Origin of the sequence: Shewanella seohaensis, from assembly GCF_023283775.1 — a bacterium.
GTDB classification, from domain to species: Bacteria; Pseudomonadota; Gammaproteobacteria; order Enterobacterales; family Shewanellaceae; genus Shewanella; species Shewanella seohaensis.
In genome coordinates this window covers 115,343-163,656 of record NZ_JAKILE010000012.1, presented here as the reverse complement: position 1 = coordinate 163,656, position 48,314 = coordinate 115,343, and the positions used below count along the sequence as shown (strand labels likewise).

The following is a 48,314-nucleotide window of genomic DNA, read 5'->3' as shown; positions in this document are numbered from 1 at the left end:
CGCCTAATTTAAAGGCTAAGGTGTAATCTCGTTGTGTGCGCTTACGGCTTGAGTTAATTGATGTTGTCATAAAGAAATCCTCTTTATGTCAACGTATTTCAGGACGAGACAGCGAAAATAAAAAAGGCACTACTATATGTAGTGCCTTTTTGTTTATTAAAATGGGCTTAGCTAGTACAGCTTCGCTATTAAGCGGCGCGTTCCTGTGACGTCGTTGCGACGACTTCAGGGCGCAGCTCTGCTGGGTCAAAGTCATCCACATTGATAGACTTCATACGGCCGATTTCGGCACGTTCCAACAGTTGTACTTCGCTGTCGCTCAATACACCTAAGGCTTTACCTTCAGCGGCAACTTTATCTAACCACATGAAAGGTAAACGCTTGCCACTGGCCTTACAGACTTTGTCGAATAAAGGTTCGGCAGCCAGAATATCCTTCAGCGTTTGCTCTTGGATGCCTACAGCATTGTGCTCAGAGTTAGTCCAGAATTGGCCTTTACCTAAACGATCACGGCTTTCACAAGGGGTTTGCATGATCTTGGCCACTTTATGATCTAACACATCGCTTGGACGTTTCAGTGGACGGCCGAATGGGAACATGATGGCGCGTAATACGCCGCCTAGACCCATAGGGAAGTTATCCAGTAAATCGTCTAATGAAGCCTGTAACTTATACAGAGCATCTTCAACCGCCCATTGTACCAGTGGCAGATCGTCGGTTTGACGACCTTCATCTTGGTAACGTTTTAAGGTCGCAGAAGCAAGGTATAACTGGCTTAACAGATCGCCTAAGCGGGCAGAAATACGCTCTTTACGTTTTAAGTTACCGCCTAAGGTTGCCATGGCTAAGTCTGACAGCAGGGCTAAGTTGGCACTGAAACGGTTCATATGTTGATAATAACGCTTGGTTTTATCTGAGTAAGGCGCGTTAGAGAAACGGCTTGATGTCAGACCTAACCAGAAGCTACGGACAAAGTTACTGGTCGCAAAACCAATGTGACCGAAGATGGCCGCATCGAAGTTGGCTAAGCCTTGGCCAGACTCTGTGTCAAACGCTGACTCCATTTCAGCCAATACATAAGGATGACAACGGATTGCACCTTGACCATAGATGATCATCGAACGTGTCAGGATGTTTGCGCCTTCAACGGTAATCGCAATCGGAGCCGCTTGATAGCCACGACCTAAGTAGTTGTTAGGGCCTAAACACACACCCTTACCACCGTGGATATCCATGGCGTCGATAACGCATTTCTGCATACGATCGGTCAGGTGATATTTCACGATAGCCGAGATAACCGAAGGTTTTTCACCTAAGTCGATACCTGTGGTGGTTAATGAGGTCACTGCGTCCATCAGGTAGGCGTTACCACCGATGCGTGCCATTGGCTCTTCAATCCCTTCTAACTTACCAATCGGCAGTTTGAATTGACGACGAATACGCGCATAGGCACCTGTTGCAAGCGCGGCAGTTTTCACGCCACCGGCAGAGTTTGATGGCAGTGTGATACCACGGCCAACAGACAAACACTCAACCAGCATACGCCAGCCTTGGCCAGCCATTTTCGGACCACCGATGATAAAGCTTAATGGTACGAATACGTCTTTACCGCGAGTAGGGCCGTTTTGGAACATACAGTTCAGCGGGAAGTGACGACGGCCTGTTTCAACGCCTTCAACGTCAGTTGGGATCAGCGCACAGGTAATGCCCAGCTCTTCTTTATCGCCTAACAGGTGATCAGGGTCGCGCAGTTTAAACGCCAGACCTAATACAGTCGCAACTGGCGCTAGGGTGATATAACGCTTGTTCCAGGTTAAGCGCATACCTAAGACTTCTTCGCCTTCCCATTGACCTTTACACACGATACCAAAGTCAGGGATAGAACCCGCGTCGCTACCAGCCTCAGGGCTAGTTAATGCGAAACAAGGGACTTCTAAACCTTTGGCTAAACGTGGCAGGTAATGGTTTTGCTGCTCAGGCGTACCATAGTGTTGTAACAGTTCGCCAGGGCCTAAGGAGTTAGGTACACCTACAGTGGATGCCAGCTCGCTGCTTAAACCCGCAAGCTTTTGCAGCACGCGTGATTGGGCGTAGGCTGAGTACTCTAAACCGCCGTATTTTTTCTTGATGATCATGGCGAAGAAGCCGTGATCTTTCAGGTATTGCCATACTTCAGCAGGCAAATCAGCCAGTTGATGTGATACTTGATGTTGGTTCACCATGCGGCACACTTCTTCAACTGGACCGTCTAAGAAGGCTTGCTCATCGGCACTTAAACGAGCGACAGGGTAATTGTGGAGTTTTTTCCAGTTTGGGTTACCCGCAAACAGATCGGCTTCCCACCAAGTGGTACCAGCTTCAATCGCTTCTTTTTCGGTAGAAGACATTTCGGGCATGATGCCACGGTACATCTTCATCAGTGGGCGACTGATAACATTTTGTCTAAATGCACTGATATTGAGGGGCAGCGCGATCACGAGGAAGATAATCCAAGAGATAGGGCCAACAACATCGAGTGTCCATCCGGCTGTCATCACAACAGCGGCTGCAATAGTGGCAGTGAGCAAAGATACCCGAAGGTAAGCTAGGGCTCCTAGCACTAAGATCATGGCGATGATCCAAAGTAGGGTAGTCACTGTATTTCTCCTTAAGTATGACCGAGTGCCAATCACAGGTCATAACGAGTTTTGTTGATTGCGATCACAATTATAGTTTGTGGTCTGACCTGTGTCGCATAAAAGTTAAACCTAAGGCAGTTTTAATACAAGTATTTTTCAAACAATTGTTTAAATTTTTTGTCACCTTTGATCATTCCACAAATGTCATCAACTAGTTACAATGCAAAACCGTGGATATTTGGATTGAGAAAGGCGAGAAATATGTGTGAGTTACTGGCGATGAGCGCCAATGTGCCGACCGATATTGTGTTTAGTTTTACGGGTTTAGCACAGCGTGGTGGCGTCACTGGGCCCCATGTCGACGGTTGGGGGATCACTTTCTATGAAGGTCGTGGTAGCCGTACGTTTAAAGATGCTTGCCCGAGTAGTGAGTCGCACATTGCAAAATTAATCAAATCCTATCCGATTAAAAGCGAGGTGGTGATAAGCCATATTCGTCAGGCCAATCGCGGCTGTGTTTCCCTTGAAAATACTCATCCTTTTACCCGTGAGTTGTGGGGCCGTTATTGGACCTATGCCCATAATGGTCAGTTAAGCGACTATCAGGCGAAGTTTCAGGTGTCCCGCTATCAGAGTGTTGGCGACACCGATAGCGAGTTGGCTTTTTGCTGGATATTGGAGCAAGTCGCGGCCAAGTTTGGCGACCGTCGCCCAGAGGACATGCAAGCAGTGTTTCGATTTGTGGCTACGCTTGCCGAACAAATCCGCGCCCTTGGGGTGTTTAATATGATCCTCAGCGATGGCGAATACTTGATGAGCTATTGCAGTAATAATCTGTGTTACATCACCCGCAGGGCGCCGTTTGGCAAGGCAAAATTAATTGATACCGATGTCGTGATTGATTTTGATAAAGAAACCACGCCACACGATGTAGTGACTGTCATTGCCACTCGGCCGCTCACCGAAAACGAAGACTGGCAGGTGATGCAGCCTGGCAATTGGAAGTTGTTCCGCTTAGGTGAGCTGCTTATCGATTTGTAATTGAGGTGCTGTCGCAGCCATTCCACTTTGACGGCATTAAATCAGAGACAAAAAGGCCAAACGGAGTCACTCACGTTTGGCCTTTTATGTTTTGTGCGGCGCTGTTACGGCATCTTAGCAACAGCACTCAATCCGTCTTAAACCAGCGATAACTGTATATCAGGCTTAATTCGCGCCTGTGCCGAGGAGTTTAGGTACTTTCTGCTCCGTCGTAACATCTGTTTCAACGGTAGCGGCTTCAACGGCTGCGGGTACGGCTTCAACTGGCACATCGTCGAAATGATAATTCAGCAGTTTGATATCCAACTGTTTACTGCCTTTTTCAAAGTGCGTTAGACGAACGGGGAGGTAGGCTAAATCCGGCGCCATCCAGAAGAAGGTTTGGCGTTTATTATTGTCCCGCACGACCTCAATTTTGACTGTATCGTAACTGCCGCTCTCAATTGTCATCCGTTCCTTACCTATCACATGGAACTTATACTCATCGAGTTCGTTAGATTTAATCATCTTATAATCAAGCACTTCTTTACCAGCGCTGATATCGAGACGAAACTGCAGCTGCACCATTAACGGATCGAAAATATCGCCTTCGAAGGGGAATTTACCTTTTTCATCCTTATAACGGGTGTGGATCATCCCTTGCGCCTTGGCAAAGGCGGTTTGCTCGATAAAATTCGGGCCGACGCCTTGGCGCTCATGCAAATATCGCAGGGGTAATAATTGATTGCCATCCTGAGCAAACTCACTCAGTACATGGCGCACATCGGTCAGCAATAACAGGCTAAGATCGCTGTCGAAGCGATATTTGTAGATCCCATCCTCCATGGCGGGCAGTTGATACTTGGCCTTACCCAACTCAATATCACCATAATTAACTTGATATTCAGCAGTTTGAGGCGTTAAAGGCGTTGGCGCCGCCATCGCAAATACGCTGTGGGTGAGTGCGAGACTCACGAATAACGTTGGAATTGTGCGCAAGTAATGCTCCTTTATATCGCAAACAGATTGCGGCTAACACCGCTTATCCCATTGGCTGAACTGCCAAGCTTAATTGTTTATAGCTGAGGCCATATCGGGTGTAAACAGTTTATAGATCAATATATTAAACTAGAAGGGGATTGACATCACTAAGGTTGCCATATCCGGTTGCCACTCAAACTCAGACAAGTCTACTTTGCCACAGTTCACTGTAACGCCTTCAATACGCAATAATTCCATCTGTTCCTGAAAGGAGACTGAATGCTTTTCGAAGGAAATTTTCCCTTGGCTGTTGAGTACTCTATGCCAAGGAAGTGATAAATGTTCGGGGGCTGATTTGAGCGCCTTTGACACATAGCGGGCACGCCCGGGTAAACCAGCAAAATCGGCCACCTTGCCATAACTGCTGACTTTGCCAGGCGGGATCATCGCGACAATATGCCAAATCTTCGCCATCGGCGAGAGGGTGTTTTGTGTCTCTTGTGTGCTGTTCGTTTCGTCTGGCGTAATGGCCTTATCTTGCTCTAAGTAGCGATAAAGTGGGGATTTATCTTTTGCAAACCGCATGATGATGCCAAATAAAACCATGAATGAGGTGAGCCAGTGTAGCGTTAAATAGCGCCTAAGTGAAACAGCGGACGGCTGATACTGCTGCAATTTAAATCTAAAAAATCGATTGTAATGATTTTTATTAAACTATTTAGTTTTGAATATTGAGAAAACACAGGAATAGTTCATAATAGTGCCAAATTTTTTGACTCACTAAGAGATGAAACAGGCATGGCTGTACTCGATATTCTGACAATTCCCGATGAGCGTCTAAAGCGCAAAGCACAACCCGTAAAAGACATTGAAGCGATTCAGGGATTTATCGATGATTTAATCGAAACCATGTACCACACCGACGATGGTATCGGTCTGGCCTCGACTCAAGTGGGCAGTACAGATGCGGTAATTGTGATCGATTTATCCGAAAATCGCGATCAACCCTTAGTGCTGATTAATCCAGAGATTGTTGAAAAGTCTGGCGAATATGTGGGTGAAGAAGGCTGTCTTTCTATCCCTGGCTATCGCGCCAAAGTGAGCCGTTTCGAAAAGGTCAAAGTCACCGCCTTAGACAGACAGGGCAAAGCGATTGAAATCGAAACCGATGACTTTTTAGCCATTGTTTTGCAACACGAAATCGACCATTTACACGGTAAAGTGTTTATCGAACATTTATCGACGTTAAAGCAGCAAATCGCGTTGAAAAAAGTGCGTAAATACGCCTAAGCAGATGAATTTGCGCGACTGATTGTCGTCATCCTCTAAGTCAAAGCCGCAGTCCGATGCGGCTTTGTTGTTTCTAAGCCTATAAATAGCCAAACAAAAGCGCGATATGTGAAGTTAACGGCTTGTTTTTACAGCAGTGACTCGCTAAGGTAGCGGCAATATGCACGGGTTGCATGGCCTGTGCGCAGTAAGGATACGGTAGGGAAACAGATGAAGACAAAATTCATAGCGCTTGTGGGTGCGCTGGCATCAATTAGCATCTTGCTTGGTGGTTGCAGTGCTTTTTTTAACGGTAACACCACCGAAAAAAACGTGGTTTCCAGCAGTCTGGTTGAATATCTCTATCCAGATGATAAACAACGTGAGGCGCAGCAACCCAGTATTCCTGTATTGCGTCTTCCCATCACGGTTGGCATCGCCTTTTTACCTTCCACCCATTGGCAATCCGAAGCCCTCGATAGCAGCTCGCAAATCGCCTTGCTGGATAAAGTAAAACAATCCTTTGTTAAATATGACTTTATTGACCGTATCGAATTAATCCCCAGCACTTACCTTAAAAATGGCAAAGGTTTTAGCACCTTGCAGCAGGTTGCCCGCTTGCACGATGTCGATGTGATGGCACTGGTGTCTTACGATCAACTGTTACAAAGCAGCGAGAATAAGGCTTCACTGCTGTATTGGACCATAGTCGGCATGTATATGGTGCCCGGCAATGAAAACGCGATCCAAACCTTTGTCGATACTGCCGTTTTTGATATGCGCAGCCAAAAAATGTTGTTTAGGGCGCCAGGCATCAACCAACTTACCGACACGTCAACCGCGGTGAGCGTCACAAACGTGCTACGTGAAAAATCCGCCGAAGGCTTTGAGCTAGCGGTAAACGATATGATCACTAACTTAGACGCCGAATTAGCCCGCTTTAAAACCCGCGTGAAAGAAGAACATATTGCGACCATTGAACATAAACAAGGTTATAGCGGCGGTGGCAGTTTATCCCTATTAATCCTTTCGCTACTGGGCATGTTTGCAATTCGCCGTTTAACTATTTGCCGAGAATAGTTGAGTTGGGGTTATTTAGTGAGATAGGGAAGGTGAGTTAGGAAGATATGCATCCCTTTAAAAGCTTTTGCCTCAAAGCGAGAAAAGTTTGTCGTCAGGTGTGTAGGATTAATTGCCATTGCTTCCCCAGTGGCACGCCGTGAATATGTCCCTATAGGCTCGGCGGCGGCATCCATGCCGCCAACGGTCACTCTTGTAACAATGGCAACCTTTACGACCATTGAACTGTTTATTTGGCTAAAAGCTGGATAGGCATACAGTCATATTTGAAAAATGATAATTTTTATCCTAACTTTGTGCGCGTTTTCACATTTGACTACAAATAAACTTTTTTAAAATCATGCATATATAAACAGCATGGATTAGATAATAGGTTTGGAAAACGCGCATGCGCGTTTTTCCTGATGGTGTATTTGGCAGAAAGTTGATAAGTTCTTTGCATACAGATAGTTAACTGTGCGCGTTTTTACTGGTCCAACGAGATAAACGCGCATGCACACGAATAAAATGTTGTACGGCCAAATTGAACAAGTGCCAATTTTAAGGAATGATGATGAATGAAGAAATAGAGAACCTCTGCGAGTCTTTAGATTCATTGGCCGAAGCAGTGGTAAAGGGGTGGAATGACAAACGAAATTTAAATGAGGTTTTTGGGTGGCATCATCCAGCGATAGACAGGATGGAATTGGCATACATGCCAAAGGCTTTGTCTGAAAAGATTCGAAACGCTAATCTTGAAGTTGATAATGACGAATTTCTTGAGATCGTAGATGGCATTCCCGCTAAATTAGAGCGATTGAAAAGTAGTACTTTACCTCAATTTTTTAGCGGAAACGGTCATCAGGCAATTCCTGCATATATTACGACGCTAAATTGGATATCTAGTGTAATAGAGCCACATTTATCATGGGTGATTTCAAATGATCCTAAAGCTATGCCTCCAGCAATTTCTCGTAGGATTAAAGGGCTTCAAGCAAAAATTGACCAAATCGATATCGATCAAGAAAAGTTACTAAGTCAGATAAAATTAATCAACGAAGCAACAGAAACAGCAGAGTCTCTTCCTTCTGATTTAGAAGATTTAAAAATAGCTCGCAAAAAAGTTGATTCTATTGGTCAGGAGATCACAAAAATATCAGCCAAAGTGTCAACTGCAAAAGAAGAGACCGATAAGTTATTAGCTTCAGTTAGAGAAAACAAAGTTGAAACTGATAAATTAGTAGAAAATTGCGAGGAAGCATACCGAATAACAACAAGCAAAGGCTTGGCTGGGGCTTTTGATCTAAGGGCGAAGCAATTGGCTAAATCTATGTGGGTTTGGGTTTTTGGGTTGCTTTGTGCACTAGGAGCTGCGTGGTATGTCGGCGCTCAGAGAATTGAAATACTTACAGGCTCATTATCCGACCCAGACCCCAAATGGGGGATGGTATTGATGCATTTTCTTCTAGCTATAGTCAGCCTCGGTGCGCCACTTTGGTTTGCCTGGCTTTCAACCAAACAAATCGGTCAGCGATTCAAGCTTGCTGAAGACTATGGTTTCAAAGCCTCAGTCGCAAAAGCATATGAAGGTTATAGAAAAGAAGCAGCTCGCATTGATAAAAAATTAGAAGCGAGGTTATTTGAATCTGCTTTGAGCCGAGTGGAAGAGGCTCCTTTAAGGTTCGTGGATGATTCATCTCATGGAACTCCTTGGCATGAACTGGCCGAATCGAGTGGCTTTAAAGAAGCTTTAAAAAACATACCTGAATTTCGTGACAAAGTTTTTAGTCTTGCTAACAACGCCATCAGTCGTAGTAAGCCCAGTAGTAAAACTAAAGATGGAGACGAAGCCGTACAACAAGTGCAGTCAGCGGACTCGTAAACTCGCCGCTGCTGCAAGCGTTATAAACCATGAGCGAGATGATCGGTAACTGGGAAGATTTACACCAAGATGAGTCAACGAGGTATTTCGACTTCGCTGATGCATACCTAGCTGCAAGTCTTGATGTCTGTGCACGGATGCAAAGCAATACTTCTGAAGATACTTGGCCAAATGCGAGTGTTGCGTTGATGTTGGCTGCTCACTCTGTGGAGCTTTTCCTCAAAGGTGCGTTAATTTCAAGGGGGAGCAAACACTCGCTAAGTCACAAGATTGACGACTTATTTGCTCAATACAGTGCTGTTTTCCCAGAGAATGAATTCAAATTTGATTGTCTTTTTGTGACGGAATATTTGGGTTACTCCGATGACGAAATTAGTAAAGCTAAGGAATTAAAATCACCACAAGCCAGTGTGATATTTCGTTATCCAGTTAATAAGCCAGGTTTAGAGTGGAAAGGGATTTATGGGTTTAACTCGAGCGATTTCACAAAAAACTTGCAGTATTAGGCCAAAGCTATACAAGACTAAGGCAGAGTATTCATGGTTTATAACAAGCGCCTTAAACATCGCGGTCTGCGGCCGCTGGACTCGCAACAAGTTGCTCGCCGTTTAGGCGTGCGTTAGGCCAATACATGAATAGAGCAATTATCTTCGCGGTTCTGCTAATGGCCGCAATTGGTGTCAAGGGAGAAAATGTGAGTATCCAAGATCATCCCAGATATGGAGAAAATCCAATTTATATATTTTTCGAGGCATACATCCAAGATGTCATTGGCTTTCTCCCGAGAGAAAAATCCGAATCCATACAGCGCATGAATATCCAAAAGGTATTTGGCACTCAAGCTTCTGAGTGGCACTCCGTAATAGAAGAGACACTTCATTTATCAAAAACTATCAATGTTGCTATCCTCGATCTGTGGTATCGAAACAGAGAGCATTTTAGAACAGAATCCGGTGAATATGATCCAGTTTGGTTTAGTCAAATCTTTACCGATGAATATATGAAAGACGACAGTCAGGTCGATGTCTGGCCAGAAGGTGCTCTTGAAGCTGCACGGGAACGAATCCAGAATGCTCAGTCTACAAACTAGGCCTAACAAACGGCTGCACCGGACAAATTTCCGCTGTCACCAATTTTGCGCTACGCAGCAAAATTGCCGCCATCAAAAATTTGCTCTGTGAGCCGGGCGTTAACCCATAGATATTTTTATCTGAAGCAGACGCGTTTGAGTTAAGGCTTTGACTCGGAAATTGTCCCAAAGCATGCTGTGTGTTTCTTTAAAACATACAGACTACGCTAATGCTAAACAGGTGAGCCATGGTGATTAGCGATACGACCGTCCGCCCCATGGCCGCTTTTTGGCATCTATGCTATCGCGGTATTTGTGAATCCATTCACATCAGACTGGCTGCCCTACATCCACGGATGGACTCGCTGCGGATCTTCGAGCAAATGCATAGCTTACTCTCGGTAGGAACAGCATGTTTGCCCGTCACTCAAAAATTTTATCTTTTCTTATCTCAACGTATTCCTAGTTTTTAGAGCTTCATATATTAAAATCATACTCTTATAAAATAGGGGAGTGCGATAAGGGCGATGCCGATGGCGATAAGTAGCGCGAAATTGGTGACAAAATAAGGGTAAATCATCAGGGTGAGGCCGACGGCCAGAGGGATGGGGGCGGCTTGGCGTTTGCCGTAGGTGAAAAAGCCAAGACCAAAGAGGCCAAAGACTAAACTCCATAACAATAAAGCTGGATTATCAAACACCTTGAGTTCCTCAATGATTAGCGCTTGGTAAGCGTCGACCTGTGACTGTGTCATATTGGTCAAACGATGGACTAGTGCTGCGCCGCTGAATTGAGTCTACTGCTAAATATCCCTTGGCGTAATTAAGCTTTATTCATCTTATTCGTTGCGTGAATCCACTATTTTAGTGCGCTGTTTTATTTATATTTTTAATACAGTGAGGATTCAGGTTATAGCTCATATAACTCTAGGGGTAAGCCGTCGGGATCGCTAAAGAAGGTGAACTTTTTGCCTGTATATTCGTCGATACGGACGGGTTCGACGGCGACATCATGGGCCGTAAGATGCTCGATCGCCGTTTCAATCGATGCGACGCGAAAGGCGAGATGTCTAAGGCCGCAGGCTTCGGGATAGCTTGGGCGTTTGGGAGGATTGTCGAAGGAAAACAACTCAATTAGACTCATATCCGGCAGTTGTAAATCGAGTTTGTAGGACTGGCGTGCTTCACGATAATGCTCTGCAAGCACGCTAAGGCCAAGAATAGTCACATAAAAGTGTTTGGACTTTTGATAGTCACTGCAAATAATCGCTGCATGGTGAATGCCGAGTAACATGGCTTGCCTCTGTACTGTTTAACTGATGTTTACGCTAGTGTGTTTTAAAAAAGCCAGAGTCACAACTAAGTGTGACTCTGGTGCTAACCTATGATTTTTTATCTTACTTCGCTAGCTGGCTAGTGGACGAGTTCAAATATCGCGGAGGAGAGAGGTGCAAGCTGCAGCTGAACTTGTCCTTCACCTCGCTCGACAATTAACTGCGCCGTATGGTCTTCCAGTAAATCCTTAAGCGGATAGCTTGCATCGGTTAACTGCCATTGCGCAATCAGAGATTGGGGCAGTTTAAGGGAAAATGACTTGGTTTGGGTTTGACTGAAGTTACTGACAATAATCAGCTTTTGGCCTTTGTTATCGGCGGTATGGGCCTCAAAGCGGACAAAGGCAAAGGTTGAGTCATCATAACCCGTTGCACTGCCATTGTTTGTCTTATTGTTAGCCTTATTACTAGCCTTTGCTGCCGATACCGCGCTGCGGTTGGCAGCATCCAGCGAGTCATATTGCCCCAAGAGTGCAGGCGCATTTTTCCCCGTGCTCAGGTTCAATAATTTTTGGTAATAGTTGCGTAGCGCAACTTCTGTGGCGGTTGATTGGCCACCATCAAACTTACCTTGATTCATCCAGCGCTGAAGGGCGGGAACACCCGCATAATCAAAAATACTGGTGCGTGACGCATGGCCAAAGCCTAGGTTTTGCGTCGCCGCTTCTCCCACTTCTTGACCAAAATAAAGCAAGGTGGGTGAGGTACTTAAGGTTGCTGACACCACCATCGCGGGCAGGGCGTAGTGGGGATCGACCGTATCTGTTGAGGTGTTACCAGTTAAGGCGCCTAAAAAGGCGGCATTGGCGATGCGCTGCTCGTCGTGATTTTCTAAAAAATGCAGCATATGCGAGTCGATATCTTGGACTTTGGCCTGATCCGCGGCGATCTGCGCGGTACTTTTTTGTCCTGCCATAATGGCTTTGAGAGTGTCGTAAAGATCGACCTTGTCGTAAAGGTAGTCCATTTTGCCGAGCTGAATATAGTCGCGATAAAGCGCGGGGTTGTAGACCTCCGCTAAGATAAAGGCTTCTGGATGACTATGTTTTATATGACTATTTAAATAGCTCCAAAATTCGACGGGCACCATTTCGGCCATATCGTAACGAAACCCATCGACTCCCATCGTTAACCAATACTGGGCAATTTGATTGAACTTGATCCAAGAGTTAGGTAATTCACGGGTTCGTTGCTGCCAAAAAGCATAGTGCTGCTCGGTGCCGAGTGTGGCATAGCGTGGCGGCAGTGCGGGGAAATCATGGCTGCCATCGGGGCGGACACCGTAGTTGATTTTAACGGTTTCATACCAGTCGTTCATATCCGGCTTGGCAAGGCGTGAGCCGTTTCCCGTCCATTTGGCGGGGATCTCTTCAAATTGACCATCACTTAGGGGATGCGACTCGCCGCCTAAAGGTTTGAGGCTATCAGGCAAATCGGGCACTTGAAAGCCAGAGGACTGCTTTTTATCAGTCACATAGTAAAAGTTATTATGCTTTGCATATTCAAGGGTTTGATTATCATCTTCACCAAAATCGCGTACGCCCTCGGGCTTAGTGATGGAATGGTAATTACGCGCCACATGGTTGGGCACTATATCGATAATCACCTTTAAGCCTTGCTTGTGGGTGCGCTCGATAAGTGCTTGAAACTCCTGTAAACGCTTGGCGGGATCGACAGCTAAATCGGGGTTTACGTTGTAATAATCTTTAACCGCATAGGGCGAACCGGCTCGGCCCTTAACTACATCGGGATCATCATTACTGACGCCAATCGCACTGTAATCGCCAATTAAGGCGTGGTGGGGCACCCCCGTATACCACACATGGGTAACGCCTAAGTCTTTGATACTTTTGAGCGCTGTGTCATCAATATCATTAAATTTACCCACACCGTTTTCGCTAATCGTGCCCCAAGGTTTATTGGTGGTGTTTTTATTGCCATAGAGTCTGGTAAAGACTTGATAAACAATGGGTTTAAACTTATTTGCTTGCTCACTATTGTGATGGGCTGGCAGGATTTCGCCTTCGGCCACATTTGGATTGGCTTCCATGGTTTTAGCCGCCACTGCTTGTAACGCCATTGCTTGAGTGGTGATTGCTGGGGCGGCCATGGTGCAAAAGGTGCTAATGCTGCTGAGGGCTAATAGGGTTAATCCCTGTTGCCAGCGATAAGCGCGACGTTTGCTGCTGTTAGATAATAGAAAATTCAACCTAGATTCCTTTACTGACTTGGCGGCCAAACTGTGGTTTGGCCGCGCTGTTAGCTAAGCATGCTTAGCTGTTTGATTGAGTATGGGTTATTGGTGATTAAGCTCAAGCAACATGACGCCAGTATGGGGCAGAGTAACTGATTGATTAAGCTTGAACTTATCCCCTGTGAAGACTGAGTTTACCGAGCTATTTCCCGCCAATACCTTGTTAAATCGGCTTAAATCCAGCGTTTGTGTTTGGTTATTCTTGTTGTAAATCACCATCACTTTATCCGCATCGGCTTGGTAGCAGGCATTGCCCGCTGTGGGGTGTTTTGCCGCGCATCGAAATTGCACATAAACGCCGTTTTGCGGCACAAAGTGCAGTAAATCGCCTGTTTGCAGCGCGGCTGAATGTTTACGGTAATTGAGTAGGGTGCGTACAAACGCAAGCGCTTGTTGCTGTTTTGCGTTTAGCCCTTTACCGCTAAAACCGCTTACCTTGCTATTGGCAAAGCCACCCGGAAAATCGCTACGCACTACACCGTCGTGGCGGCCTTCGGTTGGGCTGGTCATCAATACTTCTGTGCCGTAAAACAGCTGTGGAATCCGTTTGGCCGTTAACACATAGGTGAGGGCCATTTGGTACAGCGGCAGGTTTTCTTTCAGCAGACTATAAATCCGATTGGTGTCGTGGTTGCCTTCAAAGAGGACTAACTGGCTTGGGTTAGCATACACCACATCATTCGCTAACATCTCGTAAAGCTTGATAAAACCAGTATCCCAGCCTTCGGGCTCGTTTAGGCTTTCAACCAGCTTTTCATAGAGTGGAAAGTCCATCAGGCTAGGTAAATCCGAGCGATAGCCATCGGCATTGATTTTGCCTTTTTGCCAATAGGAGACGGTAATGGGATTGGCGGTCCACTCTTCGCCGACAATATTAAAATGTGGGTATTCGGCCATTAAGGCCTTTGACCATTTGGCTAAAAAGGTTTTATCAGCGTAGGAGTAGGTGTCTTCGCGAATGCCCGAAAGCCCTGCGTATTCCACCCACCAAATGCTGTTTTGAATTAGATAAGTCGCAAGTTTTGGGTTGCGCTGATTGAGATCGGGCATCGAATCGACAAACCAACCGTCGACAAAGTCACTTTTATCCTGTGTGTCGGCGTAGGGATCTTGCACTGTGGTGCGTCTATGACTGGTAAAACTCGGGCTGGTAGAACTGGCGGCTGGAGCCGTTTTGGCATCAGTGATATTGGGCTTTAGTGGGTAGTTGAGCCAGTCACTGCTCGGTAAATCCTTTAACCACCAATGGTTTGAGCCGATATGGTTAAGCACTACGTCTTTAATCACCCCAAGACCATGCTGTTTGGCCTCTGTGACTAACTTTTGGTAATCCTGATTGCTGCCAAAACGCGGGTCAACCCGATACAGATTGGTAATGGCGTAACCATGGTAGGAGTATTGGGCTTGGTTATTTTCAAGCAGTGGGTTGATCCACAGCTGAGTGACACCTATTTTGGCTAAGTAATCTAAGTGCTGGCGTATACCTTCGATATCGCCGCCATGGCGGCCATCGGAATTATCAGGCGCCGCATGCTCGAGCATATCGGCTTGATTGTCATTGTTTGGGTTGCCATTGGCGAATCGGTCTGGGGTGATAAGGTAAATCACATCTTTATTACTAAAGCCTTGGCGTTCGCGGCTGCCATCTGCCCGCGCAGCTAAAGTGTAGGGCAGTTGGAAGAGCTGCTTGTCGCCAGCGAGAATGCGGATATCAAAGGTCTGCGGCTTGGCTTGGCGCAAATCTAAATTGATAAACAAATAATGGGGATTATCCGTCTGCTCTATTCCTTCAAACACCACATCTTGGCCAGTAATCTCAACCTTAAGTTGCGTCGCATCCGCGGGCAGTGCATTGCTGTGGAGCATCAGTTGCAGCTTAGGATTATTCATGCCCGCCCACCAAGAGAGCGGTTCGAGATGAAAAGATGCTGTACTGCTGACGGGGCTATTGTTGGTCTGCGCCGAAATAGATAAGGGAGAAGAGGCGGTTAACACAAGGGCGAAGAGTAGACTGTGACGTATCATACTATGGGCCTTTTATCGGGTAGGTTTTAAGTGTGACGTATCATACTATGGGCCTTTTATCGGGTAGGTTTTAAGTGTGACTTTAGAAATAAAGAGCGGCGTATCATCTCACTATTATTATGGGTAAAAAGAAAAGCCTGCTTCACAGTGAAGCAGGCTTTTACGATGACAGCTTACAGAGAGTAGGTTAAACCAAGGAAATATTGTCTACCGAAGTATTGAATTGTTCCGGTTTGATGCTCTTCACCAAAGTAAGTTTTATTAGGCTCATCGGTGAGGTTATTGATTTGGAACAGGAACTTAAGTCCGTTGTCCAGCGCATAAGAAGCCTGATAATCCACAATCGTTTCTGCATCAAAGAACGCCAGTTGAGATTCAACCGCAACTTGCTCTGACACATAACTACTACGGTATCTCATGCTCACACGGGTATCGAAACCATCCAAGGTGTAGAACAGGGTAGTGTTCAGCACGTTTTCTGACAGACCTGGTAATGGAATGGTCAGGTTAGAACCGCTTAAGTCTGTAGTGAATTCCACTTCACTGTCTGAATAGGAATAGCTACCAGTGAAACCTAAACCATCTAAAGGTGACGGTAGGAAATCAAACACTTGGGTATAGCCTAACTCGATACCACGGATATAACCGCCTTTATCGTTGTTGATGGCTGTTTGATATTGGCCTTCATCTTTAACAACTGGGAACTCAACGCCATTGTCGATAATTGTATCGGGCACGATAAAGCCATTCGCTTCAAAATCAAATGGTTGAATAGTGAAGTTGTTGATGAAAGATTTAATATCTTTATAGAACAAGGCCACAACGACCGCACCTTCAGACTCTTCAAAGTAGTGCTCGTAGGACAAGTCATATTGATCCGCATAGAAAGGATCTAATAACGGACTGGTGTTACCCCACGCATTGTACTTTTTGTATCCTGGCGTAGCAGAGTCGTCATACCAAGAACCCATACCTGACTTTAACTTGTCGATTGGTGGGCGTGACATCACAGAGGCCGCTGCAAAACGCAGTTGATCGTTTTCAGTCAGGTGGAAGGTTAAGTTCAGTGACGGTAAGTAGTCGGTATAGGTTTTGCCGACCTTGTTACGGATATAATCCGTGCTTACGACGCCTTGCTCATCGGTAATGGCTTCACCTAAACCATAACCAACTTGTTGCAGACCCGTACTGCTTTGATCTGTGTGTACGACACGTACACCTAAGTTACCTGTGACTTTAACATCGCCGATATCGAAGTCTAAGTTTGCCTGCACGTAACCGGCTAATACATCTTCATTGACCGCGCCGCTTTGGATCATGGTCCAGTTATTTGACCAGTTCGCCGTTGGAGTGAAAGGTGATTGGCCAGTTGCCGCCAGTTGTGCGTTCACCAGTTCAATGGCTTTGTTAAAGTCAATGGCGAGGAAACTTGGGTAACCTGCTAATTCACCACCAAAATCTACCACTTTGGCCATATCGCCGTTCAGTGCTAGGACTGGTTGATTATCAGGGTTTTTACCAAACTCGAAACCGTAACCTGCCTGTGAACGCTGTGCGTTGAATTCACGTTCAGCATAACGCACACCAAAATCAACAGAAGAGACAAAGCTGGTGTCTAGGACATAGTTAAAATCGAGTTTGTAGGCAATCAGATCGTTTTGCTGATTATACGGCCACATACCCACTTCTTTAAGACCTAGGGTCGAGGTATTTGTGTAGTCGTTAGCAAAGCTGACATCTGCAGGATTTAAGCCATTCAGTTGATAAGTAACAGATTCAGCTGAGCGAACTTCATTGCCTAGATCATCGTACAACACGGCGCGAGTACCGCCGTTAACGAATTCACCATCGGCTTTGGAATAGCTGACATCGGCCGCCACTGTCAGTGCGCCACCGTTATTCCATTCAAGGTTCAAAGAGCCTGAAGTCAATTCTGAGTATTTTGAGTCGTTATCGTTGATCACGAAAACCGCAAAGTTATCCGTGCCATCAGTAGAGACTGTACCACCCGTCATAGAACCGTTTTCGACAACGGCATCGCTGATAGTGCCGTTTTTCAATGACTTGACGCGGAAACCACGGGCAAAGTTTTCAGAGGTAAATTTAGAGTGAAATAGATCGCCTTTCACACTCAGGCTATCACTCGGTTGCCAATGGATAGCAGCCATATAACCATCACGGGTATCGTCGCCGCCTTTTTGTTGCAGTTCAAAACCTTCACTAATCGCTTCGGTTACACCGTCACCGTTAACGTCTTTTTTATCATCATTAAAACGTAACCCAATGAATTGACTTGCAACATAAGGTTGATACAGGTGAGCATAGCCCACAGCAACCCCTAAGGTGTCTTCCAGGAATTTACCTTGATAAGCGAGACTTAAACGATTGCCGTATTGCTCTGCATCGGAGATTTCATCGGCGCGATCGTTAAAGCTGCCGCGGGCATTGATATTGAATGATTGATCTTTGTCATTCTTCAGCGGATCGGCGGTTTTTAATTCAACCGTACCGGCCACGCCGCCTTCGATCAGTGAGGCTTTAGGTGTTTTGTAAACCGCTGCCTGACTAATTAATTCGGATGGATATTGGTCAAACTCAATGGCGCGTTTACCACCAGTGGTCACCTGTTCGTGGCCATTGAGGGTTGCAAACACGAAATCGCCATCCAGACCACGGATGTTCAAACCACTAGCTTGGCCGCCAGTACGAACAGCGGTGACGCCTGGTAAACGGGTTAACGCATCGGCGATAGATTGGTCGGGCAGGGCGCCGAGATCGTCGGCAGAGATAGATTCAGATACGGTATCGCCAAAACGTTTTTCATTAAGCGATTTGATCACACTAGTTCTGAAGCCTTTAACTTGGATTACTTCAATTTCGGCATCTTTTGCTTTTAGGTCTTTTTCTTTTACATCATCTGCTGCGTAGGAGTGCATACTGGCGCCTGCAGCAACGAGTGCTAAGGTCAGCAAGCTGGGTTTAAATCGCATCATTTCTATCTTCCCCTTGAAGTCGCTTTTTACCGCTTATGTAGAGCGTTTTATCGTTATTACCGCATTGTTTTTGCGGCCTTTTTTTGGTATCTCGGCGCTTAATTGACTGCATAAGTGCTGCGTTTATGACCAAATTGTTATGCAACGGTGAAGATACTACTCCCGAGAATCTTGGCGTCACAATATTGTGCATACGTATTCAATAGGTCATTGGCCTGCCAAAACCGGCATTTCGGCCAAAAAAACTCCGATTTTATCTCTGGCTATTTCAACGCAACCTTATGTTAGTAAAGGGTTAATTTTATCTTTATCAGACAAGTCTAATGATAGTCTGTTTTGCATACGTATGCAGGCGTATTGAACCTTATTTCCCTGTTCACGTATGCTCGTTGCCACTAATACAAGCCGTAGCGCCTTTACTCCGCAGTAACATGATTGTAACTGCTCATGTGAGAGTTTTTGGGTTAGCGCGCTGAAGAATAAGGATAAAGGGGCAATATGAGTGAGTTAACTTGGTGGCGTGGAGCCGTGATCTATCAAATCTATCCACGTAGCCTTTTGGATACTAATGGTGATGGCGTTGGCGATCTGCGCGGTATTATCACCAAGTTGGACTATATTGCCAGCCTGAATGTGGATGCCATTTGGATTTCGCCGTTCTTTAAATCGCCCATGGACGATTTTGGTTACGATATCAGTGACTATCGTGAGGTGGATCCACTGTTTGGTTCGATGCAGGATTTCGATGAGCTGATCGAAAAAGCCCATCAACGTGGCATTAAAGTCATTATCGACCAAGTGCTCAGCCATACGTCGGATCAGCATGCTTGGTTTTGTGAGAGCCGCGAGAGCCGCACCAATCCTAAGGCCGATTGGTATGTGTGGGCCGATCCTAAAGAAGATGGAACGGCGCCAAACAACTGGTTAGCGATTTTCGGTGGTTGCGCCTGGGAGTGGGAACCGCGCAGACAACAGTATTATCTGCACAACTTTTTACGCAGTCAGCCCGATATAAACTTCCATAATCCTGAAGTGCGTCAAGCCGTGTTAGATAATGTGGAGTTTTGGTTGAAGAAGGGCGTCGATGGTTTCCGCTTAGATGCCATTACCTTCTGTTATCACGATGAGCAGCTTAGGGATAATCCGGCAAAACCTAAGGATAAACGCCAAGGTCGCGGATTTAGTGAAGATAATCCCTACGCCTATCAGTACCATTACTACAATAATGATCGTCCGCAAACGATTCTATTTATTGAAGAATTGCGCCAGTTGATCAATCGCTATCCGGGTGCTGTGACCTTAGGCGAAGTCTCCGCTGAGGATTCTCTCGCCGTGATGGCTGCCTATACCAAGGGTGAAGAGCGCTTACATATGGCCTACAGTTTCGAGCTGCTGACCGATGACTATAGCGCCGCTTATATTCGCCAAACCGTCGAGGCACTCGAAGCGAGTATTGGTGATGGTTGGCCTTGCTGGGCGATTGGTAACCACGATGTGCAGCGCGTTGCAAGCCGTTGGGGACGGGGCAAGCAAACCCACGACATGGTGAAAATGCTTAATGCCATGCTCAGCTCACTTCGCGGCAGTGTTTGTAGTTACCAAGGAGAAGAGCTTGGCTTAACCGAGGCGCCAATTGAATACCATGAATTGCAGGATCCCTTCGGTAAAACTTTCTGGCCAATGTTTAAGGGCCGTGACGGTTGCCGCACTCCGATGCCGTGGGAACAGCACGCCGATTTTAGCGGCTTTAGCCAAGTAACACCTTGGTTGCCTGTGGCGAATGCACACAGAGCATTGGCGGTCGATGTGCAGGAAGCCGATCCCGCTTCAATGCTGCAGGGCTATCGTCAGTTCCTCGCGTGGCGCAAAGGCTATCCTATTTTAATTGAAGGGGAGATTGAGTTCCTCGACGCGCCTGAACCTTTATTGGTATTTGTGCGCACGCTCGGTGAGCAAAAGTTACTGGTGTGCTTCAATCTGCTAGATCAGGAAATTGAATGGTCACTGAAGGAGCTCAACCTGCAGCAAGAAATTACCGGTCACGGGTTGAAAACTGCGCAAAGGGTCGCCGACACATTGACATTTTCGGCCTACGCCTGCTTTTATGCGCTGTTGAACTAGTTTTCAACCGCGCATAACACCACTTCGGATGGGCAGCACAAATTCATTGTGACTGTCTGTCGTGGTACGAAAACGCCTAAGGGACATTCCCTTTAGATAATAAAAACATGATTAGAGAGCACAACTATGGCGTCATCTATAAACACCAGCAGCCACACGAGCAGCGTGAGTGAGGCGGGAAACGGTAATTATCGTTTTGCGTTAGTCTCATTGACCTCACTGTTTTTTATGTGGGGCTTTATTACTTGTCTGAACGATATTCTGATCCCCCATCTTAAGGCGGTGTTTTCACTCAATTACACCCAAGCGATGTTGATCCAGTTCTGCTTTTTTGGCGCTTATTTTCTGGTGTCGATCCCTGCGGGACAGCTGGTTAAACGACTCGGTTATCAAAAAGGCATAGTCACAGGGTTAGTGATTGCGAGTATCGGCTGTGGTTTGTTCTACCCAGCAGCGTCCTTTGCGACCTACGGATTGTTCCTCGGCGCGCTGTTTGTTCTGGCCTCAGGGATCACGATTTTACAAGTGGCGGCTAACCCTTATGTTAACGCGCTAGGTAGCAGCCAGACGGCATCGAGCCGCTTAAACCTGACGCAAGCCTTTAACGCGCTAGGGACCACAGTTGCGCCATTTTTTGGCTCGATTTTGATTCTGTCCGTTGCAGCCACGGCATCCTCTGAATTAGCGCAAGCCAATGCCGAGGCGGAAGTGGTTAAGCTACCTTATTTACTGTTAGCGACCGCACTTGCCGTACTGGCGGTGATTTTCGCTAAGCTCGATTTGCCGGTGATCCGTGAACACAGCGAAGCCGCTGCGGGCGAAGTACAAACCCATTTAGGCAAGACTAGCGCACTGCAAAGCACCCATTTGGTGTTAGGTGCGGTGGGGATTTTTGTTTATGTGGGCGCAGAAGTGTCGATTGGTAGCTTCTTAGTTAACTTCCTCGGCGAATCACACATCGTCGGCATGCCAGAAGAGCAAGCGGCCCATTACATCGCCTATTACTGGGGCGGCGCTATGGTCGGGCGCTTTATCGGTTCGGCGGTAATGCAAAAAATTCCTGCTGGCACAGTGCTGGCTTTCAATGCCTTGATGGCGGCATTGTTGGTGCTGGTGGCGATCACCAGCAGCGGCACGCTGGCGATGTGGGCGATTTTGGGCGTGGGATTATTTAACTCGATTATGTTCCCCACTATTTTCAGCTTAGCGCTGCGTGACCTAGGTCCGCACACGTCGCAGGGTAGCGGTATTCTCTGTTTAGCCATTGTGGGTGGTGCGATTGTGCCATTGTTACAAGGCGTGTTAGCCGATAACTTAGGCATTCAATTGGCTTTTGTTCTGCCAGTAGTGTGCTACGGTTTTATCCTGTTCTATGGAGCGAAAGGCTCTAAAATGTAACGGCATTGGCCATTTCGATAAAAGCGATCCCCATGGATCGCTTTTTTATTGGACTTTTTTGCCTCTAAAAGGCAACTGGGCATCTGTTTACTTGCGTATTAGTGCCTGACCTCCTATGATCCCCCGGTTTTATTACTCACGGTGACCTGTAAATGTTGAATTCTCCGCTTTCTGCCAGCTCGAATGAATTAGTGATCAGTATCTTAGCTATGGTACTGAGCGAAGGAAAACCCTTAGACCGGGCCTATTCTCAGCATTTTTCGGGGTTAAAGTTAGTACCCGCCGAACAGGCGCGTATTGCCACTGTGACGGGCGATATTCTGCGCCGGTTAAATCTGTATTGTTTCTTAGCCGAAATTAAGCCGGAAGAAATGGAGCGCTTAGGCTCCAAGCTGCTTAATGTGTGGCATTTATTCCACAAGCTAGAACTGCCTAAGATGCAGTATTCCTTGCCAGTCGATGCCGAGCGTTTAGCCGAGCGTATCGAGCAGGCGCAGCGCCAACCCGTACTTTGGGACGGTTGCCCTGAATGGCTAGATGCTATGGGTCAAGCCCAGCTTGGTGCATCCTGGGAGAAGGAGCGCGCCGCCTTAAGCACTCCGCCAAAACGTTTCCTGCGGGTCAATGGTCTTAAAGTGAGTCGTGATGAGCTAGCGCAAAAACTGGCGGCCGAGTTTGTCACCACCCAAGCGGTGGAGAGCGTTGATTCAGCCCTTGAAGTGACCTCAGACTCCGCGCTGTTTCGCACTAACTGCTTTAAAGACGGTCTATTCGAGCAACAAGATGCGGGCTCACAACGTGTGGCCGCCGCGCTCGATGCCAAACCGGGGATGCGAGTGATCGATGCTTGCGCGGGAGCGGGGGGCAAGACCCTACATATCGCCGCGCAGATGCAGGGTAAAGGCCGTTTATTGGCGATGGATGTGGAGCAATGGAAACTCGACAACCTCAAGGAACGCGCCCGCCGTAATGGCGCCCACAATATCGAAACCCGATTAATTGTGGGTTCTAAAACCATTAAACGCTTAAAACTCAGTGCAGACCGTGTGCTACTCGATGTGCCTTGTTCTGGCCTTGGGGTATTAAAGCGCAATCCCGACGCCAAATGGCGTGATACCGCCGAACGTTTGCCGGTACTGATGGAGCTGCAAAAGCATATCTTAAGCAGCTATAGCCGCATGGTGAAGGTTGGTGGCATTGTGGTATACGCGACCTGCTCAATTTTCCCCTGTGAAAACCGCGGTCAAGTGGATGCTTTCTTAGCGGAAAACCCCAATTTCCGTTTACTAGAAGATGAAACCATCAGCCCCGCCGAGACGGGTTTCGATGGGTTTTATTTAGCAAAACTTGAGCGAATTCAAGAATAAACCCGCATTTTATCTCGCCACTAAAGCACGTTTTCATCCATAATTGAAAAGTTGCTTTAGTGCGACTAAATACCTAAAATTCACCCCTGATTTACAAAGATTGTTCATCTTAGTAAGGTCGTTAACTTAAGCGCTAAATGACTAAGGGATGTATGGACGAAGGAATTGCGGTTACGGGCAGTATCGGCGAGATTAATGCTCATTTTAATCAAAGCGTTAGCTTAGAATGCTATAACGGCATCTTGTCTATGCTGCTTAATGGCGCGCCATTAGCAGAAATTCTCCATGCTTTAGTGTTAAAAATTGAAGATCAGCGTTTAGGTACGCACGCCTCCGTATTGCTACTCAGCGAAGACGGCAAAAAGCTACTCACGGGCGCCGCCCCCCATTTACCCGACAGTTATAACCAAGCTATCCATGGAGTCGAAATTGGTCCTGGGGTTGGCTCCTGCGGTACCGCGGCGTTTACTGGTCAACGGGTGATTGTCGAAGATATCGAGCATCATCCCTATTGGGCACTGTATAAAGAGTTTGCATTAGCCCACGGGCTGAGAGCCTGTTGGTCTGAACCTATCAAAGATAGTCAAGGCAAGGTGTTAGGTAGTTTTGCCATGTATTATGAGGAGGTTAAATCGCCGACTGCCGCGGATTTAACCTTGATAGCCGAGGCGGCGAGACTGGCGAGTTTAGCGGTAGAGCGCAGTCGGTCACTCGAGTTTCAGCGCCTTGCGGTGAAAATATTTGATCGCCTACCTCTGTCGTTAGTCATCACCAATGCCAGCCATTCCGTGCTCTATGCTAACGATGCATTCACCCAGATGGTTTATCCTGAAACCACTGATATTCATGATTTTTGCCCCGAACACTTTTTCTCTCCCTCTGAGCCCCACGAAATCGATTCGCTGTTTCAACATCTGTCTGAGGGCAAAATGTGGCAGGGTGAGTTGATTGGCCTGCGCAATAACGGTGAAACCTTTTACCTCGATTTAACCGTGACCGTGTTTCGTGAGCCCCATAGCAACGAGAATGGTTTTGCTTGGTTATTTTCCGATATCAGTGAACGTAAAAAGGCGGCGCAGTTAATTAAGTATCAAGCCAACAATGATTCCCTCACCGGGCTGGCAAACCGTAATGCCTTGTTTAGACAAATCCAAGAGCTGATCTCCGCCGACAGCTTAACCCCGGGTTTCAGCTTTATGCTGATGGATTTGGACAACTTTAAACAAGTGAACGATACCTATGGCCACGACAAAGGGGATGCGTTGCTGGTGCAGGTCGTGGAGCAGATTAAGACCTGTTTAAATGAGCAAGCGGTATTCTCTCGCTTGGGAGGCGATGAGTTTGCGCTGCTGCTGCCGGGCCTTGTGACACAAAGAGAATTGTCACATCTAGCGGAGAAAATTAATCAGCAGGTTTATCGCCGCTATGAGCTGTCCCAAGATAAAGGGGTGTATAGCTCCGTGAGTATTGGGATTGCGCGCTTTCCCGAGGATGCGCTGGATTTGGAGCAGCTGTTGAACTGCGCCGATCAGGCCATGTATATCTCCAAGGCCAATGGCCGTAACCGCTATCATTTTTTCACCGAGCAAATGCAGCAGAATGCCGAGCGCATTGCGAATTTACATACACTGCTGAAACAAGCCTTAGAGCAAGAAGCCTTCGAGCTGTATTTTCAGCCGATTGTGGATGCGACAACTGGGCTTGTTCTGCGCGCCGAAGTACTACTGCGTTGGCAGCACGAGGGGCAGTTTATTTCCCCCGATGAGTTTATTCCTATCGCCGAGAACAGCGGTTTAATCGTTAATATTGGTCGCTATGTACGTAAAGCTGTGATGCAAACCATCATCGATATGCAAGCATTGGGGTGGCCAATCAATTTAGCGGTGAACGTATCGACCTTTGAGTTTTGGTCCCACGAGTTGCAGGACGCGTTTTGCGACTCCTTTGCCGATATTATCGAAGAGCTGGGGTTAATTGAGTTTCCCTACGAGCTTATCACTTTAGAAATCACCGAATCGCTGCTGATGAAACAGCATGTGCATTTAATCCAAGTGCTCAACGAGTTACGCGGCAGAGGCATTAAAATTTCCCTCGATGACTTTGGTACTGGTTATTCTTCCTTATCCTATTTGGCAAATTTCCCGATCGATCAAATCAAAATCGATAAGAGTTTTATCGATAGGTTGGATGAAGGCGAGCGCCACCTCGCATTGATTGAGGCGATTGTGCGCTTAAGTCATGCGCTGAATTTGAGTGTGACGGCAGAAGGGGTCGAAACCGATGCGCAGCTTAAGGTGATGATGGAAAACCATATTCAAGAAATTCAAGGCTATATCTTTTATAAGCCCATGCCCAAGGCGGCATTTTTTGAGTTACTTGCCGAGCAAGCTGCGGCCCATCACCATTCATGATGAGTTCAAACTAACCTCAAAAAAAGAAGAGCGCCATAGGCGCTCTTTGTTTATCACTTAGCCGCTAGCTGGCCGTTAATCACCAAACTTAAGTATTCGGTAAAATCATGCCCATGGTTTTGTAACATCTTAGGGAACATCGAAATCGGCGTCGAACCCGGGAAGGTATTGATTTCGTTGAGCAGGATTTCATTATCTTGGGTTAAGAAAAAGTCGATGCGTGACAGATGGCGAAGCTTCATGCCCTTAAAGGCTTTAATCGCATAGGCGCGGATCTGCTCGCTAATGTCAGTTGGTACGTTTTGCGCGACCACATCGGTGCGGGCCTTACTGCTCTTGGCGTATTTTTCATCGAAGGTGTAGAAGGTATTACTATCGCAGATGATTTCGCCAGGCAGGGTCGCAACCACTTCGCCTTGATACTCATAAACAGCGACTTCAAGCTCACGGGCTTTAATGGTTTTTTCGACAATCACATAGGGTGCATAACCAAAGGCATCTTTTAACACGCCAGCGACTTTGTTGCTGTCATCGACTTTATAGCAACCCACAGAAGAGCCCTGAGATGCGGCTTTAACGAAAATCGAACCCCAATTTTCGAGCGCGGCTTGGGTTTGGGCAATCGCTTCATCATCGTATTGATTTAAGAAGATATAAGGTGTGTTAGGAATGCCTAAGGCACTGAACCACATCTTAGCGGTGATCTTGTTAAAACAGTTGCTGCTGGCTTCGGATTCGCAACCAAAGTAGGGCAGTTGAATAAGGTTAAAGTACGACTGGATGTCGCCTGTCTCGCCCGGATAGCCGTGAATGCAAGGGATCACATAATCCACAGGCCAAGGCGCCTTGGTCTCATCACGGAAGCGGATTTCGCGGTTATTGGTCAGCTCACAGTCATCGCCAGCGGCGGTTTGGTATTGGCCAAACTTGTCCAGTACTACGCGCAGTACATTAAACTGCTCGGATTTTGCTAATGAGGTTTCAAAATAATTAGCCGACAGTAGGGAAATATCGTGTTCCGCACTTCCACCGCCGCACAGCAAAAGTAAATTGATTTTTGACATTGTGATTCCTCGATTGAGCAAAATGCTGTTGAGTTGCCTTTTGCAACTCGCTTACTAACGACAACTAGGTGACTTCCTGCCACAGGCTTTTATCTGCGCTAAGCACATAAGTTAGCCGCAGCCATCTTAGATTTCTTGCCCCCTAAAGTGCAAGGACTCAGGCAAAGGAGTTTGACCGAGTGATGAATTTTAACGCATTTTTACTGGGCAATAAAAAACGCGCCGAGGCGCGTTTTAAAGTATCAGTCTTTTAACGGACAAATTAGAAGTTCGCAGTGCGAGGCGCGCGTGGGAATGGGATCACGTCACGGATGTTCGATACGCCCGTCACGTAAGACACTAAACGCTCGAAGCCCAGACCGAAACCTGCGTGTGGAACTGTGCCGTAACGGCGCAGATCGCGGTACCACCAGTAATCTTCTTTGTTCAGATCCATTTCTTCTAAACGCATATCCAGTACGTCTAAACGCTCTTCACGTTGTGAACCACCGATGATTTCACCTATGCCTGGGGCTAATACGTCCATTGCGGCAACGGTTTTACCGTCTTCGTTGAGGCGCATGTAGAAAGCTTTGATATCTTTTGGATAGTTCTTCACAACCACGGGGGCTTTGAAGTGCTCTTCGGCCAGATAACGCTCGTGCTCAGAGGATAAGTCGATACCCCAAGACACTGGGAATTCGAACTCACGACCACATTTTTGCAGGATCTCAACCGCATCGGTGTAATCCACTTGGGCGAAATCACTCGATACGAAAGACTGCAGACGCTCAATCACGGTTTTATCCACGTGCTGGGCGAAGAATTGTAAATCGTCCATACGCTCAGCTAATACCGCGTTAAAGGCGTATTTCAGCATGCCTTCGGCAAGGCTTGCGATATCGCTTAAGGTCGCGAAGGCCACTTCTGGCTCAACCATCCAGAATTCCGCTAAGTGGCGGCTGGTGTTTGAGTTTTCAGCACGGAATGTCGGACCAAAGGTATAGATTTTTGACAGGGCGCAGGCGTAGGTTTCGCCGTTCAGCTGGCCCGATACGGTTAAGAAAGCCTCTTTACCGAAGAAGTCTTTGTCATAGTCTACTTTGCCATCGCTGGTGCGCGGCAGGTTTTCCATATCCAGTGTGGAGACACGGAACATTTCACCCGCGCCTTCACAGTCTGATGCGGTGATCAGCGGTGTAGACACCCACACGAAACCATTTTCGTGGTAGAAACGGTGAATCGCTTGAGATAAACAGTTACGTACGCGGGCAACGGCACCAATGATGTTGGTACGTGGGCGTAAGTGCGCCAATTCGCGTAAATGCTCGATTGAGTGACGCTTAGCCGCCATTGGGTAAGTGTCTGGATCTTCAACCCAACCCGTCACTTCAACGTGTGTGACTTGCAGCTCATAGGCTTGGCCAGCGCCAGGAGATTCCACAATCTCACCGGTTACGATCACAGAGCAGCCAGCTGTCAGCTTTAACACTTCGTTGTCGTAATTTTCTAAGCTATTTGGCACAACACCTTGGATAGGATTAAAGCAGGAGCCGTCATAGACAGCTAAAAAAGAGATGCCAGCTTTCGAGTCACGACGGGTTCTGACCCAGCCACGGACTGTGACTGTCGAACCAACTGCGTACTCACCTTTAAATACAGAAGCGACCGATGCAATGCTCATTGTTGCTTAGTTCTCCAACGAAACGTTTTATATGAAAATTTTTGGAGGTTTATATTACCTTGCTGGTGGCTTTTCTCAAGCTGAAAAAGGTATCCTGAGGTTAATATTACTAATATTGAGTGATAGGGTGCCTTAAAACTTGGGAGGCGGTATGCGGAAAGTCAAAATATTTCAGATGATCCTCGCCACATTATCCATTCTTGGCTGGACCTTGGCGGTGTACGCGCTGATGGTGTTTGGCGAGGCTCGCCCCGAACGAGAGGTCGGATCCTACTTGAGTCGCGGTGAAACCTTCAGACACTATTGGGACCCAAGCGAAACCGAATTACTGCAATACATCATTTGGGGCTGCGGTGCGATAAGCCTGATCAGTCTGGCGTTTAATTACTATGTCGCCCACCACAGCAAACTGGGTTATTGGTTTAATATTCCTTTGCTGCTGCTAACCTCGTTAGTGGCGGGCTTATATGTGCATTTTGTGATTTGAACTATCCAAAAGAGCAATGCGGGTTTACAGCATCTCCTCGGGAAGACTCAAATGCCGACAGAGGTGATCGATAATCGCCGCTGTTGCGCCCCAGATAAAACGCTGCTGATACGGAATAAAATGCACGCTGTAATAACGCCCTTGGCGTAAAAACTGTTTGCGGTGGCGATTTTGCGGTTCGATAAAAAAGCTTAAGGGCACGGTAAAGCAATCGGCGACTTCACCGGGATCGAGCCTTAAGGCAAAATCCTGCTTAATCATGCCCACCACTGGGGTGATTTCAAAACCGGTAAAGGTGTTATGGGCGGGGAAGGTGCCTATCACTTCAACATTTTCCCGGCAAAGACCAATTTCTTCTTCCGCTTCCCGCAGCGCGGCCGTAATGGCACTGCTGTCAGTGGGTTCAATCTTGCCGCCAGGAAAGCTAATTTGCCCTGGGTGCGCCCTAAGGTGCATCGGCCTTTGGGTTAAAATCAGACTGAGCTCGCCCTGGATTTCCAGCAAGGGGATCAGTACCGCGGCTTTACGCAACCCAAGGTGAGGAATAGCCGCCGGATCTTGCGTGGCTAAAGGATGCAGATTAAATCTGAGTCTAAATTCCGCTTGATCCATAGGCTTCCTATTCGTTTCCTGACATTTATTGAGGACTATCGAGTAAGGGTAAGATGCGACTGACTTTATCGAAGCTTTCTTGATATTCGGCATCGACATTAGAGTCCGCGACTATACCGCCACCCGCCCAGCAATAGAGTTTACCTTGCTCTGCCACAATAGTGCGGATGGTGATACTGGTGTCCATTTGCCCATCTTGGCTGATATACCCCATGGAGCCACAATACAGACTGCGACGTGAGGGTTCCAGTTCTTCAATAATTTCCATGGCGCGGATTTTAGGCGCTCCGGTAATCGAGCCGCCAGGAAAGGCCGCCCGCAGCAAATCACAGGCGTGGTATTGTGGGTCGAGTTTGGCGGTAACGGTACTGACTAAATGGTGCACCGCAGGAAAGCTTTCAACGGCAAATAGATGTGGCACTTGCACAGTGCCGGGCGCGGCGACTTTACCTATGTCATTGCGCAGTAAATCCACAATCATCACGTTTTCGGCGCGATCCTTGGTCGAATGGGCAAGGGCTTGCGCTGCTTGCTTATCTAGCATCGGGTCGCTATGGCGCGGCAGGGTGCCTTTAATTGGTTTGGTTTGAATGTCGTCACCGCGCAGCTGAATAAAACGCTCGGGCGAAATCGATAAAATCGCATTGGCATCAAGCCGCATAAAGGCGGAGAAGGGCGCTTGATTGGCACTTCGTAGCTTGCAGTAAGCGCGCCATTCATCGCCTTGATACTCTGCTTCAAAGCGCTGGGTTAAATTAATTTGATAGCAATCGCCGCTATGCAGATACGCCTGCACTTGATTAAATTTTGAGGTGTACAGGGCTTTGGTCAGCTGCGCCGACCAAGGGCTTGTGAGATGAAATTCGGCCTGTTTTGTGGGTTGGGCTATTTTTGCTTCAATTATTTTCAATTGAGTATCGAGGGCGGCATCCCCTAAATAGTGCACCATAAACCAGCTTTGCTGCTGATAATCGAAAATCAATGCCCAGTCGTAAAAGCCAATATTCATCTCGCCGAGGTGAATATCCTGCGCCGCAGTGCAGGGGAGCTGTTCAATTCGACGGCCTAAATCATAACTAAAGCTGCCCATGGCGCCGCCACTAAAGGGCAAATCGCAGGCAAAAGAGTGTGGATACCAATGGCGCAGCAACTGCTTGACCTGCGTAAAAGGGTCATCCTGCGGGCTGAGGTGAGTCGGTTTGGCTAATTCAGGCTGATGAACTTGAATGTCAGTCCGCTCGCCTTGGGTGATGAGGGTGGCGATGGGACCTGCGCAAATCATATCGAATTTAGCGTCCTGATGGGGCGCATTGGCCGAGTCGAGCAGTATCGACCAAGGTTCTGCCGCAAAGTGTTCGAAGATTGCTGCTGTGCTGAAAGTCCAGTCAAGTTGGCGTACTGCCAGCGGTAATGCCGCCCTATTTGCCATCAATTAACCCTATCTAAAAATGTGATGTAGCCCAAAAAGATGGGAAAGAGTATCATATTGGCCCAGAAAGAATTACACAAAAAACAAGTAAGGCCCTAAAGGCTGCTGGAGCGCACCTACTATGTCATCTCACCATGAAACGTCTGAAAATGTAGTGATTAAACAAGCCGACTTTATTGAAAGTGTGGCTGATGCCCTGCAATACATCTCCTATTATCATCCCAAAGATTTTGTGGATGCCATGAGCGAAGCTTATGAGCGTGAGCAAAGTGCGGCGGCGAAGGATGCGATTGCGCAAATTTTGATTAACTCGCGTATGTCTGCCGAAGGTAAACGCCCACTGTGTCAAGACACGGGTATCGTGACCACCTTCGTTAAGATTGGTATGGGGGTTAAGTGGGATAAAACCGATATGACCGTGCAGCAAATGGTCGATGAAGGTGTGCGTCGTGCTTATACCAATCCAGATAACCCACTGCGTGCATCGATTGTGGCTGATCCTGCTGGTAGCCGTAAAAACACCAAAGACAACACGCCATCTGTCGTGCATATCGATATGGTGCCAGGTAATCATATTGAAGTTGCTATCGCGGCCAAGGGCGGCGGCAGTGAAAACAAAGCCAAGATGGTGATGTTAAACCCATCTGACGATATCGCCGCTTGGGTTGAAAAAACGCTGCCAACGATGGGTGCGGGCTGGTGTCCTCCAGGTATGCTCGGCATCGGTATTGGCGGCACCGCTGAAAAAGCCGCGGTGCTGGCGAAAGAAGCCCTGATGGAAAGCGTGGATATCCATGAGTTAATGGCGCGCGGTGCAGAAACCAGCGAAGAAAAACTGCGTTTAGACATTTTCGAGCGTGCTAACAACCTCGGTATTGGTGCACAGGGTCTTGGCGGTTTAACCACAGTGTTAGACGTGAAAATCAAATCAGCACCTACTCATGCAGCATCAAAGCCTGTGGTGATGATCCCGAATTGCGCGGCAACTCGCCACGTACACTTCCATTTAGATGGTACGGGCCCTGCTGATCTTGCGCCGCCGACACTCAGCGACTGGCCAGAAATCACCCGCGAAGTGGGTAGCGACGTGCGCCGTGTTAACTTAGACACAGTCACTCAAGCCGATATTGAGCAATGGAAGAGCGGTGAAACCATTCTGTTAAGCGGTAAAATGCTCACCGGCCGTGATGCTGCCCATAAGCGTATCCAAAGCCTGATTGAAAGCGGCGAAGGTTTACCAGAAGGCGTGGACTTTACTGGCAAGTTTATCTACTACGTGGGCCCAGTTGACCCAGTCGGTAACGAAGTCGTGGGTCCTGCAGGTCCAACAACCGCGACCCGTATGGACAAGTTCACCGATCTGATGCTAGATAAAACTGGCCTGATGGGCATGATTGGTAAGGCTGAACGTGGTCCAGCGACTGTTGAGTCTATCAAGAAGCACAAAGCTGTGTACCTGATGGCAGTGGGCGGCGCGGCTTACTTAGTGTCGAAAGCCATTAAGAAATCCCGCGTGGTGGCGTTTGCCGACTTAGGTATGGAAGCGATTTACGAGTTTGACGTACAAGATATGCCAGTGACTGTAGCGGTAGACTCAAACGGCGTGAATGCCCATGAAACTGGCCCTGCGATTTGGAAAGTGAATATCGCTAACGCCAAAGCTTAAGCAAATGGCCTAAGCGAATGTCCTTCTTGCAAAAATGTCGCTTTTTTAAGCCGGATTTGAGCGGGAAAGGGCGGCGAGTGGCACTCAATGACGCCATTCGATGTTGACTGACAATTTGTCACAAAAAAATACGCTCAAGTATGCCTTTTGGCTTGCTTGAGCGTTTTTGTTTCGTTAGTGTGGCAAACTTATCTTCACAAAGACGATTGATGATCGTTTTGACCGTTCATTCGGTACAACTACCGAATGTATTTAACAAAAGATGGATATAACAATGAAAATAGCTCCTCTCCTATTGGCGCTTGGCGCGGCTGGTTTGGCCTGTTCAGCCCACGCGGCCGATCCTAAGCCTTTTACTGTGCAACAGCTGGTTAAACTCAACAAATTGCATTCAGCCGCGGTGTCCCACGACGGCACAAAATTGGTCTACGGTCTGAAAACCGTTAATGACAAGGGAGAGGCGAGCTCAGATTTATATATTCTCGATTTGACGCAAGCGGACGCGAAACCGATGCAGATCACTTCTGCTGCGGGTACTGAGCACGATGTCAGCTTCGCAAACGATGACAAATCGATTTATTTCCTCGCCAGCCGCAGTGGTTCAAGCCAACTGTTCCAACTGCCATTAACGGGCGGTGAAGCGCAGCAAGTTTCTGATCTGCCATTGGATATTGATGGTTACAAACTCTCTAACGATGGTAAGCAAATCGTGCTCAGCATGCGCGTCTTCCCAGAGTGTAAAGACTTAGCGTGCTCAAAAGACAAATTTAAGGCTGAAGAAGATCGTAAATCGACGGGCCGTGAATACAAGCAGTTGATGGTACGTCACTGGGATACCTGGGAAGATCATGCCCGTAACCACTTATTTGTGGGTGCCCTTAACGGCGAGAAGCTGACTAAAGTGGTGGACATCACCCAAGGTTTAGACACAGAAACTCCACCTAAGCCATTCTCAGGCATGGAAGAAGTGACCTTCACTCCTGATGGCAAATATGTGGTGTACAGCGCCAAAGCGCCAAGCAAAGATCAAGCTTGGACGACAAACTACGATCTGTGGCAGGTGAGTGTGAACGGTGGCAAAGCCACTAACTTAACCGCCGATAACATCGCCTGGGACGCCCAGCCAACATTCTCAAGCGATGGTCGCTATATGGCGTACCTCGCGATGACTAAACCCGGCTTCGAAGCTGACCGTTACCGCATTATGCTGCGTGATACCAGCACTGGACAGTCGAAGGAAGTGGCACCACTGTGGGACAGAAGCCCAAGCTCGCTGATGTTTGCACCGGACAACCGTACTCTGTATGTGACGGCACAAGACATTGGTCAAGTCTCTATTTTCAAAGTGAATACTCAGTTTGGTGATGTGCAGTCTGTCTACAGCGACGGCAGCAATAGCCTGATTGCGATCGCCGACGATCAACTGATCTTCGACAGCAAAACCTTAGTTGAGCCGGGCGATCTGTACCGCATCAACACCGACGGTCAAGGTCTGAAACGTCTGACTGCAGTCAACAAAGACAAACTGGCCGAAATCAAATTCGGTGAATTCCAACAATTTAGCTTTAAGGGTTGGAACAACGAAGATGTTTACGGTTACTGGATCAAACCTGCTAACTACCAAGAAGGCAAAAAGTATCCGATTGCATACCTCGTCCACGGTGGTCCACAAGGTTCATTTGGTAACGCTTTCAGTGGTCGCTGGAACGCCCAGTTATGGGCAGGCGCGGGTTATGGTGTTGTGATGGTGGACTTCCACGGTTCAACCGGTTACGGCCAAGCCTTTACCGATTCTATCAGCCAAGATTGGGGCGGTAAGCCATTAGAAGACTTACAAAAAGGTCTGGCCGCGGTGAGCCAACAACAAAAATGGCTCGATCCACAAAATGCCTGTGCCTTGGGTGGCTCTTACGGCGGCTACATGATGAACTGGATCCAAGGCAACTGGAACGATGGCTTTAAGTGCCTCGTTAACCACGCGGGTCTGTTCGATATGCGCTCTATGTACTATGTGACCGAAGAAGTATGGTTCCCAGAGCATGAGTTTGGCGGCACTTACTCAGATAACAAAGCCTTATATGAGAAGTTCAACCCAGTAAACTATGTGGAAAACTGGAAGACGCCAATGCTGGTTATCCATGGCGAGAAGGACTTCCGCGTGCCTTATGGTCAAGGTTTAGCCTCATTTAGCTATATGCAACGCAAGGGAATTCCATCAGAGCTGCTGATTTTCCCTGATGAAAACCACTGGATCTTAAAGCCAGAAAACCTCGAACAATGGTACGCGAACGTGTTCCGTTGGATGGACAGCTGGACGAAAAAGTAACCGAGGATGATGGACTTAAATCCACTGGATATTAAGTCCCATTAACTTGTTGCCAAAGCCAGAACCCTGTTCTGGCTTTTTAATACTAGGAATGTGAATCTAAGTCAGTTAAACACTGGACTTATCAAGGAATGAAGATGCTGATCAGAGCCGCGACTACAACAGATATTGAGGCGATAAGCGAATTAATCACGCAGCTTACACGAGTTTATATCGCTCCCACGTGCACTTATGTGGGCGCAGAAACCTTAGTCAATGCCCAGTCGGTTGAGTCAGTGGCTCATTATTTTGCCTTAGGTTATCAATATCATGTTGCAATTAATGAGACTGGCGAACTTGTCGGTGTGGTGGGGATGAAGGATAACAGTCATCTTTATCATTTATTTGTGGCGGATATTGCCAAGGGGCAAGGCCTGTCGCGTCAGCTGTGGGAGCTTGCTAAAGCTGAGTGTCTTGCTAAGGGAAATCCAGGCACTTTTACCGTTAACTCGGCGGTGAATGCGCTGCCTATTTATCAGCACTTTGGCTTTGTTGCACAAGGTGATATTCGCGAGCGCGGTGGGATCCGCGATATTCCGATGCAACTCGTGCTTTGATGTCTAACGATCTTTAACCATAAGACCAAAACATAAAATCAGAAGAAGAGAACCTATGGCGAATGTGAGTTTTTACCCAATCGGGACTGTCGGTGAAAAATGGGGCGATGCCGAAAAGGCCGCATGGTTTGGTAACACGCAAATTAAGCGTTCATACCAAGACAATGTTGTCACGCCATTAAAGGCGATGGAGTCACAACTGGCCGAAATAGGGCTGAGTGTGGTGCAATATGGCGCCTTATCGATTGATTCTGCGCGTTATCCCTTGTTTGCGGTTAAATCTGCTACGTTCGATCCGAACAAGAAAACCGTCTTAGTCACAGGTGGCGTACACGGCTACGAAACCAGCGGCGTGCATGGCGCCTTGGCTTTTTTGGCTAACAACGTGGCTTACTATGCTGAGCGCGTAAACTTAGTGGTGGCAGTGTGTGTAAGCCCTTGGGGTTATGAGACCATTAATCGCTGGAACCCGAAAGCTATCGATCCAAACCGCTCGTTTTATGCCGATAGCCCGGCTGAAGAGTCGGCAGCATTGATGGCACTGGTGGCAAGTGTCCCACAAGGTTTTGATGTCCATGTGGATTTACATGAAACCACCGACTCGGATGAAGATGAATTTCGTCCAGCCTTGGCCGCGCGTGATGGCAAAGACTTTATCCCCGGCACCATTCCAGATGGTTTTTATGCCGTAGGCGATACCGAAAATCCACAGGATGCCTTCCAAAAGGCGATTATCGACGGGGTAAGCAAAGTTACCCACATCGCTCCCGCTGATGAAAAGGGCGAGATTATCGGCTCGACAGTGGTGCAACACGGGGTGATCAATTACCCATTGAAAGCACTAGGTTTATGCAGCAGTGTGACGGGTTGTATTTATAACACCACCACAGAAGTGTATCCCGACAGTCCATCGGCCACGCCCGCAGAGTGCAATCTAGCCCAAGTCGCAGCAATCACCAGTGCCATCGACTATGTGTTAGCGTTGAACTAGTGGAGTTTTTGATACTAAGCCTGAACAATCGTAACGCTTGCATGGCGTGAACAATTGATTTTGCTTAAGTTTCATCCATAAAAAAGCCCTCAAACGAGGGCTTTTCTATTGTCATATCCAACCGCTGTCGCACTGTACTAATGGTTACTTTAGTTGATACATTTTTACCGTATATGTACCACCATATCCATTTCTAAATCTGACAGATTCTTTTATTCGAGAATAGTTTATCCAATAACTTGTACACTGAGCGGATTACACATATCGCTTTGGATTTATCGTACCGCACAGATAATTCAAGGTGAGGATTGTTAAAATCATTCATCAACAGTAAGTTAGTGATACTTGATGGAGAGGTTTAAACGATTAATTGGCGTTAGTGGCGATTGCCAAACAGCGGTTCACATAAAGGAGTTGTGATGAGAAAGATAAAACAAGTGGCGTTACTGAGTATACTCTTGTTGGGAGGCTGCGCCTCCTACACTACGCCCGGTGGCAGTGTGGCTATTGGTAGTTTGGCGGAATCGGATATTAATGCGCTGATGTCAGTTCAAGCGGCTGCCACATTCCCCGCGCATATTGCTGTTGCACGTATTCAGGCGCCGGGTTATGCATCCTACCGTTTAAGCAGTTTTGGTACCGGGCGTTACAGTGTGGTGACAACCCGTGAAGTCGAAACAGAAGCCGATTTTACTCAGCTAGCCAAAATGTCGCAGGTGGCAGGGATTGCACCGTTAAACCGTATTTTATTGCCGGAGCAGTTAGACTCTATCAAATCACTGCGGGAAGCAGCGGCAAGGCTCAAGGCGGATATCTTACTGATTTATACCTTCGATACCTCTTTCCATGCGGGTGAGCAGCAATTTGCGCCGTTAAATGTGATTTCCCTTGGGCTGCTAAAGAATAAAGAAGTGAGTGTGACGACAACCGTATCGGCGGCTCTGTTTGATGTGCGCACCGAATATTTGTATGGATTAGCTGAGTCGACGGCTAAGGAGAGTCGCAACGCGTCGGTATGGAGCACCTCTGATGCAGTCGATGATTTGCGTAGGGTGACCGAAAAACAGGCGTTTGCGCAGCTTATTCCTGAAATTGAAAAAACATGGGCAGGAGTGATTGCCAAATATTCGAATTCATCAATGAAGGCGACGAACTAAACTTTGACTCGTTTTCTGATAAACAAATGCCGCGCTTAATCGTTTAGGTTTGAACGTTAAGCGCGGCATGACAGTATTAAATCGTTAAGTCGATTAACAGTTTGAGTGGATTAACACTCAACAATGTTCACTGCGAGGCCGCCTTTGGCGGTTTCTTTGTATTTACTGCGCATATCTTTACCTGTATCCATCATAGTTTTAATCACTTTATCCAGTGATACCTTGTGGTTACCGTCGCCGCGCAGCGCCATGCGTGATGCGTTAATGGCCTTGATTGCACCCATCGCATTACGTTCAATACAAGGAACTTGTACTAGGCCGCCTACGGGATCGCAGGTCAAGCCTAGGTTATGTTCCATGCCAATTTCGGCCGCGTTTTCAACATGTTCGACTGTGCCGCCCATGATCTCGGTCAATGCGCCCGCCGCCATTGAACAGGCTACACCAACTTCGCCCTGACAGCCGACTTCCGCGCCCGAAATCGAGGCATTTTTCTTGTACAAAATACCAATCGCAGCAGCGGTTAACAGGTAACGGGCGCAAACATCGATATCGACTTCTTGCACGAAGGTATCGTAGTAGCACAACACGGCAGGGATAATGCCCGCGGCGCCGTTTGTTGGTGCGGTGACAACGCGATCGCCGGCAGCGTTTTGCTCGTTCACCGAGAGGGCGAATAAATCGACCCAATCCATTGCGGTTAACGGATCGACGTTGTTACGGCCTTCGGCTTTGAGACGACGATAGAGTGCAGGTGCGCGGCGGCGCAGCTTTAAACCGCCAGGCAGAATACCTTCCTTCTGATAACCCCGTTCGATACAGGTTTTCATGGTTTGCCAGATATTCCACAGTTTTGCTTTGACTTCTTCTTCGCTGGCGAGGCTAAGCTCGTTGGCCATCATCAGGGAAGAAATGCTCAGGCCATGCTCAGTACATAAATCCAGTAATTGGGCACTGCTATTAAAATCGTAAGGTGCAGATTCAATTTGTGATGCTGGTGAGGCATTGCGTTGATGGATTTCATCTTCGTCTAAGATAAATCCGCCACCGACAGAGTAGTAAGTGCGCTCAAAAATACATTCGCCTTTGCTGTAGGCATACAGTGTCATGGCGTTGGCATGGGCAGGGAGCGTTTTACGTCTGTGGTAGGTAATGCCGTCTTCACGGGTAAACTTGACTACTTTGCCGCAGCTGAGGGTGAGGGTCTCGTTTTTAGAAACTTGCTCAAGAATGCCATCGATGCTGTCGGTGTCGACGGTTTCAGGATCTTCACCCATTAAGCCTAAAATAACGGCTTTACCCGTGCCGTGGCCTTTACCGGTTTGACCGAGTGAGCCAAACAGTTCTGCTCTTAATTCATCCACTTGGGCAATCTGGCCCGAATCAGCAAGGTGCTGCATAAAAATTTTGCCCGCTTTCATTGGGCCAACAGTGTGTGAACTCGAAGGGCCAATGCCGATCTTGAACATATCGAATACGCTAATCATGATTGAAGTCCTGTTGTGTCTCGATTTTTATTTTAGTCTGTGCGTGGAAGATCTTTGCAGTTACCGCGCCAATACGCTGGTTTTTATGTCGTAAACTCTGGCAAACTGCAGGCTTCAACCACACAAAATGTGCTTGTGTGATACGTTTAAGGTCAGTATCCCACAGTTTAGTATCAAGATTCACATTAGTTTTTTTGATTAGAAAGACTTCGGATAAGCTGAGCTTAATTAGCTTATGGTGAATGTCGAATTTATCGGCAACATAATTGCTTTGTGGCAAAGTCTGACGGCGAATGGCTCGCTTTTCGGGGATTTTTGTGAACCCAGTGGTCAGTATCGCTATGGTTATTTTTTGAGTATGAATAAGAATTTTTAGGGAGAAATATGAGTTATTTAATGTTGGATCTGCTGTCTTTAGACGTTAGCGAAGCTGAAGCCGAGATGCTGCGCCATCCGCAGGTGGGTGGTTTGATCCTGTTTTCCCGCAATTTTTCCAGCCGTGAGCAGTTAATTCGCTTAGTGCAACAGATCCGCCAAATTCGTCCCGAGATTTTGATTGCCGTTGACCATGAGGGCGGGCGAGTACAGCGTTTCCGTGAAGGCTTTACCCTGATCCCGGCCATGGGTGATATTTTGCCAGCGGCTAAGGGCGATTTGGTTCTCGCTAAACGTTGGGCCTGTGAATTAGGCTTTTTAATGGCTATCGAATTACTCGCCTGTGATATCGACTTAAGCTTTGCGCCCGTGCTCGATCTTAATGGCATTAGCCAAGTGATCGGCAAACGTAGTTTTAGTGCAAAGCCCGAGGAAGTGATTGCATTAGCGCAGAGTTTTATTGAGGGTATGGCCGAGGCGGGCATGGGCGCTGTGGGTAAACATTTCCCCGGTCATGGTAGTGTGGCGGCGGACTCCCATATCGCGCAACCTATCGATGAACGTGAAGCTGAGGCGATTTTTAATCAAGATATTTTGCCATTTAAGGATTTGATTGCTAAGGGTAAATTATCGGGCATTATGCCAGCCCATGTCATTTACCCTAAAGTTGACCCTACTCCTGCGGGCTTTTCAAGCTACTGGTTAAAACAGATCCTACGCAAAGAGCTGGGCTTTAACGGGGTAATTTTCTCCGACGATCTGGGGATGAAGGGCGCTTCCTTTGCAGGGGATTATTTAGGCCGCGCTCAAGCTGCATTGGATGCGGGTTGCGATATGATTTTGGTCTGTAACGATAATCCGGGCGTCATGTCACTGTTAAATGGCTTTGTGTGGCCCGCCGCGGCGCCACAATATCCGGCGAGTTTACTCAAACCCAATGCGGCGCAGACAGTTATCGCATTAGAAAATGCTAGCCGTTGGGAAAATGCCAAGCAGCTGGCTGAGCAAATCCAGCTCGCACAACAGGCAAAAGTTTGATGTAGCGCAAGGTTCTGCAAGGAATATTTGCTAGGGTTAGTAGCATGCGCCGTGTTTGGCAGATTGTTAAAAGGTCTCAATATGATTTTTTATCTTCATGGATTCGATGCAACTAGCCCTGGTAATCACGAAAAAATGCGTCAGTTGCAGTTTATTGACCCGGATGTGCGGCTTATCAGCTACAGCACTTTGCATCCCAAGCATGATATGCAGCATTTATTGAAACAAGTCGCCAAGCAAATGCAGTATTGCGACGATCCCGCACCCTTAATGGTCGGGGTCGGCCTAGGGGCGTATTGGGCAGAGCGAATTGGCTTTTTAAACGGATTAAAATCGGTGTTAATCAATCCCAATCTTCATCCCGAAGAGACGATGCAAGGGAAAATTGACCGCCCGGAAGAGTATGCCGATATCGCCAATAAGTGTGTCTCTGAATTCAGGTTGAAGAATACCCATAAAGCCATGTGTATTTTGTCTCGTGTGGATGAAGTGCTCGACAGTGAGTCTAGCGCCGAGGCGCTTAAGCCTTATTACACCATCGAATGGGATGAGACGCAGGCTCACAAGTTCCCGCAGTTAGCCGTCCATTTACCTAAGATAAAAGCCTTTAAGTTGGGTTAAATCGTTATTCGCTTATCTTTTCGTTAAAAAGGCTTATCGCGGAATATTCTGGCGATAAGCGCTTTGCCTATGTTCATGTTTTCCCCTTCAAGAAGCATGCTATTTTCAAGCTGTTGGTGTTTGGTTACCTCGTATGAGTGAACCCAAACCTCAGATGAAGTTATGCTATTATTTAGAATGCTAGACGGTATATGTAGTTGGTTTAGCTGGTTATTTCAGCAAAAAGCATTAAATAGACTTTGTTTGTATGGCTTTATCTATCATTTTGTTGAAATTAATCATGAATTGTGTAAAGTAGCCCCTCTTAATAGTTTGTTACAAAATGCTACAAACTTTTATGCCAATTTGTCCATTCATGGATAACCTTTTGCGTATGTCGCCCGACACAGCTAACAGCGGTCTCGTTAGCTGTTTTTTTATGCTTGCTTTTTTACTCTTAAATCCATTACTTAGCAAAACTCTCCCTCATCGCAGCTGAAAACTCGGCTATGCTTAGGCTGGAATCGTTTTTACGTGAGCGACGCAAAGACGCATGATAATAGCCGCATGATAACAACCGCATGCTAATAACAAGGCTCACCTTACAGGGGAGGCGCAATGAAACGGGTGCTTATTCAATTAACGGGAAAAGTGCAGGGCGTGGGCTGCAGACATGCGACCCTAACAAAGGCTCGCACGCTTGGTGTCACAGGTTATGTGACTAACTGCGCCGATGGCAGTGTTGAAATTCTTGCCCAGGGCAGTGATCCTGCGGTGGATAGTCTTATCGCCTGGTGTGAGGTCGGAGTGCCTTGCACCGATGGATTGAGGGTGACGGTCAATGAAGACCAAGGTGATGATATTTATTTGGATTTCTCGATAGTGCGCTAATCTTATTTTTACGCTTTTCGGCGCCACCTGAATGGCTGTTCACCTCTTAGGCAATAAAAAAACCTTAGGCAATAAAAAAGCGGTATGCATTACATGACCGCTTTTTTATTCGATTAGGGCTAATGGGTTTTAAGCGTTAGGTTGCGCCATCTTACGGATTTGGATCACCATGCCCATTTCGGGATGATCGAGATAATGGATCTCATCGCTTTTCACTCGACGATTTTGCTCCAACGGAATAGACATTAAGTAAGGCGTCATCACTTTAGCTGGGGCTACGGCAGTACTTGTTGCTGTGTTCATGCTCGCTTCATCGGCCGCCACTGGCATCAATTTGCGACCTTCTTTACGCAAATTAAGCGCGGTTTCGATGTACAGATAATGACTAAGATAAATATTGAGTGTGCCATCGAGTTGCCACACGGGAGAGGGCTGTAATGGCGCAGATGTTTCAGCCATCATGCCAGTCGTGCCGTTAGCGCCTTGCATAGCGCTTGCCATGGCTTGCTGCACAATTTGACGACCATCGAAGTGATAACTGGCGGAATAATCTTTACCTGCAAACAGGCGAATGGGCACTGAGCCACTCTTGCCCATCATAGGTTGTTGCCATGTCATATGCAGTAAGCTGCGGTTACCACGTTCTCTCGATAGGCTGTTGATGATACTCGCAAATTGGCCTTGGCTGCTGGCGAGTAATACTGGGCCACTTCCTTGAGACGCATAGGCTTGGCTACCACTGCCGATTTCCGATGGGATCACACTCGGGTAGCGATAGCTAGTCACCGCATTTGAGCTTGCAGTATTTGGGCCTGAAATGGCTAAAGTACCGCCGTTACTCATCTCGGGAGTGGCGTCCGTATTCGCGCCAGTGCTGGTGTTTTCAGCGCAATGGCTATTAGCATCGGCGTCATACACTAAGGTGCAGGGGGCGGATTCATTGCTCATGGAGACCACAGCTTGACCCACAACCGGTGAGATCAGATCGATAGCGCGGTTGGTTTTAGTCTCAATTGGCGCCATCGGCCATTGTTCAGTCGACTGACTTTGGCGTTCAAAAATATAGACTTCGACCTCGAACCAAGCTTCAGCACGGGCAAGTGAACTGTGTGAAAGTGCAATAAGTGTAGCGATAGAGACCGCGAGTTGACGTAACACTATTTATCTCCAAGACGATGTTGCGATAGTTGTTCGAGCAAGAGTTTGACCAAAGCGAGCCTATCTTTTGCCGTTTCGGCATTGAGGATGAACTTTAACTTATTCGGCCCATCCATTCGATAGATTTGTGGCTGACTTTGCAGTAATCCGATGATAAAGCCGGGATCAATCACATGATCATCACTAAATTCGATGCTGCCGCCCTTGGCATGTACCTCAATTTTAGTCGCGCCCAGCCGAGTTGCCTGATGTTTATATAAAGTCATTTCCATCAGGTTTTTGGTGGCCTCGGGCAGCAGACCGAAGCGGTCGATAAGCTCAACCTTGAGTTCATCTAAGGCTTCTTCACTGTCACAACTGGCGATGCGCTTATAGAGTGACAGACGAATATTCACATCACCGACATAGTCTTCCGGCAATAGCGCAGGAATTCTTAGCTCCATCTCGCATTGCTGATTGAGCATTTGCGCCAGCGATGGCTCTTTACCCTGTTTGAGCGCCTTGACCGCCGATTCCAACATTTCCATGTAGAGACTAAAGCCGATTTTAGAAATATGGCCGCTTTGCTCATCGCCCAATAGCTCACCCGCGCCGCGGATCTCTAAGTCTTGAGTTGCGAGCATAAAGCCTGCGCCTAAATCCTCGAGGGCATCGATGGCTTCGAGGCGTTTGCGGGCATCACTGGTCATGCGTTTAGGATGCGGCGTCATCAAATACGCATAGGCTTGATGGTGAGAGCGGCCGACACGGCCACGCAGCTGATGTAACTGGGCTAAACCAAAGGTGTCGGCGCGTTCGATAATAATCGTATTCGCACTCGGGACGTCGATACCGGTTTCGATAATAGTGGTACAGACTAACACGTTGAATCTTTGGTGATAAAAGTCCGACATCACCCGCTCAAGATCCCGCTCACGCATTTGACCATGGGCCACCACCACCCGCGCTTCGGGTAGCAGGGTACTAATATCTTGGGCGCATTTCTCAATGGTTTCGACATTGTTGTGCAAATAATACACTTGGCCACCACGGAGAATTTCACGCAGTATGGCCTCACGCACGGTGGCGGGATCGGATTCGCGCACAAAGGTCTTCACCGCCAAGCGCTTAGCGGGAGGAGTCGCAATAATCGATAAATCGCGCATCCCCGACATCGCCATGTTTAAGGTGCGGGGGATCGGAGTGGCGGTGAGGGTCAAAATATCCACGTTGGCACGTAGCGCCTTGATTTTCTCTTTTTGTCTTACGCCGAATCTGTGTTCTTCATCGATGATAAGCAGGCCTAAGTTTTCAAATTTTGCCTCGGATTGCAGCAGCTTATGGGTGCCAATGACGATATCGACTTTGCCTTCTTCGAGTAGTTTCAGCACTTGGGTCTGCTCTTTGGCGGTTCTAAAGCGGGACATCACCTCAATTACGACGGGCCAGTCGGCAAATCTGTCCTTAAAGTTTTCGTAGTGCTGCTGGGCGAGTAGCGTGGTGGGCACTAGCACAACTACCTGTTTACCCGCATTCACCGCCACAAAGGCGGCGCGCATCGCGACTTCAGTCTTACCAAAGCCCACGTCACCGCAGACGAGGCGGTCCATGGCGACGGGGGATTGCATATCGGCAAGTACGGCATGAATTGCGCTTTCCTGATCGACGGTTTCTTCAAAGGGGAAACCTTGGGCAAATTGCGCATACTCTTCATCGTTGATGTCGCAGCTTTCGCCGGGACGTGCTTGACGGCGAGCGTAGACATCGAGCAGCTCGGCAGCCACATCGCGGATTTTCTCAATCGCTTTGTTTTTTGCCTTGGCCCAAGTGTCGTTACCGAGTTTATTGAGGTGAGCCTCGCCATCGGCGCCGACGCTGTAGCGGCTGATCATGTGCAGGTTAGACACGGGCACATAGAGTTTATCGCCGCCCGAGTATTCCAGCTGTAGGTATTCGGCCACTAATCCGCCGGTATCTAAGGTGACTAAGCCTTGATACAGCGCCACACCGTGCTCTAAGTGCACAATTGGCTGGCCGACTTTGAGCTCGGCTAAGTTTTTGATCAGGGTATCGTTGCTGATCTGGCGTTGTTTTTCGCGCCGGCGCTGCTGGGAAATGCGATGACCAAAGAGTTCGGTTTCGCAGATGATGCTGACGGCGGTTTGCTTTCCTAGCCCGAGTAAACAACCACGGGAGAGGGGAGATACGATTAAACCCAGTTTGGCATCACTTTGAATAAACTCATCAAAATGGCCGAATAACGCCGGTTTTAACTGGATTTTACCTAAGAGCTCGAGCAAAGCTTCGCGGCGGCCTTCCGATTCGGCACTAAACAACATCCGCGGCGTACGCTCGGCGTAATCTTGCAGCGCAATCAGTGGCTGCTTTAACTTGTGATTAGCGCTTACCTCGGGCAACACACTGGCATCAATCTGTACTGCGCCAGCGACGGCATCGGGTTGCGGCGCAATAAACTGATAGCGAGGCAGCGGCTTAAAGGCGGCAAATAATTCTTCTATCAGTAAATACAGCTCTTTGGGTGCCAACAGCGGCCGCAATGGGTCGACTCGTCTGTCTTCATAACGGGTTTCCACCTCTTGCAAATGCGCACGGGCGGACTTTTCGATATCGCCTAGGGTAACTAACTGAGTGTCCTTCGGCAGATAATCGAACAGCGTCGCGACCTCATCGAAAAACAGTGGCAGATAGTTCTCAATGCCTGCGGGCATCAAATTGCGGCTCACCAGTTGATAAACTGATTCAGGCTCCTTGACTATGACCTCAAAGCGTCGGCGATAACGCTGCCTAAAACCTTCGATGGCGCTGCTGTCGGTAGGGAATTCCTTGGCGGGTAACAGGCGAACCGCATCGACTGGAGTGGATGAGCGTTGGGTTTCAGGATCGAAATGACGAATGGTCTCGACTTCATCATCGAACAGTTCGATACGCAGCGGCATATTCACGCCGGTGGGGAAGATATCAAGAATCGAGCCACGAATAGCAAACTCGCCATGTTCGTAAACCTGTTCGACCAAGTGATAACCCGTGTCGGTTAACTGTTGGCGCACATCATGGAGCTGATATTTATCGCCTTTTTTAAGCACAAACACATTGGAGCTTAAATAGGATTTTGGCGGTAGGCGCATCATCAGCGTTGTCACTGGCACTATCACTACGCTGTGCTCGGCTTGGGTGATTTGCGACAGGGTTTCTAAACGCTGGGAAATCAAATCCTGATGGGGCGAAAAACTGTCGTAGGGCAGAGTTTCACGGTCAGGGAACAGTCGCACCTTAATCGCACTTTTAGCCAACAAATAGTTGAGCTCTAACTCGATACTCAATGCCGTCGGCGTATCACTGGTCACAATCAGTGTTGTGCCCTTGTGTTGGCGAACTAGGCTGGCGAGGGTAACGGCTTGACCAACCCCGGCGAGACACGACAGGGTTTGCATTTGAGTTCCATTTTTGACAACGGGCGGTGTTAAGGCTGAAATTTGTGTCATTGGCGTGGGATAAACTGATTCATTCACAATAAGTTGCGTTCATTGTAGTGACTTGGGCGCTAGGGTGCCAGCAAAAACGCTAGCCTTTATTGGCGCTCGTCACGGGCCTGTTTACGCAGTTTAAGTTGTTTTTGTTGCACATTGAGGCTTGCTTTAACCAGTTGCTCGACATCCGCATCCAGTATTTGACTAAACTCGAGGTCAATGAGATAGGGCAATGCGGCGTTGGGGCTTTGTACTTGCAGCCCATCGGATGGGCCTTCCTGCGAAACTAAACAGGCCGTGACCTTGGCAAAGCATAAAATGGCGACCAATTCTTCGTGGATAAATAAGGTCACTTTATATTGGCGGCCAAGGGGGAGGGCCTCATTGCTCATTAGGCGAATTCCGCTACCACCAAACTGACAACCGCTAAACTTCTCACCTTCTTGCACTTCTTTTTCGAGCACATGCTGCAGGACTAAATCCACCTTGCGGGATTGGAGTTTGAGAAAGTCCACCACTACCTTGGCTTCGTTGTCTAAATGCCGCAGTTGCAGCAGGCAACTGGCCTCGAGGGCTTTGACTTCGCTCAGTAGCTGGATCCCTAAGGATTGCATTGATCTTAAAGCCATTTCACTGGGTAGTGGCTGGTTTTCGTCCCAAAGGCTTAAGTAAGCGGTGAAGGGGTGAGGCACACTAAAATACGGATTGGTGTCAGTGAACAAGGCTTGCCTCTTTATTTATAGGACCTAAACCCCTATTATCGTGCCCATCTTTATGATTTAGCAAGTTCAGCACACAGGACGCAGCCCTCTTTCAATGGATCTTCGATTTCCTCTCTACGTTGGTTACCGTTATTGGCGGGCCAGAAAAGCAAACGCCTTTGCTTCTTTTATTACCTTATTTGCCGTTTCGGGCATTTTTTTAGGGGTGGCGGCCTTAATCGTGGTCAGTTCGGTGATGAATGGCCTCGAAGGACAATTAAAACAGCGCATTTTAGGCGCCGTCCCCCAATTGACCGTGGTGACTGAAGCGCCCTTAAGCGATTGGACCATTCCTGCGGACAAACTTAAAGCCTTGCCGGGCGTGCAGGGCGTGACGCCTAGCGTGTCGACCCAAGCCATGGTGCAGTCGGCGGCGAATATCCGCGCCGTGCAAGTGTTTGGGGTGTTTCCAGAGCTTGCTGAAAAACTGTCTATGGTGGCACAGCATACCTATTCGGGCGCGTTTAACGAGCTAACCAGTGGCCAATATAAGGTCATTTTAGGCAGCGAGCTTGCGCGCCAATTAAAGGTGAGCCCAGGTGATACCGTGCGACTGTTGAGTGGCGATGGCGTAGTGTATTCGCCCCTCGGCCCAGTCCCGAGTCAACGTAAGTTTTTAGTGTCTGCCGTCTTTGAGATGGGCTCACAGGTGGATGCGGGCGTTGCCTATATTCATTATCAAGATGCCAAACGTTTAATGCGTCAACCCAGTGATGAAATCAATCAGTTAAGACTGTATTTGAGCG

Annotated in this window: 36 protein-coding genes and 1 pseudogene (1 of these 37 cut by a window edge); 20 read left to right on the top strand and 17 right to left on the bottom strand. The window is 47.7% G+C overall.

Going from position 1 to position 48,314, the window contains the following annotated elements:
• A pseudogene (locus L2713_RS14830) lies at nucleotides 1-70 on the bottom strand (valyl-tRNA synthetase); the annotation flags it as partial.
• Between the two features lie 118 nt (nucleotides 71-188).
• Entirely contained in the window at nucleotides 189-2,636 is a 2,448-nt protein-coding gene (fadE, locus tag L2713_RS14825; protein WP_248968403.1) for an acyl-CoA dehydrogenase FadE, read from the bottom strand.
• Between the two features lie 243 nt (nucleotides 2,637-2,879).
• Here fadE and L2713_RS14820 point away from each other — a divergent pair, with 243 nt between their 5' ends.
• Nucleotides 2,880-3,659 carry a class II glutamine amidotransferase gene (locus tag L2713_RS14820; protein ID WP_088211317.1) on the top strand — a complete coding sequence of 260 codons (780 nt, stop codon included), beginning with the start codon at nucleotides 2,880-2,882 and terminating at the stop codon, nucleotides 3,657-3,659.
• A 165-nt stretch (nucleotides 3,660-3,824) separates the two neighbouring features.
• Here L2713_RS14820 and L2713_RS14815 read toward each other — a convergent pair whose 3' ends face one another.
• Nucleotides 3,825-4,637, bottom strand: a complete 813-nt coding sequence (locus L2713_RS14815; protein ID WP_248968402.1) for a DUF3108 domain-containing protein — start codon at nucleotides 4,635-4,637, stop codon at nucleotides 3,825-3,827.
• A 129-nt stretch (nucleotides 4,638-4,766) separates the two neighbouring features.
• Nucleotides 4,767-5,207, bottom strand: a complete 441-nt coding sequence (locus L2713_RS14810) for an MGMT family protein (RefSeq protein WP_109286028.1) — start codon at nucleotides 5,205-5,207, stop codon at nucleotides 4,767-4,769.
• Between the two features lie 210 nt (nucleotides 5,208-5,417).
• On the opposite strand from L2713_RS14810, the gene def reads away from it, so the two are divergent.
• The 5 genes from def to L2713_RS14785 all read left to right on the top strand — a co-directional run bounded on the left by def (nucleotide 5,418) and on the right by L2713_RS14785 (nucleotide 9,919).
• A complete protein-coding gene (gene def, locus L2713_RS14805) occupies nucleotides 5,418-5,909 on the top strand; it encodes a peptide deformylase (protein ID WP_011626351.1) in 492 nt (163 codons plus the stop codon).
• 210 nt (nucleotides 5,910-6,119) lie between these two features.
• Nucleotides 6,120-6,968, top strand: a complete 849-nt coding sequence (gene rhlP / locus L2713_RS14800) for a rhombotarget lipoprotein (RefSeq protein WP_248968401.1) — start codon at nucleotides 6,120-6,122, stop codon at nucleotides 6,966-6,968.
• Nucleotides 6,969-7,521: 553 nt separating this feature from the next.
• A complete protein-coding gene (locus L2713_RS14795; protein ID WP_248968400.1) occupies nucleotides 7,522-8,829 on the top strand; it encodes a coiled-coil domain-containing protein in 1,308 nt (435 codons plus the stop codon).
• Between the two features lie 29 nt (nucleotides 8,830-8,858).
• Entirely contained in the window at nucleotides 8,859-9,335 is a 477-nt protein-coding gene (locus L2713_RS14790) for a hypothetical protein (RefSeq protein ID WP_248968399.1), read from the top strand.
• Nucleotides 9,336-9,460: 125 nt separating this feature from the next.
• Entirely contained in the window at nucleotides 9,461-9,919 is a 459-nt protein-coding gene (locus L2713_RS14785) for a hypothetical protein (protein ID WP_248968398.1), read from the top strand.
• Nucleotides 9,920-10,388: 469 nt separating this feature from the next.
• On the opposite strand, the gene L2713_RS14780 is transcribed toward L2713_RS14785, so the two are convergent.
• From L2713_RS14780 to L2713_RS14760, 5 genes are all read right to left on the bottom strand, one after another.
• Nucleotides 10,389-10,598, bottom strand: coding sequence for a hypothetical protein (locus L2713_RS14780; protein WP_380823558.1), 210 nt, complete (start codon nucleotides 10,596-10,598; stop codon nucleotides 10,389-10,391).
• Nucleotides 10,599-10,807: 209 nt separating this feature from the next.
• Nucleotides 10,808-11,191 (bottom strand): SMU1112c/YaeR family gloxylase I-like metalloprotein, encoded by a 384-nt coding sequence (gene gloA2, locus L2713_RS14775; RefSeq protein ID WP_248968396.1) that lies wholly within the window; start codon nucleotides 11,189-11,191, stop codon nucleotides 10,808-10,810.
• Between the two features lie 119 nt (nucleotides 11,192-11,310).
• Nucleotides 11,311-13,440 carry an alpha-amylase family protein gene (locus L2713_RS14770; RefSeq protein ID WP_248968395.1) on the bottom strand — a complete coding sequence of 710 codons (2,130 nt, stop codon included), beginning with the start codon at nucleotides 13,438-13,440 and terminating at the stop codon, nucleotides 11,311-11,313.
• Between the two features lie 87 nt (nucleotides 13,441-13,527).
• Nucleotides 13,528-15,510 (bottom strand): glycoside hydrolase family 13 protein, encoded by a 1,983-nt coding sequence (locus L2713_RS14765; protein WP_248968394.1) that lies wholly within the window; start codon nucleotides 15,508-15,510, stop codon nucleotides 13,528-13,530.
• Nucleotides 15,511-15,683: 173 nt separating this feature from the next.
• Complete coding sequence (locus L2713_RS14760; protein ID WP_011622897.1) at nucleotides 15,684-18,503, bottom strand: TonB-dependent receptor; 2,820 nt, start codon at nucleotides 18,501-18,503, stop codon at nucleotides 15,684-15,686.
• Nucleotides 18,504-19,001: 498 nt separating this feature from the next.
• On the opposite strand from L2713_RS14760, the gene L2713_RS14755 reads away from it, so the two are divergent.
• The 4 genes from L2713_RS14755 to L2713_RS14740 all read left to right on the top strand — a co-directional run bounded on the left by L2713_RS14755 (nucleotide 19,002) and on the right by L2713_RS14740 (nucleotide 25,800).
• Nucleotides 19,002-20,624, top strand: coding sequence for an alpha-glucosidase (locus tag L2713_RS14755; protein ID WP_248968393.1), 1,623 nt, complete (start codon nucleotides 19,002-19,004; stop codon nucleotides 20,622-20,624).
• Between the two features lie 126 nt (nucleotides 20,625-20,750).
• Nucleotides 20,751-22,022, top strand: a complete 1,272-nt coding sequence (locus L2713_RS14750) for a sugar MFS transporter (protein WP_248968392.1) — start codon at nucleotides 20,751-20,753, stop codon at nucleotides 22,020-22,022.
• 152 nt (nucleotides 22,023-22,174) lie between these two features.
• Nucleotides 22,175-23,389, top strand: coding sequence for an RsmB/NOP family class I SAM-dependent RNA methyltransferase (locus L2713_RS14745; protein WP_248968391.1), 1,215 nt, complete (start codon nucleotides 22,175-22,177; stop codon nucleotides 23,387-23,389).
• A 152-nt stretch (nucleotides 23,390-23,541) separates the two neighbouring features.
• Nucleotides 23,542-25,800: a bifunctional diguanylate cyclase/phosphodiesterase gene (locus tag L2713_RS14740; RefSeq protein ID WP_248968390.1), complete on the top strand. Its 2,259-nt coding sequence runs from the start codon at nucleotides 23,542-23,544 to the stop codon at nucleotides 25,798-25,800.
• A 53-nt stretch (nucleotides 25,801-25,853) separates the two neighbouring features.
• Here L2713_RS14740 and L2713_RS14735 read toward each other — a convergent pair whose 3' ends face one another.
• Nucleotides 25,854-26,864: a D-alanine--D-alanine ligase gene (locus L2713_RS14735; protein WP_248968389.1), complete on the bottom strand. Its 1,011-nt coding sequence runs from the start codon at nucleotides 26,862-26,864 to the stop codon at nucleotides 25,854-25,856.
• A 262-nt stretch (nucleotides 26,865-27,126) separates the two neighbouring features.
• On the bottom strand, nucleotides 27,127-28,527 hold the full coding sequence (asnS, locus tag L2713_RS14730; protein ID WP_248968388.1) for an asparagine--tRNA ligase: 1,401 nt from the start codon (nucleotides 28,525-28,527) through the stop codon (nucleotides 27,127-27,129).
• Between the two features lie 151 nt (nucleotides 28,528-28,678).
• Here asnS and L2713_RS14725 point away from each other — a divergent pair, with 151 nt between their 5' ends.
• Nucleotides 28,679-29,014 carry a hypothetical protein gene (locus tag L2713_RS14725; RefSeq protein WP_011622890.1) on the top strand — a complete coding sequence of 112 codons (336 nt, stop codon included), beginning with the start codon at nucleotides 28,679-28,681 and terminating at the stop codon, nucleotides 29,012-29,014.
• A 24-nt stretch (nucleotides 29,015-29,038) separates the two neighbouring features.
• Here L2713_RS14725 and L2713_RS14720 read toward each other — a convergent pair whose 3' ends face one another.
• On the bottom strand, nucleotides 29,039-29,626 hold the full coding sequence (locus L2713_RS14720) for a CoA pyrophosphatase (RefSeq protein WP_248968387.1): 588 nt from the start codon (nucleotides 29,624-29,626) through the stop codon (nucleotides 29,039-29,041).
• Nucleotides 29,627-29,651: 25 nt separating this feature from the next.
• Complete coding sequence (pabB, locus tag L2713_RS14715; protein WP_248968386.1) at nucleotides 29,652-31,055, bottom strand: aminodeoxychorismate synthase component I; 1,404 nt, start codon at nucleotides 31,053-31,055, stop codon at nucleotides 29,652-29,654.
• 121 nt (nucleotides 31,056-31,176) lie between these two features.
• On the opposite strand from pabB, the gene L2713_RS14710 reads away from it, so the two are divergent.
• The 5 genes from L2713_RS14710 (at nucleotide 31,177) to L2713_RS14690 (ending at nucleotide 37,791) form a co-directional block, all read left to right on the top strand.
• Nucleotides 31,177-32,721 (top strand): fumarate hydratase, encoded by a 1,545-nt coding sequence (locus tag L2713_RS14710; protein ID WP_011622887.1) that lies wholly within the window; start codon nucleotides 31,177-31,179, stop codon nucleotides 32,719-32,721.
• A 274-nt stretch (nucleotides 32,722-32,995) separates the two neighbouring features.
• The gene (locus tag L2713_RS14705; RefSeq protein ID WP_248968385.1) at nucleotides 32,996-35,047 is read left to right on the top strand and encodes a dipeptidyl-peptidase 5; all 2,052 of its coding nucleotides are present in this window, start codon (nucleotides 32,996-32,998) and stop codon (nucleotides 35,045-35,047) included.
• A 137-nt stretch (nucleotides 35,048-35,184) separates the two neighbouring features.
• Nucleotides 35,185-35,643 (top strand): GNAT family N-acetyltransferase, encoded by a 459-nt coding sequence (locus tag L2713_RS14700; protein ID WP_248968384.1) that lies wholly within the window; start codon nucleotides 35,185-35,187, stop codon nucleotides 35,641-35,643.
• A 55-nt stretch (nucleotides 35,644-35,698) separates the two neighbouring features.
• Nucleotides 35,699-36,634, top strand: coding sequence for a M14 family metallopeptidase (locus L2713_RS14695; protein ID WP_248968383.1), 936 nt, complete (start codon nucleotides 35,699-35,701; stop codon nucleotides 36,632-36,634).
• 419 nt (nucleotides 36,635-37,053) lie between these two features.
• Nucleotides 37,054-37,791: a hypothetical protein gene (locus tag L2713_RS14690; RefSeq protein WP_248968382.1), complete on the top strand. Its 738-nt coding sequence runs from the start codon at nucleotides 37,054-37,056 to the stop codon at nucleotides 37,789-37,791.
• A 110-nt stretch (nucleotides 37,792-37,901) separates the two neighbouring features.
• On the opposite strand, the gene L2713_RS14685 is transcribed toward L2713_RS14690, so the two are convergent.
• Nucleotides 37,902-39,278 carry an L-serine ammonia-lyase gene (locus tag L2713_RS14685; protein ID WP_011717230.1) on the bottom strand — a complete coding sequence of 459 codons (1,377 nt, stop codon included), beginning with the start codon at nucleotides 39,276-39,278 and terminating at the stop codon, nucleotides 37,902-37,904.
• Nucleotides 39,279-39,662: 384 nt separating this feature from the next.
• On the opposite strand from L2713_RS14685, the gene nagZ reads away from it, so the two are divergent.
• From nagZ to L2713_RS14670, 3 genes are all read left to right on the top strand, one after another.
• Nucleotides 39,663-40,691, top strand: coding sequence for a beta-N-acetylhexosaminidase (gene nagZ, locus L2713_RS14680; protein ID WP_248968381.1), 1,029 nt, complete (start codon nucleotides 39,663-39,665; stop codon nucleotides 40,689-40,691).
• Nucleotides 40,692-40,772: 81 nt separating this feature from the next.
• Complete coding sequence (gene ycfP / locus L2713_RS14675; protein ID WP_248968380.1) at nucleotides 40,773-41,312, top strand: alpha/beta hydrolase YcfP; 540 nt, start codon at nucleotides 40,773-40,775, stop codon at nucleotides 41,310-41,312.
• 597 nt (nucleotides 41,313-41,909) lie between these two features.
• The gene (locus L2713_RS14670; RefSeq protein ID WP_011622502.1) at nucleotides 41,910-42,182 is read left to right on the top strand and encodes an acylphosphatase; all 273 of its coding nucleotides are present in this window, start codon (nucleotides 41,910-41,912) and stop codon (nucleotides 42,180-42,182) included.
• A gap of 129 nt (nucleotides 42,183-42,311) precedes the next feature.
• On the opposite strand, the gene L2713_RS14665 is transcribed toward L2713_RS14670, so the two are convergent.
• From L2713_RS14665 to L2713_RS14655, 3 genes are all read right to left on the bottom strand, one after another.
• Nucleotides 42,312-43,340 carry a peptidoglycan binding protein CsiV gene (locus L2713_RS14665; protein ID WP_248968379.1) on the bottom strand — a complete coding sequence of 343 codons (1,029 nt, stop codon included), beginning with the start codon at nucleotides 43,338-43,340 and terminating at the stop codon, nucleotides 42,312-42,314.
• Nucleotides 43,340-46,822: a transcription-repair coupling factor gene (mfd, locus tag L2713_RS14660; protein WP_248968407.1), complete on the bottom strand. Its 3,483-nt coding sequence runs from the start codon at nucleotides 46,820-46,822 to the stop codon at nucleotides 43,340-43,342. Before mfd ends, L2713_RS14665 begins: the two co-directional genes overlap by 1 nt.
• An 86-nt stretch (nucleotides 46,823-46,908) precedes the next feature.
• On the bottom strand, nucleotides 46,909-47,529 hold the full coding sequence (locus tag L2713_RS14655; protein WP_248968378.1) for a hypothetical protein: 621 nt from the start codon (nucleotides 47,527-47,529) through the stop codon (nucleotides 46,909-46,911).
• Nucleotides 47,530-47,623: 94 nt separating this feature from the next.
• On the opposite strand from L2713_RS14655, the gene L2713_RS14650 reads away from it, so the two are divergent.
• Nucleotides 47,624-48,314: the 5' portion of a lipoprotein-releasing ABC transporter permease subunit gene (locus tag L2713_RS14650; RefSeq protein WP_248968377.1), read on the top strand. The gene runs 542 nt beyond the window's last position; only the first 691 of its 1,233 coding nucleotides appear in the window; it begins with the start codon at nucleotides 47,624-47,626; its stop codon lies off the right edge, out of view.

Coding starts and splice junctions, on each gene's coding strand:
- rhlP (WP_248968401.1), top strand. CDS start 6,120: ATGAAGACAAAATTCATAGCGCTTGTGGGTGCGCTGGCATCAATTAGC.
- L2713_RS14820 (WP_088211317.1), top strand. CDS start 2,880: ATGTGTGAGTTACTGGCGATGAGCGCCAATGTGCCGACCGATATTGTG.
- mfd (WP_248968407.1), bottom strand. CDS start 46,822: ATGACACAAATTTCAGCCTTAACACCGCCCGTTGTCAAAAATGGAACT.
- L2713_RS14785 (WP_248968398.1), top strand. CDS start 9,461: ATGAATAGAGCAATTATCTTCGCGGTTCTGCTAATGGCCGCAATTGGT.
- L2713_RS14790 (WP_248968399.1), top strand. CDS start 8,859: ATGAGCGAGATGATCGGTAACTGGGAAGATTTACACCAAGATGAGTCA.
- L2713_RS14705 (WP_248968385.1), top strand. CDS start 32,996: ATGAAAATAGCTCCTCTCCTATTGGCGCTTGGCGCGGCTGGTTTGGCC.
- L2713_RS14670 (WP_011622502.1), top strand. CDS start 41,910: ATGAAACGGGTGCTTATTCAATTAACGGGAAAAGTGCAGGGCGTGGGC.
- def (WP_011626351.1), top strand. CDS start 5,418: ATGGCTGTACTCGATATTCTGACAATTCCCGATGAGCGTCTAAAGCGC.
- L2713_RS14740 (WP_248968390.1), top strand. CDS start 23,542: ATGGACGAAGGAATTGCGGTTACGGGCAGTATCGGCGAGATTAATGCT.
- L2713_RS14765 (WP_248968394.1), bottom strand. CDS start 15,510: ATGATACGTCACAGTCTACTCTTCGCCCTTGTGTTAACCGCCTCTTCT.
- L2713_RS14700 (WP_248968384.1), top strand. CDS start 35,185: ATGCTGATCAGAGCCGCGACTACAACAGATATTGAGGCGATAAGCGAA.
- pabB (WP_248968386.1), bottom strand. CDS start 31,055: ATGGCAAATAGGGCGGCATTACCGCTGGCAGTACGCCAACTTGACTGG.
- nagZ (WP_248968381.1), top strand. CDS start 39,663: ATGAGTTATTTAATGTTGGATCTGCTGTCTTTAGACGTTAGCGAAGCT.
- asnS (WP_248968388.1), bottom strand. CDS start 28,527: ATGAGCATTGCATCGGTCGCTTCTGTATTTAAAGGTGAGTACGCAGTT.
- gloA2 (WP_248968396.1), bottom strand. CDS start 11,191: ATGTTACTCGGCATTCACCATGCAGCGATTATTTGCAGTGACTATCAA.
- L2713_RS14685 (WP_011717230.1), bottom strand. CDS start 39,278: ATGATTAGCGTATTCGATATGTTCAAGATCGGCATTGGCCCTTCGAGT.
- L2713_RS14735 (WP_248968389.1), bottom strand. CDS start 26,864: ATGTCAAAAATCAATTTACTTTTGCTGTGCGGCGGTGGAAGTGCGGAA.
- L2713_RS14725 (WP_011622890.1), top strand. CDS start 28,679: ATGCGGAAAGTCAAAATATTTCAGATGATCCTCGCCACATTATCCATT.
- L2713_RS14695 (WP_248968383.1), top strand. CDS start 35,699: ATGGCGAATGTGAGTTTTTACCCAATCGGGACTGTCGGTGAAAAATGG.
- L2713_RS14760 (WP_011622897.1), bottom strand. CDS start 18,503: ATGATGCGATTTAAACCCAGCTTGCTGACCTTAGCACTCGTTGCTGCA.
- ycfP (WP_248968380.1), top strand. CDS start 40,773: ATGATTTTTTATCTTCATGGATTCGATGCAACTAGCCCTGGTAATCAC.
- L2713_RS14755 (WP_248968393.1), top strand. CDS start 19,002: ATGAGTGAGTTAACTTGGTGGCGTGGAGCCGTGATCTATCAAATCTAT.
- L2713_RS14745 (WP_248968391.1), top strand. CDS start 22,175: ATGTTGAATTCTCCGCTTTCTGCCAGCTCGAATGAATTAGTGATCAGT.
- L2713_RS14720 (WP_248968387.1), bottom strand. CDS start 29,626: ATGGATCAAGCGGAATTTAGACTCAGATTTAATCTGCATCCTTTAGCC.
- L2713_RS14750 (WP_248968392.1), top strand. CDS start 20,751: ATGGCGTCATCTATAAACACCAGCAGCCACACGAGCAGCGTGAGTGAG.
- L2713_RS14690 (WP_248968382.1), top strand. CDS start 37,054: ATGAGAAAGATAAAACAAGTGGCGTTACTGAGTATACTCTTGTTGGGA.
- L2713_RS14795 (WP_248968400.1), top strand. CDS start 7,522: ATGAATGAAGAAATAGAGAACCTCTGCGAGTCTTTAGATTCATTGGCC.
- L2713_RS14710 (WP_011622887.1), top strand. CDS start 31,177: ATGTCATCTCACCATGAAACGTCTGAAAATGTAGTGATTAAACAAGCC.